This is a genomic window from Streptomyces botrytidirepellens, assembly GCF_003721215.1.
Lineage (GTDB): Bacteria > Actinomycetota > Actinomycetes > Streptomycetales > Streptomycetaceae > Streptomyces > Streptomyces himastatinicus.
Genome location: NZ_RIBZ01000066.1, coordinates 1 through 48,067 on the forward strand (window position 1 = coordinate 1; position 48,067 = coordinate 48,067).

At 70.3% G+C, this 48,067-nt stretch carries 46 protein-coding genes and 6 pseudogenes; 25 read left to right on the top strand and 27 right to left on the bottom strand.

Annotated features, from left to right (window positions below):
• Positions 1-816 precede the first annotated feature (816 nt).
• Positions 817-1,590 (top strand): annotated as a pseudogene (locus EEJ42_RS04765) (IS5 family transposase).
• A gap of 3 nt (positions 1,591-1,593) precedes the next feature.
• Here the strand turns inward: EEJ42_RS04765 and EEJ42_RS04770 are convergent.
• Positions 1,594-1,965, bottom strand: coding sequence for a MerR family transcriptional regulator (locus EEJ42_RS04770; protein ID WP_123098748.1), 372 nt, complete (start codon positions 1,963-1,965; stop codon positions 1,594-1,596).
• A 147-nt stretch (positions 1,966-2,112) separates the two neighbouring features.
• On the opposite strand from EEJ42_RS04770, the gene EEJ42_RS04775 reads away from it, so the two are divergent.
• Positions 2,113-3,018 carry an NADP-dependent oxidoreductase gene (locus EEJ42_RS04775; RefSeq protein WP_123098749.1) on the top strand — a complete coding sequence of 302 codons (906 nt, stop codon included), beginning with the start codon at positions 2,113-2,115 and terminating at the stop codon, positions 3,016-3,018.
• 93 nt (positions 3,019-3,111) lie between these two features.
• Here the strand turns inward: EEJ42_RS04775 and EEJ42_RS04780 are convergent, their stop codons facing one another.
• A complete protein-coding gene (locus tag EEJ42_RS04780) occupies positions 3,112-3,726 on the bottom strand; it encodes a dihydrofolate reductase family protein (RefSeq protein WP_123098750.1) in 615 nt (204 codons plus the stop codon).
• Entirely contained in the window at positions 3,723-3,908 is a 186-nt protein-coding gene (locus EEJ42_RS04785; RefSeq protein WP_148081851.1) for a hypothetical protein, read from the bottom strand. Before EEJ42_RS04785 ends, EEJ42_RS04780 begins: the two co-directional genes overlap by 4 nt.
• Positions 3,909-4,053: 145 nt before the next feature.
• Here EEJ42_RS04785 and EEJ42_RS04790 point away from each other — a divergent pair, with 145 nt between their 5' ends.
• From EEJ42_RS04790 to EEJ42_RS04805, 3 genes are all read left to right on the top strand, one after another.
• Complete coding sequence (locus EEJ42_RS04790; protein WP_123098752.1) at positions 4,054-5,061, top strand: helix-turn-helix domain-containing protein; 1,008 nt, start codon at positions 4,054-4,056, stop codon at positions 5,059-5,061.
• A gap of 193 nt (positions 5,062-5,254) precedes the next feature.
• Entirely contained in the window at positions 5,255-5,683 is a 429-nt protein-coding gene (locus EEJ42_RS04795; protein WP_184502939.1) for a peptidase inhibitor family I36 protein, read from the top strand.
• A gap of 664 nt (positions 5,684-6,347) precedes the next feature.
• Positions 6,348-6,692 carry a hypothetical protein gene (locus EEJ42_RS04805; protein WP_123098754.1) on the top strand — a complete coding sequence of 115 codons (345 nt, stop codon included), beginning with the start codon at positions 6,348-6,350 and terminating at the stop codon, positions 6,690-6,692.
• Between the two features lie 229 nt (positions 6,693-6,921).
• Here the strand turns inward: EEJ42_RS04805 and EEJ42_RS04810 are convergent, their stop codons facing one another.
• From EEJ42_RS04810 to EEJ42_RS04820, 3 genes are all read right to left on the bottom strand, one after another.
• Complete coding sequence (locus tag EEJ42_RS04810; RefSeq protein ID WP_123098755.1) at positions 6,922-8,169, bottom strand: MFS transporter; 1,248 nt, start codon at positions 8,167-8,169, stop codon at positions 6,922-6,924.
• 312 nt (positions 8,170-8,481) lie between these two features.
• Positions 8,482-10,914 (bottom strand): Orn/Lys/Arg family decarboxylase, encoded by a 2,433-nt coding sequence (locus tag EEJ42_RS04815; protein WP_123098756.1) that lies wholly within the window; start codon positions 10,912-10,914, stop codon positions 8,482-8,484.
• Between the two features lie 287 nt (positions 10,915-11,201).
• Complete coding sequence (locus EEJ42_RS04820) at positions 11,202-11,507, bottom strand: helix-turn-helix transcriptional regulator (protein ID WP_123098757.1); 306 nt, start codon at positions 11,505-11,507, stop codon at positions 11,202-11,204.
• 512 nt (positions 11,508-12,019) lie between these two features.
• Here EEJ42_RS04820 and EEJ42_RS53730 point away from each other — a divergent pair.
• The 3 genes from EEJ42_RS53730 (at position 12,020) to EEJ42_RS04845 (ending at position 14,519) form a co-directional block, all read left to right on the top strand.
• Complete coding sequence (locus tag EEJ42_RS53730; RefSeq protein WP_281291397.1) at positions 12,020-12,142, top strand: hypothetical protein; 123 nt, start codon at positions 12,020-12,022, stop codon at positions 12,140-12,142.
• 2 nt (positions 12,143-12,144) lie between these two features.
• Entirely contained in the window at positions 12,145-12,981 is an 837-nt protein-coding gene (locus EEJ42_RS04835) for an SGNH/GDSL hydrolase family protein (RefSeq protein ID WP_123098759.1), read from the top strand.
• Between the two features lie 1,016 nt (positions 12,982-13,997).
• Complete coding sequence (locus tag EEJ42_RS04845) at positions 13,998-14,519, top strand: GNAT family N-acetyltransferase (protein ID WP_123098761.1); 522 nt, start codon at positions 13,998-14,000, stop codon at positions 14,517-14,519.
• 158 nt (positions 14,520-14,677) lie between these two features.
• Here EEJ42_RS04845 and EEJ42_RS04850 read toward each other — a convergent pair whose 3' ends face one another.
• Both EEJ42_RS04850 and EEJ42_RS04855 read right to left on the bottom strand, forming a co-directional pair.
• A complete protein-coding gene (locus EEJ42_RS04850) occupies positions 14,678-15,286 on the bottom strand; it encodes a DJ-1/PfpI family protein (protein ID WP_123098762.1) in 609 nt (202 codons plus the stop codon).
• A gap of 162 nt (positions 15,287-15,448) precedes the next feature.
• Positions 15,449-15,901, bottom strand: a pseudogene (locus EEJ42_RS04855) (peptidase dimerization domain-containing protein); the annotation flags it as partial.
• Between EEJ42_RS04855 and EEJ42_RS04860 the strand changes: the two are divergent.
• The 3 genes and pseudogenes from EEJ42_RS04860 to EEJ42_RS04870 form a co-directional block, all read left to right on the top strand.
• A pseudogene (locus tag EEJ42_RS04860) lies at positions 15,846-16,241 on the top strand (Lrp/AsnC family transcriptional regulator); the annotation flags it as partial. The pseudogenes EEJ42_RS04855 and EEJ42_RS04860 sit on opposite strands and share 56 nt — an antisense overlap.
• A 184-nt stretch (positions 16,242-16,425) precedes the next feature.
• Positions 16,426-17,067, top strand: coding sequence for a nucleotidyltransferase domain-containing protein (locus tag EEJ42_RS04865; protein WP_123098787.1), 642 nt, complete (start codon positions 16,426-16,428; stop codon positions 17,065-17,067).
• Positions 17,068-17,211: 144 nt separating this feature from the next.
• Positions 17,212-18,026 (top strand): annotated as a pseudogene (locus tag EEJ42_RS04870) (IS5 family transposase).
• 15 nt (positions 18,027-18,041) lie between these two features.
• Here the strand turns inward: EEJ42_RS04870 and EEJ42_RS04875 are convergent.
• Positions 18,042-18,995, bottom strand: coding sequence for a zinc-binding dehydrogenase (locus tag EEJ42_RS04875; protein ID WP_184502940.1), 954 nt, complete (start codon positions 18,993-18,995; stop codon positions 18,042-18,044).
• Between the two features lie 76 nt (positions 18,996-19,071).
• Here EEJ42_RS04875 and EEJ42_RS04880 point away from each other — a divergent pair.
• Positions 19,072-19,470: pseudogene (locus EEJ42_RS04880) on the top strand (winged helix-turn-helix transcriptional regulator).
• Between the two features lie 95 nt (positions 19,471-19,565).
• Positions 19,566-19,784, top strand: a complete 219-nt coding sequence (locus EEJ42_RS04885; protein WP_039940291.1) for an EF-hand domain-containing protein — start codon at positions 19,566-19,568, stop codon at positions 19,782-19,784.
• 128 nt (positions 19,785-19,912) lie between these two features.
• Here the strand turns inward: EEJ42_RS04885 and EEJ42_RS04890 are convergent, their stop codons facing one another.
• Together EEJ42_RS04890 and EEJ42_RS04895 are read right to left on the bottom strand one after the other, a co-directional pair.
• Positions 19,913-20,575 (bottom strand): ribonuclease FAU-1 family protein, encoded by a 663-nt coding sequence (locus EEJ42_RS04890; RefSeq protein WP_123098763.1) that lies wholly within the window; start codon positions 20,573-20,575, stop codon positions 19,913-19,915.
• A gap of 51 nt (positions 20,576-20,626) precedes the next feature.
• Entirely contained in the window at positions 20,627-21,340 is a 714-nt protein-coding gene (locus EEJ42_RS04895; RefSeq protein ID WP_123098764.1) for a ribonuclease H family protein, read from the bottom strand.
• A 58-nt stretch (positions 21,341-21,398) separates the two neighbouring features.
• Here EEJ42_RS04895 and EEJ42_RS04900 point away from each other — a divergent pair, with 58 nt between their 5' ends.
• From EEJ42_RS04900 to EEJ42_RS04910, 3 genes are all read left to right on the top strand, one after another.
• Entirely contained in the window at positions 21,399-22,019 is a 621-nt protein-coding gene (locus EEJ42_RS04900; protein ID WP_123098765.1) for a hypothetical protein, read from the top strand.
• A 399-nt stretch (positions 22,020-22,418) separates the two neighbouring features.
• A complete protein-coding gene (locus tag EEJ42_RS04905) occupies positions 22,419-22,718 on the top strand; it encodes a hypothetical protein (RefSeq protein ID WP_246096056.1) in 300 nt (99 codons plus the stop codon).
• Between the two features lie 242 nt (positions 22,719-22,960).
• Positions 22,961-23,788: an MOSC domain-containing protein gene (locus EEJ42_RS04910; protein ID WP_123098767.1), complete on the top strand. Its 828-nt coding sequence runs from the start codon at positions 22,961-22,963 to the stop codon at positions 23,786-23,788.
• A 27-nt stretch (positions 23,789-23,815) separates the two neighbouring features.
• Here EEJ42_RS04910 and EEJ42_RS52495 read toward each other — a convergent pair whose 3' ends face one another.
• The 4 genes and pseudogenes from EEJ42_RS52495 to EEJ42_RS04920 form a co-directional block, all read right to left on the bottom strand.
• A complete protein-coding gene (locus EEJ42_RS52495; protein ID WP_246096058.1) occupies positions 23,816-24,094 on the bottom strand; it encodes a methyltransferase domain-containing protein in 279 nt (92 codons plus the stop codon).
• On the bottom strand, positions 24,067-24,552 hold the full coding sequence (locus tag EEJ42_RS52500) for a methyltransferase domain-containing protein (protein ID WP_246096060.1): 486 nt from the start codon (positions 24,550-24,552) through the stop codon (positions 24,067-24,069). Before EEJ42_RS52500 ends, EEJ42_RS52495 begins: the two co-directional genes overlap by 28 nt.
• A gap of 131 nt (positions 24,553-24,683) precedes the next feature.
• Positions 24,684-24,860, bottom strand: a pseudogene (locus EEJ42_RS52505) (methyltransferase type 11); the annotation flags it as partial.
• A 102-nt stretch (positions 24,861-24,962) separates the two neighbouring features.
• Positions 24,963-25,445, bottom strand: a complete 483-nt coding sequence (locus EEJ42_RS04920) for a molybdopterin-dependent oxidoreductase (RefSeq protein ID WP_123098768.1) — start codon at positions 25,443-25,445, stop codon at positions 24,963-24,965.
• A gap of 364 nt (positions 25,446-25,809) precedes the next feature.
• Between EEJ42_RS04920 and EEJ42_RS04925 the strand changes: the two genes are divergently transcribed.
• Together EEJ42_RS04925 and EEJ42_RS04930 are read left to right on the top strand one after the other, a co-directional pair.
• The gene (locus EEJ42_RS04925; protein ID WP_123098769.1) at positions 25,810-26,793 is read left to right on the top strand and encodes a trypsin-like serine peptidase; all 984 of its coding nucleotides are present in this window, start codon (positions 25,810-25,812) and stop codon (positions 26,791-26,793) included.
• 261 nt (positions 26,794-27,054) lie between these two features.
• Complete coding sequence (locus tag EEJ42_RS04930) at positions 27,055-28,326, top strand: MDR family MFS transporter (RefSeq protein ID WP_123098770.1); 1,272 nt, start codon at positions 27,055-27,057, stop codon at positions 28,324-28,326.
• A 53-nt stretch (positions 28,327-28,379) separates the two neighbouring features.
• Here the strand turns inward: EEJ42_RS04930 and EEJ42_RS54500 are convergent, their stop codons facing one another.
• Positions 28,380-28,652 carry a cupin domain-containing protein gene (locus tag EEJ42_RS54500; protein WP_123098771.1) on the bottom strand — a complete coding sequence of 91 codons (273 nt, stop codon included), beginning with the start codon at positions 28,650-28,652 and terminating at the stop codon, positions 28,380-28,382.
• Between the two features lie 20 nt (positions 28,653-28,672).
• Between EEJ42_RS54500 and EEJ42_RS04940 the strand changes: the two genes are divergently transcribed.
• Positions 28,673-29,134: a GNAT family N-acetyltransferase gene (locus EEJ42_RS04940; protein ID WP_148081852.1), complete on the top strand. Its 462-nt coding sequence runs from the start codon at positions 28,673-28,675 to the stop codon at positions 29,132-29,134.
• Between the two features lie 153 nt (positions 29,135-29,287).
• Here EEJ42_RS04940 and EEJ42_RS04945 read toward each other — a convergent pair whose 3' ends face one another.
• Genes EEJ42_RS04945 through EEJ42_RS04955 form a run of 3 tightly spaced genes read right to left on the bottom strand, consistent with a single transcriptional unit; the run spans position 29,288 to position 32,361 of the window.
• Positions 29,288-29,800 carry a copper chaperone PCu(A)C gene (locus tag EEJ42_RS04945; protein ID WP_123098773.1) on the bottom strand — a complete coding sequence of 171 codons (513 nt, stop codon included), beginning with the start codon at positions 29,798-29,800 and terminating at the stop codon, positions 29,288-29,290.
• A gap of 57 nt (positions 29,801-29,857) precedes the next feature.
• The gene (locus EEJ42_RS04950) at positions 29,858-32,128 is read right to left on the bottom strand and encodes a heavy metal translocating P-type ATPase (protein ID WP_123098774.1); all 2,271 of its coding nucleotides are present in this window, start codon (positions 32,126-32,128) and stop codon (positions 29,858-29,860) included.
• Entirely contained in the window at positions 32,128-32,361 is a 234-nt protein-coding gene (locus tag EEJ42_RS04955; protein WP_123098775.1) for a hypothetical protein, read from the bottom strand. Before EEJ42_RS04955 ends, EEJ42_RS04950 begins: the two co-directional genes overlap by 1 nt.
• A 149-nt stretch (positions 32,362-32,510) precedes the next feature.
• Here EEJ42_RS04955 and EEJ42_RS04960 point away from each other — a divergent pair, with 149 nt between their 5' ends.
• Positions 32,511-33,293, top strand: coding sequence for a PE-PGRS family protein (locus tag EEJ42_RS04960; protein ID WP_123098776.1), 783 nt, complete (start codon positions 32,511-32,513; stop codon positions 33,291-33,293).
• Between the two features lie 288 nt (positions 33,294-33,581).
• Here the strand turns inward: EEJ42_RS04960 and EEJ42_RS04965 are convergent, their stop codons facing one another.
• Positions 33,582-33,824: a zf-HC2 domain-containing protein gene (locus EEJ42_RS04965; RefSeq protein WP_123098777.1), complete on the bottom strand. Its 243-nt coding sequence runs from the start codon at positions 33,822-33,824 to the stop codon at positions 33,582-33,584.
• A gap of 49 nt (positions 33,825-33,873) precedes the next feature.
• On the opposite strand from EEJ42_RS04965, the gene EEJ42_RS04970 reads away from it, so the two are divergent.
• Positions 33,874-34,443 (top strand): sigma-70 family RNA polymerase sigma factor, encoded by a 570-nt coding sequence (locus EEJ42_RS04970; RefSeq protein ID WP_123098778.1) that lies wholly within the window; start codon positions 33,874-33,876, stop codon positions 34,441-34,443.
• 72 nt (positions 34,444-34,515) lie between these two features.
• On the opposite strand, the gene EEJ42_RS04975 is transcribed toward EEJ42_RS04970, so the two are convergent.
• From EEJ42_RS04975 to EEJ42_RS54505, 6 genes are all read right to left on the bottom strand, one after another.
• The gene (locus tag EEJ42_RS04975; RefSeq protein WP_123098779.1) at positions 34,516-35,553 is read right to left on the bottom strand and encodes an LLM class flavin-dependent oxidoreductase; all 1,038 of its coding nucleotides are present in this window, start codon (positions 35,551-35,553) and stop codon (positions 34,516-34,518) included.
• Positions 35,550-37,433, bottom strand: coding sequence for an ABC transporter ATP-binding protein (locus EEJ42_RS04980; protein ID WP_123098780.1), 1,884 nt, complete (start codon positions 37,431-37,433; stop codon positions 35,550-35,552). The genes EEJ42_RS04975 and EEJ42_RS04980 overlap by 4 nt, the downstream gene beginning before the upstream one ends.
• Positions 37,430-38,293, bottom strand: coding sequence for an ABC transporter permease (locus tag EEJ42_RS04985; protein ID WP_123098789.1), 864 nt, complete (start codon positions 38,291-38,293; stop codon positions 37,430-37,432). The genes EEJ42_RS04980 and EEJ42_RS04985 overlap by 4 nt, the downstream gene beginning before the upstream one ends.
• Positions 38,294-38,312: 19 nt before the next feature.
• Positions 38,313-39,257: an ABC transporter permease gene (locus EEJ42_RS04990; RefSeq protein ID WP_123098781.1), complete on the bottom strand. Its 945-nt coding sequence runs from the start codon at positions 39,255-39,257 to the stop codon at positions 38,313-38,315.
• 2 nt (positions 39,258-39,259) lie between these two features.
• The gene (locus tag EEJ42_RS04995) at positions 39,260-40,849 is read right to left on the bottom strand and encodes an ABC transporter substrate-binding protein (protein WP_123098782.1); all 1,590 of its coding nucleotides are present in this window, start codon (positions 40,847-40,849) and stop codon (positions 39,260-39,262) included.
• A gap of 286 nt (positions 40,850-41,135) precedes the next feature.
• The gene (locus EEJ42_RS54505) at positions 41,136-41,267 is read right to left on the bottom strand and encodes a putative leader peptide (protein ID WP_425472848.1); all 132 of its coding nucleotides are present in this window, start codon (positions 41,265-41,267) and stop codon (positions 41,136-41,138) included.
• Positions 41,268-41,741: 474 nt separating this feature from the next.
• Here EEJ42_RS54505 and EEJ42_RS05000 point away from each other — a divergent pair, with 474 nt between their 5' ends.
• Positions 41,742-42,701: a TauD/TfdA dioxygenase family protein gene (locus EEJ42_RS05000; protein ID WP_123098783.1), complete on the top strand. Its 960-nt coding sequence runs from the start codon at positions 41,742-41,744 to the stop codon at positions 42,699-42,701.
• A 63-nt stretch (positions 42,702-42,764) separates the two neighbouring features.
• On the opposite strand, the gene EEJ42_RS05005 is transcribed toward EEJ42_RS05000, so the two are convergent.
• Complete coding sequence (locus EEJ42_RS05005; RefSeq protein ID WP_123098784.1) at positions 42,765-43,724, bottom strand: alpha/beta hydrolase family protein; 960 nt, start codon at positions 43,722-43,724, stop codon at positions 42,765-42,767.
• A 554-nt stretch (positions 43,725-44,278) separates the two neighbouring features.
• On the opposite strand from EEJ42_RS05005, the gene EEJ42_RS05010 reads away from it, so the two are divergent.
• From EEJ42_RS05010 to EEJ42_RS05025, 3 genes are all read left to right on the top strand, one after another.
• Positions 44,279-45,691: a family 2B encapsulin nanocompartment shell protein gene (locus tag EEJ42_RS05010; RefSeq protein WP_123098785.1), complete on the top strand. Its 1,413-nt coding sequence runs from the start codon at positions 44,279-44,281 to the stop codon at positions 45,689-45,691.
• Between the two features lie 262 nt (positions 45,692-45,953).
• Positions 45,954-47,135: a family 2 encapsulin nanocompartment cargo protein terpene cyclase gene (locus EEJ42_RS05020; RefSeq protein WP_425472849.1), complete on the top strand. Its 1,182-nt coding sequence runs from the start codon at positions 45,954-45,956 to the stop codon at positions 47,133-47,135.
• Positions 47,136-47,152: 17 nt separating this feature from the next.
• A complete protein-coding gene (locus tag EEJ42_RS05025; protein ID WP_123098786.1) occupies positions 47,153-48,031 on the top strand; it encodes a geranyl diphosphate 2-C-methyltransferase in 879 nt (292 codons plus the stop codon).
• Positions 48,032-48,067 lie beyond the last annotated feature (36 nt).

A 48,067-nucleotide genomic window follows, 5' to 3' on the forward strand; every position in this document is an offset into this window, starting at 1 on the left:
GGTGGCCGAGCCGCCGGGGTCCACGGTGGTCGAGGCGGGTTCCAGAGAGGTCCAAAGGCTCACCGCAACGACGCTATGGCGGAACGCACCGGATCGAGGAGAGACGAAGACCGATGCACGCGCGACGAACACGGGACAACAACGGGTCCCCGACCCCGCCCGGCCCCCGGTCCGCCCCAGGGCGGCCGCGCCGAGAACCAAATCAGTGAAACCGTGTATCACAGCACCGTCGACGCCGTCGTCGCCGCAACGTGCATGAACAAACCCGTGATGATCATCCAGCGAGGCAGCGACGCCTACGCCATCAGGGACTCCGACCGCTTCCCGGGAAAGCAACAGGCAGCAAAAGGACACGGCTCCTGCGTCGGATAAGGCGCAGGTGACCCCCGAGCGGGGCACGTCTACTCGTATCCGCATCCAGCGGATAGGAGAAATGGACGGGACTCGCGTTCCGTTTCCTGTGCTCTTGCCTGCGATCGCGGTGAAGGCCCCGCTTCAATAATTCGTCTGAGGTGGGCGCAGCATTATTGCGCGCCAGCATTCTGACGATGCATCCGCATGGTTGACCTTCCTGTTCGACCGGCGCAGCCCCCATGGCTACAGGGGCCCGCCAGAGCAACGTTCGATGAATGCCTGGAAGATCACTTGATAGAGCGAGCTGCGGCGGAACTCGCACCGCGCGGGCGTACCTCGTGGGTCGTTGAGAACTCCTAACGAAATGATCTTCGAGGTGGTTGGATCGGTCCCGGACTGCTGATCCGGAGGTATGGAATGGGGCGGCCGAAGCCGTGGGAAGTCGATGACGAGTTGTGAGCGTTGATCGAGCCTCTGCTGCCGAAGGTCGAGCGTCGGACCCGGCATCCGGGACGCAAGCGGCATCCGGACCAACTGGTGTTCCAGGGCATCTTGTTCGTGCTGCACACCGGGATCGCCTGGGAACACCTGCCACAGGAACTCGGCTTCGGCTCGGGCATGACCTGCTGGCGCCGCCTGGCCGAGTGGACCGAAGCCGGGGTGTGGCCACGATTGCACGAGGTCCCGCTCGTCGAACTTCGTGGTGCGAACGCCCTGGACTTCTCCCGGGCCGCGGTCGACGGCTCCCACATCCGGGCGTTAAAGGGGGAGCCAAGACTGGACGAAGCCCTGTCGACCGGGGCAGGACGGGCCGCAAGCATCACCTGATCACCGACGCCAGTGGCATCCCGCTCGCTGCCACTGTGACCGGCGGCAACCGCAACGATGTCACCCAGCTGATCCCACTGCTCCAAGCGGTGCCGCCCGTGCGGGGGCAAGCGCGGCCGGCCCCGGCGCCGACCGGACGTTGTGCTGGGTGACCGCGGCTACGACCACGACAAGTACCGCCGCCTGGTCCGGGATCTCGGTGTGAAGCCGCTGATCGCCCGCCGCGGCACCGAGCACGGCTCCGGCCTGGGCAGCCAGCGCTGGGGCGTGGAGCGCGCCTTCGCCCACCTGCACTGGTTCCGCCGCCTGCGCGTCCGCTGGGAGATACGCGACGACATCCACGAAGCCTTCCTCACCCTCGGATGCGCACTCATCTGCTGGCGACGTCTGAAGTCGTTGCGGGAGTAGTTCTCACTGCATGTGAGAGCAGTCGGGATCAGGGTCCCGCGTGATGGCGATCACGTCGTCGAGTCGGTCGCGCACAGCGAACAGGTCGGTGATCCGCTGGTCGATGCGGACACGCTCGGTCTCCAGCTGGTCCAGGAGTGCTCGGGGCGCTTTTCCTTCACCCGAGTCCACGCACGGCAGCACTTGGCGGACCACTTTGCTCGGGAGGCCCGCGGCATACAGCTGTTGGATCAGCCGGACTCGGCCGACGGCGGTGTCGGGATAATGCCGCTGGCCGCCGGGGCTGCGGCAAGCATGGAGCAGATCCTGTTCCTCGTAGTAGCTCAGCGCCCGGACACTCACTCCCGCCTTGTCGGCGACCTCACCGATGCGCACCGGTCCTCCTCCGTTCGGGCGGCCCGCCCGACTTGCACCTGACGTGAACGTCAGGTTCTAGCGTAGAGGGCGTCGGCGCTCGCCGGACATTCACCCCATTGATCCCATGAAACGGCCGGTCCCGGCCGCGTGGAAAGGCAGAACCTCATGCGCGCAGTCCGCTATCACGAGTACGGCGGTGTGGAGACCCTTGTGGTCGAGCTGGTGTCGGACCCACATCCCGGGCCCGGCGAGATCCGCATCCGCGTCGCGGCGGCCGGCGTCAATCCCGTCGACTGGAAGGTGCGTTCCGGTGCGGTACACGAGGTGCTCCCCGTGGACCTGCCCGCGATTCCTGGGCGTGAGGCCGTCGGCGTGGTCGACGAGACCGGTAAGGGGGTGCAGGGGGTGAGCATCGGCGACCGTGTCTTCGGGCTGGGCGGCGTCACCGGCGCGACAGCGGAGCTGGCCGTGCTCTCGGCCTGGGCCCACGCGCCCACCACATGGACCGACGAGGAGGCCGCCGGCGCCGGTCTGGCATCCGTGACCGCGATGGGCGGGCTGAAGGCGCTCGGTTCCCTGCGGGGGCGCACCCTTCTCGTCGAGGGCGCCGCCGGAGGCGTGGGCAGTGCCGCGGTCGAGATCGCGGTGGCTCAGGGCGCCACCGTGATCGGGACGGCCAGCGAGCGCAACCACGAGTTCCTCACCTCTCTCGGAGCCGTTCCCACCACCTACGGCACCGGCCTCGCCGAGCGCCTCGCCACCCTGGCTCCCGACGGTGTCGACATCGCGCTCGACACCGCGGCCTCCGGGTCCCTGGCCGATCTCGTCGCGATCGTGGGCGACCCCGCTCGCGTGTCGACGATCGCCGACCACACCAACGCGCATCGCCTGGGCGTACATCTGGCCAACGCGGAGAACGACTCCACGCTCCTCGCCGCAGCGGGCGAACTCGGCCGGCAAGGCCGCTACACACCACGCATCGAACGGACCTACCCGCTCGAACGGATCGCGGAAGCGCACGCATACGCCGAGCGCGGACACACGCGGGGGAAGATCGTGATCTGCATCTGAGTCTGCCCACCGTTCAGGGCTTCCCGCAGCTTCGACCGCGGGAAGCCGCACCTCCGGAACACCGGTCCTGGAGCGATCCAACCACCTCGGAGATTAGAGGACGTCGTAGGTCAGGTGCGTCACGGTCGATGTCGGGGTCACGCTCCGCTGCACCAGCATGCGCGGCGCTCCGCCGGTGAACAGGGGCGTCCCGGTGCCCAGCACGACGGGCGCGAGGTGCAGCGTCAGCTCCTCGACCAGCCCGGCGTCGAGCGCCGCGCCGATCGTGGCGCCGCCGCCCATGAGGACGACGTCGAGGTCCTTGCCGCTGTCCGACGACGCCACCTCGGCGCACTCTCGCGCGGCAGCGACGGCGTCGGGAAGGCCGGTGGTGACGAACGTCCAGTCGAGGTCGGTGAGCCGCACCGACTCCGGAGGCGAGCTCGTCACGACAACGAACGCGGGCTTGCCGACCTCGCCCGCGCCGTAGCCGGTCTTGTCGTCCCAGCCGTTCGGCCCGTCGACGACGTCGAAGAGCCGGCGGCCGAGGACGACGGCGCCCGAGCGGGCGGTCGCCTCACGCAGGACCCGGCGGTCGTCGGGGTCATCGGAAAACGCCCAGGTGTGCAGGGCCTCGCCGCCGGTGCCCAGACCGTTGTCCGGGCCGGGGTCGGGCCCGGTGACGAAGCCGTCGAGGGAGACCGAGATGTCAGCGATGATTCGAGTCATGCCAGGGCAGACCCGAACCGCCGCCCAAACTCATCGCTCAGCATGAAGCGTGTGCCGGAGAAGAATCGGTACCGGGAACGGGTCCGCGCGGCGCACTCGATGGCCGAGTCGTACATCGGGCGGCCGGTGCAACGCTCGGTGTGCAGCTGGGCGGCGAGGATGATGGCGGCGATCTGTGCCACCCACGCACCGAGCGACATCAACAAGCGCCAACGCACCAAGGGACGCGCACCACCGCAGAGAAACCGCCCCCGATGCTTCAAAGGCCGACGATCGTTGGATGGGGGGACGGCAGGGTCGTCGCTGCGGTGATTTCGGGGGTGTGCCATGTGGCTGAACGTGTCGAACGAGGAACTGCCCGCGGAGGAGCAATTGCCGTTCTGGGGCGAGCTGGTCTCCCGGGAGCTGGCGCCGCTCACCCTCAGCAGCGCGAACGGCGTAGCGGGCTTCCCCGCGTGGGCTTCGGTGCTGGGCCTGGGCTCGGTGCGGGTGGCCGCGTTCAACAGCCCGCCCGCGTACTTGAGACGCACCTGGGCGGATATCCGGCGGGCCGACCCGGGCACGTACCAGCTGGCCTTCGTCTCCGGCACCCCCCTGTGGATCAGCCAGCGGCGTCAGGACTCCGGACTCGTACTCGGGGACATGGTGCTCTTCGATCTCTCGCACCCGTTCGAAGGCGAGGTGCCCGACGCCGGCCGCCATACCCAGGTGGTCATCGTGCAGTTGCCGCGCGAGGAGCTTCCGCTTGCGCCGAACAAGGTCCACCGGCTGGTCGCCCAGCCCTTGTCGACCCGCACCGGCATGGGAGCGATTCTTGCCCGGTTCATGACCACACTGGACGCCTACGGCCCCGACTGCGACCCGCGTGATCTGAACCGATTAGGGGCGATGACGCTCGACCTGGCGGGCGCCTGCCTGGCCCAGCACCTCGGAGCCTACGACGACCTTCCGGCCGAGACCCGTCAGCAGGCCCTGCTGGCCCGCGTCAACGCCTTCATCGACCACAACCTCGGTGATCCGGACCTGAGGCCGGCGGACGTCGCGGCACACCATCACATCTCCGTGCGCTCCCTGCACACGCTCTTCCGGCACCAGGGAGAGACCGTGGCGGCCTCGATCCGCCGGCGCCGTCTGGAGCGCTGTCACGCCGACCTCACCGACCTCGGGCTGCGGTGGCGCTCGATCAGCGCCATCGCCGCCCGGTGGGGGTTTCTGCGTCCGGCGGACTTCAGCCGCGCGTTCCGCGCCGCGTATGGCGTGGCGCCCAGAGAGCTCCGGCAGGCGGCACTGCACAGTCTGACCGCATCACAGCAGGCCGCGCCAAGAGACAAGTAACACCGCACGCATCGCCAACTCGCCGCCGACGGCGCACGCCACGATGTGAGAACGGCCAGGGGGGGACATGAAGGGACGGGCACCGTACTGCGGCGCCCGTCCCTTCCACTCCCCTGGCCAACTGATCACAACAAGTTGCTGTGCCACATCAGCACCTCCAGCACAACACTCCTCACCAAAGGGGGAAAGATCCGTGCGGAAACTGCTCACTGGGCTCGCCGGTGTCGCCGCGCTCGCGGCGACATTTGCCGGGCCGAACGCCGCAAGCGCGTCCGAGACCCGCTTCACCGAAGTCGCCGGGGTCGAGGGACTGTACAGGGTGACTGGAACCAGCGGCGACGTCATCGCGCAGGACGCCTACGACCGCTGTGGAGCGGGCACGTGCTTCTTCCAGCACTACGGGGGTGAAGGGCTGCTCTGGGTCGTTCCCAGCTGCGGTCGACACCATGTCCCCGGCTACCTCGACGGCAAGGCGACCTCGGCCTGGAACAGGACACCGACCCCCATCGTCCTCTACGACGGCACCTACACCGGGCGGCTGGGAACCATGCCGGGGTGGTTCAAGGGCGACCTCCACCCTGCCCACGACAACAAGCTGAGCTCCGTCGACGCGGCCTGCTGAGCCTGTTCCGCTCGTACCGCCGGACGGGCGCACGACCGGTCGTGCGCCCGCCACCAGCGGCTTCAACCTGGCCATCTTCGCGGGTGGCGCCCTGGGGGCTGTCGTCGTCGAAGGCGTGGGCGCGTCGTATCTTCCGGGTGGAATGATCGCTCTCGCCTTCTGGCGCTCGCCACGGTCGGCTGCGGCCGACGCGCGGCGTTCCCGGGAGGGCGATGAACGACACGTGAGGAGCGCGGCCCGGCGGTTCATCCAAGTCGATCCGATGCCGCGTCCGCGCGCGCCTGCGCATCATCGTCCCAGGAGCACCGGTGGCCTTCGACCGACGACGTTTCCTCCGCGCCGACGCGCAGTCCCTCGGCAGCATCGCCTTGTGCGCCAAACGCCACCGCCCGCCCCGGACCTCGTACCGGGAGCCCGGCGCACGGCGGACTGTTGGGCCCTCGCACCGAAATGGCGACGTCACTGCCCAGCCCGATAGGTGACCGCGGCCTTGTCGACGCACCGGTGTGCGTCGGCTGAGGTGTACACCACGAGCCGGGAGGCGGCTGTCTGGAGACCCTCGTCACGAAAGCGGGGGGCATGGGCACATGGCAGACTCTTCCTGCACGATGCAGCCGGGCGAAAGCACTCTCGGTCAGTCCAGTCGCCGGGGCAGGGAGGATCCATGGGCGGGAACGATCCGCACATCCACGTTCAGTCGATGGTGGTCCACGGCGATGCCGCTACCCGCAACGTTTTGGCATCCACGTTTGGTCTGGCCGGTGACCTGCCCAGCCTCGTCGCTACTGGATGCGGGCTGCGGGTGCCATACGCGATGACCTCTCCTCGCCCGGATCGCGTCACCTGCCTTGCCTGCCGTGAGCACGCGCGGCGCGAGCACCTGCGCTTCTCGGAGGAGGTCGAACGCTTGAGCCGCATGGCTGGATCGACCATCAGCCCTGCCCAGGGGAAGCTGGCCGCAGACAAGCACCGCGATCTCGCGCAGAGGTTTTCCGACGCGGAGGGCTGAGTCCGTAGCTGGTGCCGCGGCTGGCACAACGCCATGCGCGGCATCGCCTACTGCACGACCTGACGCTGACCTGGCAACCAACCCACCGGGCCCGGCAACCTCACGACGGCACCTTTCCGGTGAGCGAGCGTTCAACGTGGGACCATCGGCTGTCAGTGGTGGCTGGCGGGACCGCCCGGGGTACTGGTGCACCTGGTCATGCGGACCTGGCCCTGGGCGGAGGCGTTCATCACCTGCCGGCACCTCGGGTCGTTGTGTGCCGTGGTTCCTGGGGCGGCCAGGTGGGAGCAGTCGCCTGGTCAGGGTCGGTTGGTGGGGATGAGGCGGCAGGTCCGGTGCGCGCGGTGACCACCATCACGGCGAGGCCGAGGGCCACGACCGCGGCGCCGACGTACAGCGGTGCGGTGTAGCCCAGGCCGGCGCTGATCGCGAGGCCGCCGAGCCAGGCGCCCAGGGCGTTGCCGACGTTGGAGGCCGAGACGTTGGCGCTGGCGGCGAGCGGCGCGCCGCCGGCGGCGTCCGTGACGCGGGTGATCATGCCGGGGACGCTGGCGAATCCGAAAAGGCCCATCAGGAAGACCAGGACCACGGACGCGACCTGCCCCTCGGCCAGCAGCCCGAACACGACAAGGGTGGCGGCGAGTCCCGTCAGGGATACGATCAGCGTGCGGTCGCGGTTGCGGTCGGCCGCCCGGCCTCCGGCGACGTTGCCGATGACCAGGCCGCCGCCGTAGACGACGAGCAGCCAGGCGACATCGGCGCTGGAGAATCCCGTGACCTCGGTGAAGGTGTACGCGATGTAGCTGAACGCCCCGAACATGCCGCCATAGCTGAGCGCGGTGGCGGCGAGGGTCAGCCAGACCTGCCAGGAGCGGAAGGCGCGTAGCTGGGGGCGCAGGCCGGCTGTCCGGTGGGCCTCGTCGACAGCGCCCGCTCGCGCCGGGACCCACACGGCTATGGCCGCCACGGCCAGCACGCCGATCCCGGTGATCGCCCAGAACGTGGCGCGCCAGCCCCAGCGTTCGCCGACCAGGGCGCCGAACGGCACGCCCAGCACGTTGGCGACCGTCAGCCCGGCGAACATCACGGCAACCGCGCGGGAGGCCCGCTCCGGCGGGACCATCCGGCGGGCGACGAGCGAGCCGATACCGAAGAAGGAGCCGTGGCACAGAGCGGCGACGATACGGCCCAGCAGCGCCACGGCGTAGGTGGGTGCCACGGCGGACAGCAGGTTGCCGAGGACGAACAACGCCACCAACCCGACGAGGACGGCCTTTCGGTGGATGCGGGTAGTGGCGGCGGTCAGCAGGATCGCGCCGATCGCGACGCTCAGGGCGTATCCCGAGATGAGCCACCCGGCCGCGGCTTCGGAGACGTCCAGGTCGCGGCTCACCTGGGGCATCAGGCCCGCGATCACGAACTCGGTCAGGCCGATCCCGAAACTGCCTACCGCCAGAGCGACCAACCCGGCGGGCATCCTCCGCGTGTCCCCGCCCCGTCTGATGTTCACGCAAACATCGTAGGGGAATCGGGGATTCGCGGCCGTCTCGCATCCGGCACAAGGCCGGCGATCACCCCTGGCAGGGCTCCCCCGCTCCGCCTCGGAGCGATGCGCCGGTACGGCGGCCATCTTCTGCTCCGTCCACGGGCCGACATCGACGGCTGCGGTGACCTGTTACTGGTGCGGGTGCGTGGCGAGGTAGGGGTGCGCAGCGCCTCGGGCAACTCCGCGGCCCGCGCGGTGTTCCCGTGGCCGGGCGCGGGCCGACGACGCGTGCGAAGCACGCTCTCAGGGTCGAGGCCGGCCTTCCGTATCTGCGGGCACGGCGTGCTCGGCAGGAGCCGGGGCCGGGACGACGATCTTGCGTGGCTCGCCCAGAGCACTGTGGTGAGCTTCCTCCTCCCGGGACAGACACTCGATCAGATAGTCCCCTGTTTCGGAGTCGATGGTCACCCCGTGGGTCTCGCTGCGGAATCCGGGGAAGCGGCGGTCGAACGACTCGAGGGCGGTCAGATAGCGCAGCAGCGGACCGTTCCCGGTGCCGATGCTCTCGCCCGGCATCAGCACCGGGATTCCGGGCGGTGTGACGGTGACCATGGCCGCAGCCACCCGACCCGCCGCGTCGGCCAGCCGCACCCGCTCCGTGCCGCCGCGGATCAGTCGCTGGTAGCAGAGCTGCGGAGGGACGACCGGCTCCGGCAGCTCCTGGAAGGCGGTGTCGAGCAGCTGGACCAGACTCACCTCGCGCAGATAGTCGTGCATCTCCTGGCACAGACCGCGCAGTGTTCCGCCGGTATAGCGGTTCGGATATACGGTGACCAGTTCGGGCAGGACACGGTCGAGCGACGTGTCCTCGTCGTACAGGGACTTGAAGTCCATCAGGGCGTCCAGGAGGGTGCCCCACTTGCCCTTGGTGATGCCCATGGAGAACAGGACCAGGGTGGTGTAGCTGTCGGTCTTCTCCACCACGACGTTCCGGGTAGCCAGGTAGGACGTGAGGATCCGGGCGGGAATGCCCCAATCGGCCATGTGGCCCGTCGCGTTGGTCCCCGGGCAGGTCACGGTCACCTTGAGGGGATCGAGCATGCAGTAGCCCTGGCCGAGCCCGGGGAACCCATGCCAATCCGCCTCGGGCTCCAGCTCCCAGCACGAGGGCTCCGTACGCAGCAGCTCGGCCGGGGCCTCGTCGAAGGGCAGCCGCTCGCCGCTGGACGGGTCGGTCACCGTCTCCGGCTGCCAGACCCCGAAGAACCAGGCGGGACGGTCACCGGCGGCCTTGATGCGACGGCCGATCCGCACCACCGCCTGGCGGAAGCGGACCGCCTCGGTCACCGCTTCGTCGATCAGCCAGTGGCCTTGTGGCCCGTCCATCATCGCAGTGGCGACGTCCAGGGAGGCGATCATCGGATACAGCGGGGAGGTGGTGCCGTGCATCATCAGCACCTCATTGAACCGGTCGTGCTCCACCGGGGCTCGCGGGGCGGGCTTGATGTGCACCATGGCGCTCTGCGACAGCGCGGCCAGCAGCTTGTGGGTGGACTGGGTGGCGAAGACGGTGGGCCGATCCGGGCCGGGGAAGGTGTCGGGTCCTACCGACATCCCGTAGCGCCCGGCGTAGAGGGGGTGGAAGCGGGCGTAGGCGAACCACGCCTCGTCGAAGTGGACCCGGGGCGTGCTGACCGCGAACGCTCGGGCGACCTGGACCGCGTCGTAACACAGGCCGTCGTAGGTGGAGTTGGTGAAAACCGCGTACTGGGCGTCGGGCGACAGCGCGTCGCGCGCCAGGGGGTTTCCGCCGATCCGGGCGGTCACGGTATCCGGATGGATCTCGCCCGGGGGCAGCGGCCCGGCGAGACCGTAGCCATTGCGCGTAGGGATCAAATACACCGGCCGCGAGCCGGAGATGACCAGGCCGTGCAGTACCGACTTGTGGCAGTTCCGGTCCACGAGGGCGATCTCGTCACGCGTCACGCTGAAGTGGCCGACCAGGCGATCGCAGGTCGAATCGCCGTGGAGGACGAAGTACGTGAGGTCGGCGCCGAAGACCCGGGCCGCGTTCCGCTCCGCCTCGCCGATGGGCCCTGTGTGCTCGAACAGGGAGCCGAGCGCCTCGACCGAGATGGACAGATCGCTGCGGAACAGCCGCTCCCCGAAGTAGTCGTGGAAGATCCGGCCCACCGGTGACTTCAGAAAGGCGACGCCGCCGGCATGGGCCGGGGTGTGCCAGGAGTACTCGTGCGTATCGTCGAAGTGGCGCAGCGCCTTGAAGAACGGTGGCAGAACGGCCTCGCGGTAGGCGCGGGCAGCGCCGACAATCCGTCCGGCGATGAAGGCAGCGGTGTCCTCCTCCGGCCACACGTACCCGACCACCGTCTCCGACACCCACAGCGGCAGGTCCTCGAACCCTTCGTCCGCCGCGATGAGGAAAACCGGCAGGCCCTGGAACCGCCGGGCGATGTCGCGCAGCACCGCGGCGCCGCCCGGTTCGCCGTCCGGCCCGCCGCCCGACCCGTCGTTCGGATCAAGCTCCCAGTCCACCAACGCCGCCGCCATACCGGCCTCGGTTCGCAGCACCGTCCGGGCCTCGGCGCCCGTCCCGGCCCACCGCACCGCGAACCCGGCTGCCTCGACCGCCTCACGGATCCTGCGCAGCTGTTCGGCCCCGGCCGTGTCATCCCCGGGGTGCTCCCGGACCGCGAACAGAACGGTGTTGCCCGCCATATCCCCCTCCTCAACCTGCCGCCCTCTGTCCATAAGAGTGTCTGGGGACGGACCCACGCATGGGGGCACAGCCGGGGAAGACCACCCGAAAGAAGGAAAATCACCCCGCACTGTCTGGACGTATCCAGGCGGCGTCGGCGACCGAGAGCCCGCGGGTGGCGAGGACGGACCATCTCCACTCTTCGCCCGCCGCAAGGGTTCAGCCGAAGCGCACCGCCCGGGCCAGAAAGCGGTGTCTCGCGTCCGCTCGGCGTCCAGAATGCCGAGGGCAACAGCATGCGGCCTTGTCAGTTCGCGCAGGGTGGTTGACGATTCGCGCACGCCGCGGGCGGAAGATTTCTGTAGTCCCGCGGCGGTACCCCGTGGGCGGCACGGAACAGGCAGCTGAAGTGCGTCGGGTCGGTGAAGCCCCAACGGGCGGCGATGGCCTGGATCGGGCGGGTGTTCAGGCGGGGGTTGGCCAGGTCGAGGCGGCAGCGTTCCAGACGGCTGTGGCGTATCCAGGCCGCCGGTGACGTGTCGTCCTCGGCGAGCAACTGCTGGAGATGGCGCAGGGAGATGTGGTGGGCGTCCGCGATCGCCTGGGGAGTCATGCCCGGTTCGGCGAGATGTTGTTCGACGAACGCGTTGATGCGAGCCCTCAGGGCGGTCCTGCGGGTCTTTGGGGTCAGTTCCTCTCCAGCCTCCAGGCAGCGGGCGAGTACGGACGCCAGGAGGTCCAGCGTGACCGAGGTGAGCGTGGGGGGTCGGCTGAGGTGAACTCGCCAGCGCGTGCGCTGAGGTCGGTCAGCCAGCGGGCCAACACCGCGCCCATGCCGCTACGCCCCGCTGATCGGGACAGCGAACAGGCCTTGCACCGTCTTCTCCGGCAGTGGCAGCAGCCCACGAGGGAACTGCACGGTCACATGGGACCACGTATCCGGAACAGCGCGGACATCGCCAAGGTAGGGACGGCTGCCGGACGCCCGGACGCCTTCGGGGAGTTCATCGCGCTCCTCCGCGAATGGGACAACGTGATCACGGAGACCGCCGCGGCGGCTGGGGCCTGGTCGGCCTGCCGTCTGAGTCCGCATCTGGTCTCTCTCCTCTCTGCACCCTTGACTTGATGCCCGATGCCACCGCCGGGTGGGCCGGCCGGCGCTCGGGCCGAACCGACCTCGCCCACGCCATCCTCGCCACGCTGACCGACCCGGCCACCGCCGGCCACACCATCGCCCTGGGATACTGACCATGAACCAGCTGTTCACGAAGAAGCGGATCGTCATCACCCTGAGCACGTTGGTCCTCACCGGGCTGAGCGCCGCCGGCACCGTCGGCTACCTGACGTTCTTACGCTCACCCGCCAACCCACCCGCCGACGCATGCGCTGACGGTCGCCCGAAGGGCAGCGGTCCGGTAGTTGTTGCGGCCGGCGCGAGCATGACCCAAGGCACGCTCGGCCGGGACTGGGTCGGCGACCTGCGAGAGAAGCCCGAGTTCCGCGGATACGAGTTCATCAACGCCGGCGACAACGGCAACACCAGCGCGGACCTGCGCGGGCGCGTCGACAGCGACATCGTGGCGTGCGACCCGGATGCAGTCACCCTCCTCATCGGCACCAACGACGTCCGGGACGGGGTCCCCCTGGAGGAGTACCGGGACAACCTCGGCGCGATCATCGACCGCATCAAGGACAAGACCTCCGCCCGCATCGCGCTGATGTCCCTGCCCCCGCTGGGCGAAGACCTCGACTCCGAGATCAACCACAAGCTCCGCGACTACAACGCCGCGATAAAGGAGACCGCCACCCGCGCCACGGTCGGCTACGTGCCCGTGAACGAGCGATTCACCGAGCACCTTCAAGACCAGGACCACCGGCCCACCTACGACTTCAGCTTCACCACGGCCTACCTGGCGGCCACGAAGTACTACCTGCTCGGATACAGCTCGGACGAGGTCGCTCGCGACAACGGTCTCGAACTCTTCGTGGACCACATCCACCTGAGCGACCGCGGCGGCGCGATGGTCACCAACCTCGCCGCTCAGTGGCTGTCCTCCACCGAGGGCGCTACAAAGAACGAGCCGTAGGCCGAGGTCTGACCATTCCAGGGATGCCCTCCCACCGCACCGTGTCGAGACCTGAAAGTCGTTCGTCCTCCGCTTCCCCTGTAGGGCGCCTCCGCTTTGACGCAGTCACGCGGTTGGCGAAAGCGGCATCTGCCGGGAAGAGACAGAACGATCAGCTTGTGGCGGCAACCTGTGCCCGGGCCGCCCGGTGGGGGACGGTGAAGGTCGTCGTCCACCCGCCCGAAGGACTCGCCCGGGCGGCTGACACTCGACCGGTCCGAGGAAGTACCGGTGCGGCTCGTCCTGGTTGAACTCCGGTACCAGCCCGCGAAGAAATACCACGGAACGGAGACACCAGTGCGGGGGCTGTTCCTGAGACAGCTCGGAAGCCACTGGTCAGAGCGCTCAGCCGTGCCGACGCGAGCGTGGGATCGGCCCGGTGTGCCGCGCGGGCCACCGGCTCGTGCACGCGCCGCTCGGCCCCTGCGCGGGCCTCCGACACCTGCCGGGCCAGAACCGAGACACGCGGCAGCAGCACCCGGTTGGCCCCGCCGCCGGTCGGTGAAGTCCCGGTACGTGAACCGCTCCTCAGGACAGCGTCCCGCCCACACCTGGCTTGGGGCTGGAGCCGTGCTGGCGGCCGCCGGAGGGCAAACGGGGCTCGGAGCTGGAGCGGTTGCGTACGCCTCGATCGAGCGGGTGCCGGAGCCGCGGTGCACGGCCTTGTTGACAGCGGTGGTGCGCCAGCTGGAGGCCAGGCGGACGATGACGCGCTGGACCGCTCGCGGTGCTGATGGCGAACCGGCTGATCAGCCCAGCGCGCAGAGAGTCGGAGCGGGAGCGGTTGGTGATGCTGCCGAGTCAGGATTCTCCCGCGCCAGGCGCAACACCAGGGCCCGCACGGAGCGCACGGCCCGAGGCCGTCCAGGTGAGCCGTCCCCGAATTCATTCTTCACGGCCAGTTGCCGGTCCTCTCCGGGCCGGAGCACGTGGTCCAGGCAGGAGAAATGCGTTGCCCTGCCATTGCGCAAGTTGGCATGCTCACGGCCGTGACCACTGCGCACGAATACACCGGTTCCACCATCGTCATTCCCGTCAGCGTGCGCGACCTTGTGCCCCGCGACCTGCCGTCATGCACCTGGTCGGGCTCAGCCGCCCACCTGCGCCAAGTAGAGCGCGCGTTGGAGCGGGCCGCGGCCGGCGAGGTGGACTACCTGGCTGTATGCACCCCTGTGGATCTGCCGGTGGCGATCGGCGGCATCGACTACCAGGCTTCCGAGGAATCCGGAACCTTGTGGCAGCTCGCTGTCCTCCCGGCACTCCAGTCCCGCGGCCTGGGAACGCTGCTGATCCAAACCGCCGAGCAAAGGATCAGGAACCGCGGCAGGCGCAGGGCCGAACTCGCCGTGGAGGAGAACAACCCTCGAGCTCGCGCCCTGTACGAACGTCTGGGCTACGCCGCGTACGCCCGCAAGCCCGATGCCTGGGACGAGGAAGGACCTGACGGGACGATCCGTCGCCACGAGACAATGTGCGTTCTGATGCGAAAGGACCTTTGAGCCCTCGGACGGTGGCGGATGCCCCAGGGGCAGCCAGACGGTCAGATGCCCCCCGGTTCAGGTTTCTCGACTTCTCCGGGCAGCAACTCTGCGTCAAGAGAGAAGGAATCGTTTTCGGAGGAGCTGGGCCCCGGTCCCGAACGGCTGACCGCGGGGCGTCAGCGTAGTGCAATCTCACGCGTGTGAACGGCACGCATGGCGCGCTCGACAGTCTCCTGGTTTTCGCCGACCGGAGCCACGTAGTCGATGACCTCGCGCGCGGCGTCCTCCCCGAGCGTTCGGGTGATCACCCACGTGGCGAGATACTGGGACGCCAGGCAACCGCCCGCCGTAGCGATGTTCCCCTCGGCGTGGAACGGCGTGTCCAGCACGGTGACATCGCAGGCTTCGACAAAGGGCCGGCTCTTCATGTCCGTGCACGCCGGCATCCCCTCCAGCAACCCGAGCCGAGCGAGCACCAGCGCGCCGGAGCACTGCGCACCGATCAGCTGTCGCGAAGGGTCGAGTAGCAGCCCGGAGATCAGCCGGTCGTCGGCGACCACGTCTCGCGTCTTCACCCCGCTACCGATCAGCACGACGTCGGCTTCGGTCACGAACTCCATCGGACGCTGTCCCGTCACCTCGACACCATTCATCGACGTGACCACCGGCGTCGGCGTCGTGATGAAGGCTTCCAAGCCGTCCTTACAGCGCCGGTTGATCAGCGCAGAAGCGATGAAGCTGTCGAGCTCGTTGAACCCGTCGAAGGTGACCACGGCTACCTGCATCACGACTCCTTCAGATACGGCATCAGGTCTCCAGTCTCCCGGAGGTGCCATTCAGGTTCGAGAGCCAATGAGCGGCTGGTGGCATGCCTGTCGCCGCTCTGCGTTTCGAGCTCTCAGCCTGAGTACCGTACTTACGGTCCCGACGACGTGCTGACATTCTCGATCCCGCAGCGGTTGTGCCAGTCGTCCCAGCAGCCCCGCGACCAGGGCGGGCACGGTGTCGGGGTAGATGAACTCGCCCTGGGCGTGGGCTCCGTCGCCGGCGCCGCCGACGGCGGCGTCGGGCAGGTCGTCGCGGCCCTGCTCGCGGGCGACCTCTCGGGCGAGGCCGAGCAGGGGGGCGGAGGCGGCATTGAGGGTCATCGGCGGCCTGTTCCAGGTGTGTTCGATATCGATGCGTACGCGGGGGTCGCTGACCTGGATGGCGTCCAGTTCGTGGTCGACACGGACCTGTTCGGCCACGCTGCTGACGCGGATGTCGACGCTGGCGGTGGCCTGCCCGGCGACGTTTGTGGCGGAGCCGCCCTTGATGAGCCCGCTGTTGATCGTGGTGCCCTTGTCGGGGGCGGCGACCACGAACTCGCACAGCGCGGTGATCGCGCTCGCCCCGTCCCGAGCGCGCCTGGAGATCGTGTCGGAATGGGTCGGCTTCCAGACCCCCTTCATGCTCCACCTGCGAGTGGCCCCAGGTGACACCCCCGACGTCATGCGCCGCATCGACCAGCTCCCCCGGACCCGGCTCGCCGCCCACGTCGCCAGCGACATGTCCGTCCTCGCCATCGGCCTGGTCACCGACCGCTCCGCCCTGGCGCTCTTCATCGACAACCAGCTGGCCAAGATCCCCGGCATCCTCGCCGTCAGCGTCGACGTCATGCTCGCTGAACCGCGCCGCTACTGGCTGGACCGGGACTTGGACTCCGGCCTCGGCGAATTCCACGCGCCGACGCTGCTGTAAACAGCCCCAACGGACCACTTGGTTGTCGTCGCGGCAGGATGCGGCCCGCCGGGCAAGTGCCCGCCCCTGCAAGGGACCGGGCTTCGCCGGGAGTGCGGCACCGCAGGCCGGAAGCCTGGCCCAGGCTGTCGGTTTCGGCCTCGTACCTCCTCTGAACCACCAGTTGAGGCAGTACGTTGTGCCGATGACCGATGCTGTGCCGCCCGGCGGCGCTGTCCTTGATGCGGATGGACTGGACGCTCGGTGGGCGGATGCCTGGCGGCCGGAACAGGTCGCGGAGCGGTTGGGCGACGTCAGTGCGCCCTGGTGCATCGCGGCGGGTTGGGCGCTGGATTTGTTCCGCGGAGGGCAGTCGCGGCACCACGGCGATCTGGAGATCGCGGTGCCCGCGGCGGGGTTCGCGGAGGTTCGGGACCGCTTCCCGGAGTACGTGTTCGACGCGGTGGGCTCGGGACGGGTCTGGGCGAATGCAGGACCTGAGGCGCTCGCGGCCACGCATCAGACCTGGCTGCGGGATCCGGCGAGCGGACAGTTCCTGTTCGATGTCTTCCGCGAGCCGCACGAGGGCGGGACGTGGATCTGCCGTCGGGACGAGCGCCTGCGGCTGCCGCACGACGCGATCATCGAACGTACTACGGACGGCATCCCCTATTTGGTGCCGGAGCTGGTTCTGCTGTTCAAAGCGAAGGCGGCACGGCCCAAGGATCAGGCGGACTTCGACGGGGTCCTGCCGCTGCTGAGCCAGGCGCGGCGCGTTGTTCTCAGCGGGTGGCTGACGCGTGTGCATCCCGAGCATCCCTGGCTGGCGAAATTGAGGAGGCAGTGACGCAGGCCCTGCCCGTGGAACGCCACGGATGAACTGCACCCGCGCCTTAATCTCTGTGAAGGCAGCAGCGTTATCTGGTCCCGCACATGATCGCCATCGACGTCCTAGGCAGTGTCTCGCCGATCATCGGCTCGTTGGATGGTCATGAGGGATGTGCCTGAGATCTCCGATGCCGCGTGGGCGGTGATTGCGCCGTGGCTTCCGTCGGCTGGCCGGGCCCGTGGACGGTGGCGTGATCACCGCCAGGTGCTGGAAGGCATCGTGTTCAAGTTCCGTACCGGTGTGCCCTGGCGGGACCTGCCCGAGCGGTTCGGCCCCTGGCAGACCGTGCACGGCCGTTTTGCCCGCTGGGCTGTCGACGGGACCCTCGACCGCCTCCTGGCCAGGGCCCAGGGCACCACCGCAGTGGACTGGCTGGTCGCCCTCGACTCCACCATCGTGCGAGCCCATCAGCACACCGCTGCCAAAGGGGGCTCGACCAGCGTGGACTCGGACGCTCCCGCGGCGGGCTGACCACGAAGATCCACCTCGCCTGCGACGGACGCGGCCGGCCCCTGGCATTCCTCGTCACCGCGGGCACCCGCAACGACTGCACCCAGGCCGAAGCCGTGATCGACCGGATCCGCATCGCCGGAGGTGGACCGGGGCGGCCACGTCTGCGGCCGGAGCGGGTCGTGGCCGACAAGGGCTACTCGCCCCGCACCTTCCGCGCCTACCTACGACGGCGAGGCATCAAGGCCACCATCCCCGAACGCGTCGACCAACTCGCAGGCCGGGCCCGCCGCCGCGAGCCCCGGTGCGGCTTCGACAAGGCCCTCTACCGGCGCCGCAACGTGGTCGAACGGTGCTTCCAGCGACTCAAGCAGTGGCGCGGAATCGCCACCCGCTACGAGAAACAGCCCTCCCGCTTCCACGCAGTCCTCACCCTGGCCAGCACACTCATCTGGCTCACACCATGATCGACAAGACGTCCCCTAGCCCTGCGGAGGAAGCGTCGGCGCATGCCGCTCACTGCGTGACATCTTCAGGACCGCTTTTCCGGAGACACGGCGCCCGCGGAGCGCCTCGGCGGCCTCGGCGAAGTGGTCCCAGGAGCCCTGCCAGCCGATCTCGACAGTGAGGGCCCCCTCCGCGGCCAGCTCGGTGAGAACGGCAAGGTCCGGGCCGACATGGCCCTCGATGACGAAGGACATCAGCGACTTGGTCGGGCCGACGGTCGCGTACGGCGGGAAGACCGCCGGCTCCCCGGAAGTCCAGCCGACGCTCTGCACGCTGCCCCCGGGAGCGAGCAGGCTCCATGCCGCAACGAGTTGAGGGCCGCCGACGCTGTCGATGACCACGTCGACGGGTTGCTCGAGTCCGTCCAGGCCGATCAGCACCTCGTCGGCGCCGAAGTCGGCCAGCCCCTCCCCGCGGGCCGTCGAGCCCACGGACGCGATCACGTGGGCACCGGCCCGCGCCGCCAACTGGACGGCGAACTTGCCGACCCCGCCGGAGGCGCCGGTGACCAACACCCTCTTGTCCGCCTCGAGCCCGGCGGCCCGCAGCGAGCGCAGCGCGGCCACTCCGGCGACCGGCAGGGCGACCGCCTTCGCCAGGTCCAGGACCTTGGGCACCTCGGCAAGCGCACCCACGTCGACAGCGACGCGCTCAGCGAACGCCCCCGAGGTCAGGGCCACAACCCGGGCGCCCACCGCCGGGCCGGTTCCGTCGGCGGCAGCCTGAACCACCACCCCGGCGGCGTCCGAACCGAGCACCGCACCCACGGGCACCCGACCGGAACGAGCGTCGTTGAGATCGCCGTAGTTCAAGGAGGCATGGGAGACGTCCACCAGGACCTGGCCTGGTCCGGGCACGGGATCGGGAACCTCGGCGAGGCGGACAGCGGCGGGTGCGGACGGATCGACGACGAGAGCACGAACAGACACGTTTCCCCCTTGGTGCACGACTTGTAACAGCAGTCATCATCGGTAACCTTGCTGCCCAGCGGAAGGAGGCACATTTATGTCACGCAGTCACACCCGTGTTGCAGAAGCGGTCAAGGACGAAGCCTGCCCGGTGACCGAGGTGCTCGACCGCGTGGCGGGCAAGTGGAGCATCGGGATCCTGATCGCCGCCGCCCACGGCCCAGTCCGCTTCACCGAACTCGAACGCGCCATCAACGGCATCAGTCGGTGAATGCTCACCCTCAACCTGCGCCGACTGGAGCGGGACGGGCTGCTCATCCGCACCGTCTATCCGACCGTGCCGCCCAAGGTCGAGTACAGCCTCACGCCCATGGCCCGAGAACTACACGCCTCACTGGCCGGCCTGGTGGGCTGGGCCGAGCGCCACCGGTCCGCCATCGCCGAGGCCCGCGCCGCTTACGACACCGCGGCGGAGCAGAAACCTGACGCCGACTGAACCAGCCCGGACAGGTCCTGGGCGGGGTGGGCAGCGCCCGCGGGGCGACGGATAACCTGGGCCCGTCAGCGAAGATCGCAGAAGGGCGGAAGCACATGGCAGACATCATGGAGACGGCGGCGCGGAAGGTCTTCGAGCGCTACGACGTCGACGGGGACGGCCTGGTCACCGCGGACGAATACCGTAAGGTCGTGGCGGAGTTGGAGGGCTCGGAGATCACCGAGTCGCAGGCCCAGGAGCTGATCGACTCGCTCGACACCAACGGCGATCGCCAGATGTCGTTCGAGGAGTTCTGGGCGGCCATGAATGGCTGACACAGCCGGGTCCGGCACGTTCACGTGTCGGACGCGGTCTGGCCCCTTCCCGCCATCGCGTGGAATGCGGGCGCGGCCGTGCACCCTGACGGCGGTGGGCACCGCCGTCAGGGCCTCGTACAGGCCTCTCAGGGCGTTCCCGGGCTGTCACCGGGAAGGCTGGGCGGCAGCCAGGACGCGTCCCAGCGCCAGGCCGCCCACTGGCCGACGTCCGCGAACGGCCCCGTGCGGTCTTCCAGCATGGCCAGTACCTGGGCCCGGGCGCGTTCCACCGCCTGGTGCTCGGTGTCGGAAATGACCCCGAGGCGCCGGATGTGGGCGTACTCGTCCTCGTCCTTCCACCGCAGCTTACTGAGGTCCGGGTCGATGACGAGATCCACGGCCAGGTCGAAGGTGTCGAACCCGTTGGCCGTGCGGAGGGTGGGGTGCTCGAAATTCACGTACCAGTTCCGCAGCCGCTGCCCGTCGCCGTCAGGGGCGTAGAAGGCGTTGATGCTGAACCACGCCGCGGGCGGCTTCCACAGCATCTGCACCGTCTCCTGCCACACCGCAGACGCCAGCTCCCACTCCCCCGCCGCCATCGCCTCGAACGCCTCCGTGCGCACCGACGGCTCGCCGGTGCTCCGAGCCCGGGCGTACAGCGACGGCCACCGGGCCTCGGCTCCGGGGCAGCAGACCGTCACCAGCGCCGTGTCGGTGTCGGAGATGAGCCGCAGCGCCTGCTCGCTCCACACCCGCCCCCGGTAGACGTCGCGCCGTACGACTGTCTGCCCGACCTCGAAGCTTCCCATCGTCCCTCCGTCTCCTGGCGCCACCGCACCGCAGCGGTTGCGTGCTGTGCTCTAGCCAGTCGTCTTGGCCTCGGTAACGCAGGTGGGGTGGCCCCAGCCGTCAGGGTTCTTCGCGATGAGCTCCCCCTTGGCGTACGGCTGGCCGCAGCGGCAGCGGCCGGGGAATTTCGCCTTGATCGAGCCGCCGCTTGGGCGGGCGGCCTTCGTTCGCCGTTTGGTGGTCGTCTGCGACGCCGACGGGCGGCTGCGGCCGGCTGAGCGGGGAGCTGTCTGGGGCTCCGGCGGCGGCAGGGCGGAGCCGAGCGAGGTTCCTGCGGCCTGCTGTGTGCGGGCGGTGTGGCTGGCGGCCCGGTCCGCAGCCGCGTTGAACGGGTCACCGTCGACCTGGTGGGCCGGGACGTAGACGAAATCGACTGTGCGGTCCTTCAGCAGTTCGTCGATGCGCATCACGAGGCCCTGGTTGGCCACTGGTGAGCCCGAAGCTGTCTTCCATCCCTTCCGTCGCCATCCGGGCAGCCATGTGGTGACTGCCTTCATGGCGTACTGGGAGTCCATCCGCACCTGAAGAGGCAGGGCCGGGTCGGTTGCCTCCAACAGCTCCTGCAATGCGGTCAGTTCAGCCACATTGTTGGTTGCGGCGCCCAGTGGCCCGGCCTCCCAGCGGCCAACCTCGCCACTCGTGTCCGCGATGACCCAAGCCCAGGCCGCGGGGCCGGGGTTCCCTTTGGACGCCCCGTCACACGCGGCAATGATCTGTTCACTCATACCCCGATACTGCCAGGGTGGGCGATGACGCGTGCGGGCCGCCGGATAACGTCCGTCCATGGCCATGCAGCTACTGCCCTCCCACGGCACCCTGGTGGACCGCATGATCGAACTCGCGGATCTGCCCTGGAGCCGACAGGCATTCGAGGACGCCTTCGCACGCAACGGCTGGTGTCACGGTCAGGACCCCGATGCGCCGGGCGTGGGCTGGGAGGAGCCCTGGTGGATCAGCGGGGAGGAGTTGGTGGACGACTGGTGGCTGCTCCTCGGAGAGGCTCCCGGATGCCTCCGACAGCCGGACCCCACCGCCGTCTGCGATCACCCCGACTGCCGGACGGGCTGCTTCGTGGAACACCCCTTCGCCTATTTCACCGCTCCCGAGGACCCGCGGGAATGGGACAACGAGTTCGGCCCCTTCCACAGCCGACCGGATGTGGACCCCGAGGCCACCGCCGAGGACTTCGCCGCCCTGTACCAGCGCATGTCCGAACTGCTCCGCACCCGCCTCGGCGACCCGCTGCCCGAGGGCGCCTACCAGCTCCCCGACGATGAGGAGACGTTCCACGCATACCGGGTGTGGGAGCGGAGCAACTCCTGGGTGGTACTGCTCATCGCCGAAGACCAGATCACCTACGGCGCATACGACCGAGCCGGAATCCAAGTACGACCCAGAACCTGACCCCATAGCCAGCTGAACTACACCTCGCGCGTCGCGTGGAGACCCGAGGAGTAAGGACGCGCAGCCAGCACCATCACCGCCCCCGGCGCGCCGCGTACGGCACGGGTTCGCCAGGGGGATAGCCCGAGGTCGATCTCTCGGGCCAGCACGATGGGGTCCGCATGCGCGAGGTGGTTCGCTGACGGCATGGGTACCACTCAGCGCCACGGGGCGCGCCGAACCACTCCGGATTCAGTCTTGGGCCGCCTGGTGGGCGTGTCTGCATGGGTGGAGGCAGGGAGAGGGCTGTGCCTTCTTCCTGCTTCGGCCAGGAGGCTGGCGGGAGAGATCAGGCACTCCCGGAGGTCTCGTGTGGTGCGGGGTGGATGTGGGATCGCGTTAGGGGTGTTCGGATGGGTTGTGGCGCTGTTGGCGGGACAGGCGCTCTTCAACGCACTGCTGTATCCGCTGGTCGACGCGCACGATTACCAGCGGTCCTGGGGTGGACCCACGTTGGTGGGTGCCTGGCTGGTCCATGCCGCGGTCGCGGTGCCTGTTGTGGTGGCGGCGCTCGGAGTGCTGCGCGGCACGGTGGCCGCCGACCGGGCCCATGAGCGGTTGGTGTCCGTCGGACGGCGTCCTGCGTGGCCGATTCTCTTGTCGGCGGTGGTGGCGGTCGGTTCGGCGTTGCTCCTCAACGCTTGGCTTCATCAGCTGTAGGCGGCGGTGGCCTGTAAGCGGGTGGTGCCGGAAGGCCACCGCCTGGACCCTTGCCCGCATCCTGCAAAACGCGCTGTGGGACATCGAAGAGGGAAGCTGCGCGCTCGACGCACGGCAAACCGCGATCGCCCATGCGCTGCTGAGAGCCTGAGGAAGTGGGCGGGTCGCCCGTATTTCGATTGCCGCCCGGTCGCGCGGCCATATGATCACAGGGGCGTGGCGCGCGCGGACAGGGGGAGCATGTGGCCAGGGTCGTGGAGCTGGTGTCGTATCCCATCAAGGGGTGCGGTGGAATGCGGATGCACACCGCGGAGCTGACGCCCGCAGGTCTCGCCCATGACCGCAGTTTCATGGTGACCAGTGAGGAAGGTGTCTTCCGTAGCCAACGGCGCGACCCGCGGCTGGCCTTGATCCGCCCCGAGATCAGTCCCGACGGGCTACGGCTGATGCTGCACGCCCCGGCCCTGGATCCGGTCGGGATCGACGTCGATGTCTCTGGTCGGCCTCGAGAAGTCGATCTGTTCGGGGCGCCGTTCAGAGGCATCGACCAGGGCGACGAAGCCGCCGCGTGGCTGTCCGAGGTTCTCGGCGCCCCGAGCCGTCTGGTGCGGGTTCCGGCCGACCACGACCGGGTCACCGACGGCCGTACGCCCGGCACGTCCGGGTACGCCGACAGCTGTGCCATCCACCTCCTCTCCCGGTCCACTGTGGATCTGCTGAATGAGCGGCTGGGCGAGCGCGGCGCCTCGCCCCTCCCCATGGACCGCTTCCGCCCGAACGTCGTCGTGGACGGCTGGAACACCCCGCACACCGAGGATCGCGCCCTCCGGATCACCATCGGCAACGCGGAACTCGGTTACGCCAAGCTCGCCATCCGCTGCGCCGTCACCATGGTCGACCAGCAGTCCGGTGCCAAGGCGGGCCCCGAGCCGCTGCGCACCCTGGCCATCTACCGCCGCGCTGCCGAAGGCGGCATCGCCTTCGGGGCGAAGTACGCCGTGCTGCGCCCGGGCAAACTGTCGGAGGGCGACGAAGTGCAGGTCACCTCCTGGGGCGAGTCGGAGGTCTGACGGGTTCCTCCTCGGCCTGCCGCGCCGTCAGCCGACGCGCACCGCTCGGGCCAGGAAGTGGTGTGCCGCGTCCTCGTGGCGGAGCAGGTGCCAGCCCGTCGCGTGCAGCGCGGGGTGGAGGTTCTCCTCGGCCAGCAGGTCGTCACGGTGCAGGGGGCGGCCGTGGCGGGCGGCGCGTTCGGTGCGGCCGGAGCGGTGGAAGAGCAGCAGGACGCCGCCGGGGGCGGTGACGCGGGCCCATTCGCGCAGAACGGTCATGGGGTCGGGAACGTGGTCGATCAGGCCCGCGCTGAAGATGCCGTCCAACGATCCCCCCCCGGCAGGGGCAGTCGGCAGGCGTCGGCCAGGAGGAGATGGGCGAGGTCGGATCGTCCTTCGCGTGCGGCGGCCGTGAGCATTGCCGGGGTGAGGTCCACGCCGAGCGCGGCGCCCTTGGGGCCGGCTTCGGTGCGCAGTGCGGGCAGGGCGAGGCCGGTGCCGCAGCCCATGTCCATGATCCGCTGCCCCGGGCGCAGTTCCATGCGGGTGACGGCTGCCGCGTAGCGGGGGCCGTCGGCGGCGAAGTGTTCCTCCCAGGTCGCCGCCTGCGAGGTGCAGAAGGCGCGGGTCGTGGTCCGGGCCGCGCGGGACTGGAGTCCCCAGGCCGAGCCGCCGATCCGGAACGCCTGGACCGGGTAGCGGCCGCAGAAGGCCAGCAGGGTGGCATCGGGCGGGAGGCCCATGGTGTCGCCGTGCCAGTGCAGTACGCGAAGCCGCTCGGGCACTGCGGCGAAGAGGGGTCGGCGGGCGCGGCCGAGGTCGTCCGTACCGCTCCCCAGCCGATCTGCGGGCCGTCGCCGGGCCGGGCCGTGCCGCCCGCCGCCACTGCCAGCAGTTGCGCGCCGAGGCACACCCCGAGCACGGGGACCTCGGCCGCCAGCGCGGCCCGTAGCAGTGCCAGTTCGGCGGAGCGGGTCGGAAACGCCGGGGAGTCGTCGTACGCCGCCATGGGTCCGCCCATCACCACCAGCGCCGCCAGTCCGTCCGGCGATTCCGGGACCGGGTCCCCGGCCCAGGTCCGGCAGACCCGCACCGACAACCCGGCCGCCTCCAGTGCGGTGCCGATGGCGTACGGCCCTCGTGCGGCAGGTGCTGGACGATCAGGACGCCTGTCGGGTTCGCCCAGCTCACCGGGTCACGTCCATGAGGTGTAGCCGCCGTCCACGCGGATCGCGGTGATGCCGCTGATGTGCCGGGCCCCGCAGCGGTCCTGGGGCAGGACGAGCTGGGGACCGGCGCGGTCGAGGGAGGTGTCGTCGATGGTGACCGCGAGCAGGACCGGTGCGCGGCCGAAGTCGGGGTCGATCTCCGCCCAGGAGAGGAGGGCGTGGTGGCCGTCTGTTCCGGATACCGCGATCAGGAAGCGCAGGCGGTCCTTGCGGCGGGCGGGGTCGAAGCCGGGGCGGGCGGTGGCCAGCACATCGTGCAGCAGCGGCCCGGTGAAGCGGTGGTGCCGGGTTCCGCTGGTGGCGCACTCGAAGCTGACGTCGGCGTCGTGTTGGGGCCAGGCGAGCAGGTCGGGCGCCGTCAGCCGGGCCGGATGGTTCAGATCGCCGGTGAGCGCCAGTTCCGCCAGCGGGCGGGTGGCCGTACCGGCAGCTGCGAGGGACTGACTCACGGGCTACCACCTCCCGGGTGTACGTACCCGGGCCCTTGTCGGATACAAACGCACATGCCAACCCTGTGGTGCATTGATCTGGCTGTTGCGGCGCTGAAGGAGGCCTTTCCCTCGCATTTGCGACTTCAAGTCGGGTGGCTTCCTGCGGTCTGAGGTTCTTTCAGCCGGGGCGCATCGTGGGCCGGATGGGGGGCGGAGGTCTCGGCGTGGGCCCGGTCGGCGTCCGGACGAGAAATGCTTCAACGCGCCCCTGACAAGTCAAGATTCCCGTGGCACGCTGCCTCTCGCACGTCTATCCGCACCGCTCTTCGTTCCCCCACCCTGTCCGGGCCCACCAGTCCGGGCACGGCAGAAGGAGACATGCGTGAGACGCCATCGCACTGCCGCGGGCATTCTGCTGGCCGTCGGAGCCCTGTTCACCGGGGGTCTGCTCACTCCCGGCGCAGCCAACGCGGCGACCCCCGAACCGGCCTCCGGACCGTCGGCGGCGACCCGCGCCACCTCGACGGCCGAACAGCACAAGGCCCGCACCTTCTGGACCGCCGAGCGGATGCGCTCGGCCACCCCGCTCGATCTGCTGCTGACCCGGAAGGCCGCCAAGCGGCTGAAGACACCCGAGCCCGGTGGGCCGTCGACCGTCGTCGAACCCACGGCCGCTCCCGCCTCCTTCCCGCAGGCCGGTGGCCCATGGACCGGCAGCGGGAACGTGGTCACCACCTCCGGCCGGGTGTTCTTCACGTTCCAGGGGCGTACCGCTTCCTGCACCGGTAATGCTGTGACCAGCCAGAACGCCAGCACCGTCATCACCGCCGGGCACTGTGTGAAGTACCAGGGCAGCTGGCACACCAACTGGGTCTTCGTGCCCGCGTACAACAACGGCAACGCGCCGTACGGCCAGTGGGCCGCGTCCACGACGCTCACCACTCCGCAGTGGGAGGCGAGTGAGGACATGAACTACGACATCGGCGCCGCGGTCGTCGCCCCGCTGAACGGTCAGAAACTCACCTCGGTCGTGGGTGCGCAGGGGCTTCAGTTCAACGGCGGCTACAACAAGCAGATGTACTCGTTCGGCTTCCCCGCCGCCTCGCCGTACGACGGCACGAAGCTCATCTATTGCAGCGGCAACAGCTCGAAGGACTTCCTGCTCACGCAGGACCACGGCCTCGCCTGCAACATGACGGGCGGCTCCAGCGGCGGTCCGTGGTTCACCGGCTTCAGCGAGGCCACCGGCACGGGGTTGCAGGTCTCCGTGAACAGCTTCGGCTACGTCTTCCTGCCGAATCAGATGTTCGGCCCGTACTTCGGTGATGTGGCGAAGGCCCTGTACGACAAGGCCCAGGCGTCCTAGCGAGGTCCGGCGCCTTGCCCGGCTCGAGGGTGCCCTTCCAGTCGTCGGCGAAGCCCCGCCGGGCGGGCTCGGTCGCGTAGGCGCGCAGTGCCCCGGCCAGCGGGACACTGGTCGGGGCCGCTGGGCCTGCCGCCGGCCTTGAACGATCCGGCGCGCGGGACCCGCGCGGATGCGGCGCGGATCTGTGCACGAGGATGGGCACGGCACCCCGGAGCCACGCGTACGCCCCGTACTCGCCCGCACAGACCGACGGAACCCCCGATGACCGATCCCCTCTCCCGGGTCCTGGCCCGCACCGGCCGGACCACCCGCGTCCCCAAGCCGCCACGCGAGCGGGCCTGGAAGGACTTGTCGCCGCTGCTGCGGTTGCTGATCCTGACGCAGCTCGCCTTCAACGTCGGTTTCTACGCCGTGCTGCCGTTCCTCGCCGAACACCTCGGCGCCGCCATCGGCATGGCGGGCTGGTTGGTCGGGTTCGTCCTCGGGCTGCGGACCTTCAGCCAGCAGGGCCTGTTCGTGGTGGGCGGCTGGCTGGTGGACCGGTACGGTGTGCGGCCGGTCGTGCTGGCCGGGTGTGTGCTGCGGATCGCCGGGTTCGCCTGGCTGGGGTACGCGGGGGCGGTCTGGAGTGTGGTCGGCGCGGTGTTGCTGATCGGGTTCGCCGCCGCGCTGTTCTCGCCGGCGGTGGAGTCCGAGGTGGCCCGGCAGGCGGTGATCTGGGAGCAGGGGGGCCGTGGCCCCCGTACGCGGGTGCTGGCCCTGTTCAGCGCGGCGGGGCAGGCCGGGGCCTTCGTCGGACCGCTGCTGGGCGGCTTGTTGCTGGTCGTGGACTTCCGTACCGCGTGCCTCGCCGGGGCGGGGGTGTTCGTCCTCGTCCTGGCCGGGCACGTGCGGCTGATGCCGCAGCACATTCCCGGCCGGATCCGCACCCGGGAGCGGGGCGGGGTGCGCGCGCTGCTGGTGAACCGCCGCTTCCTCGCCCTGTGCTGTGCGTACGGCACCTATCTGCTCGCCTACAACCAGCTCTACCTGGCCCTGCCGGACGAGGTGGAGCGCGCGACGGGTTCGCAGACTCCCCTGTCCTGGCTGTTCGCGCTGTCCTCCCTGCTGGTGGTGTGCGCCCAGCTCCCGGTGACCCGGTGGGCGGGCGACCGGCTTGATCTGCGCCGCTCGATGGCGGGTGGGCTGCTGCTCATCGCGGCCGGTTTCGCGGTGGTGGCCGCCGCGCGCCCGGCAGGGTGGTCGGGTGTCGTGGGGCTGCTGCCCGCGGCGGGGTTCGTCGTCCTGCTCACCCTGGGCCAGATGCTGGTCGTCCCGGCAGCTCGCGCCTGGGTGCCCGACCTCGCCGAGGACGGACGGCTCGGCCTCTACACCGGCGCGTTGTCCTCCGTGTCCGGCCTGATCGTCCTCGTCGGCAGTTCGGCCACCGGCTCCCTGCTCGACCTGGGCCTCCCGGCCGCTGTGCCCTGGCTGGTCCTCGCCGCCGTTCCGGCCCTCGCGGTGGCGCTGCTGCCCCGCCGCGAAGCGTCCTGAACGACCGCCTCGTCAGCTCTGTTCGACGTGGCTGGGTCTGCCGTCCCGATGAGTCAGGCGGCCCCACTCCGGCGGGCGGAAGGTGCCTTGATGGCGTGGGGGATCATGGTGGAGAACTCGACAGCCTGACCGGCCTCGACCCGTAGGGCGCGCTCGCCGAGGATCAGCGCGACGGTTCCCGACACGACGGTGAACCATTCCTTGCCGGGATGGACGCCGAGCTGATCGGCCCCCGTGCAGTCACCATCCGGCTGGACCCCGCAGAGTCCTGGCGCGGGGTGCGACCGGGGTCTGCCAAGTGAAATCCCTTCGCTCCAGAAGAGCAAGGCGGGTGATACTCCACCCCATGAACGAGATCATCTTACGAGCTGCTGAGCCCGATGAGGCAGGAGTGCTCACGGCGCTGACTCGGCGGTCGAAGGGGCACTGGGGTTATCCACAGGCGATGCTGGATCGGATGGCGGAAATGCTGTCGGTCAGCTCCGCCACCATTCGTGACGGGCACGTCGTGGTCGCGGAGCGGGACGGTGTGGTGACGGGCTATTACCAGATCGCAGGCGAACCTCCGCACGGCGAGCTGGCAGACCTGTTCCTCGAACCTGGGGTGATCGGCATGGGGCTGGGGCGGACGCTCTGGGAACACGCCGTCGCCTCGGCCCGCAGCGCGGGCTTTCACACCCTGACCCTGGAATCCGACCCTTACGCCGAAGGGTTCTACCTGCGTATGGGAGCCGAGCGCATTGGCGAACGAGAGGTCGCCCCAGGCCGGGTGCTTCCGGTCTTGAGCGTCACCATCCACACGGCATGACAGCCCCAGGCGGGGGTGGGACGAGTGCTTCACGCTCTCGCCGAGCTGCTCAACGACTTCGCTCCATGGGGAACTGACGATAGGCGAGCTCACCAGTACACGGCCGCACTCGGAGCGGATGTGCCGTGAGTTCCTGCGTGTTTGTCCCACCCTTCACCGGATGTCGGCGCGGGCCACCTTGGCTCGCGTGTCGATGCGTCCGCCGTGCTCGAAGTGGAGGGTGAACGGTACGAGGTCGCCTGCGCGCCACTTCGTCTTCGCTCGTAGCCTCACGTCCAGCCCGTGCGGGGACATGGTGATGCCGTCGCCGACCGGGACGGCGGCGGACGCCACTTTCTGCCCGTACGCCGCTGCCCCGCCGGTCATGCGGTGACGGTTGAGGGTGGGAGCGCCGGCCGCCGCGGGGGAGGTCACCTTCAGCAGCCGGTCGTCCGTGCCGCCGGTGTTGGTGATGCGGAAGAACGCGGCGGTGTCCCAGCCGTCGGCGTACGCGGGGAGGACGCGTCCTTCGGTGATGGCGATCCGTGCCGGGCCGCCCGCCGTGCCGGAGGCGGTCCAGGCGATGAGGCCCCCGAGGGCGAGGCAGCACGCGGTGGCGGGTGCGAGCGCGGCGAAGAGGGTGTCGGCGAGGCGTCGGCAGGTGGGTCGCCAGGGGTGCGCGGTCATCGGTCGGTGGCTCCGGGTTGTCGTCGGGGCGTTGTACACAAGGCATGGCAGCCGTCGTCAGGGGAGCCTTCGGGAGGCCGTCGGCGCGCGCCCGCGGGCGGGCGACGGCTGCCAGGCCCGCAGCCGCAGGCTGTTGGCGACCACCAGCAGGGAGCTGGCCGACATGGCCACCGCGGCCACCATCGGGTTGAGCAGGCCGACCATGGCGAGCGGCACCGTCACCGCGTTGTAGCCGAAGGCCCACAGGAGGTTGGCCCGGATCGTGCCGAGGGTGCGCCGGGCGAGCCGTACCGCGTCCACCAGCGCCTCGATGTCACCGCGTACGAGGGTCACGTCGGCGGCCCCGATGGCGGCGTCCGAGCCTGTGCCCATGGCGATCCCGAGGTCGGCGCCCGCCAGTGCCGCCGCGTCGTTGACGCCGTCGCCGATGACCGCCACGTGGCGGCCCTGTTCCCGCAACTCCCGGACGAGGCGGGCCTTCTCCTCGGGCGTGTGACGCGTGTGGACCTCTTCGATGCCCAGGGCGGCGGCGACGGAGCGGGCCGGGGCTTCCCGGTCGCCGGTGGCGAGGACCGGGCGTACGCCGAGCCGCCGCAGTCGGTGCACGGCCCGGTAGCTGCCGGGGCGCAGGACGTCGCCGACGGCGATGAGGGCCTGCGTCACCCCGTCGACGCGCACCACGACGGGTGTGTGCGCTGCCGTCTCCGCGGCCGCGAGGGCTTCCGTGAGTTCGGTGGGCAGCGCGTCGTCCGGGGCGAGGACTTCGACTCGTCGGTCGTCGACCAGGCCGCGCGCTCCCCGGCCCGCCGTCGCGGCGAAGTCGGTCACCTGGGGCAACGGCGGCTTCGCGGGCAGGGCGTGTTCGGCGTACGCGGCGATCGCCCGGCCCAGCGGATGCTCCGAGCCCCGCTCCACCGCCCCGGCCAGCCGCAGCACCGTCTCCTCCCCCAGCCCGCCCGGCACGGCCGTGACCCGGGCGACGCTCATGTGTCCGGAGGTGAGGGTGCCCGTCTTGTCGAGGACGACGGTGTCGACGTGGCGGAGCGCCTCCAGCGCCCGTGGCCCGCGGACCAGGACGCCGAGCTGGGCCCCGCGGCCGGTGGCGGCCATCAGCGCGGTGGGCGTGGCCAGACCCAGCGCGCACGGACACGCCACGACCAGCACGGCCACGCACGCGGTGATCGCGGCCTGTGGGTCGGCTCCGGCGCCCAGCCAGAACCCGAGCACGGTCACGGCGAGTGTCAGGACGACCGGTACGAACACCCCGGCCACGGTGTCGGCGAGCCGCTGTGCCCGGGCCTTCCCCGCTTGGGCCTCGGTGACCAGGCGTGTGATGCGGGCGAGTTGGGTGTCGGCTGCGACCGCCGTGGCGCGGACCAGCAGGAGTCCGCCCGCGTTGACGGCCCCGCCGACCACGGAGGAGCCGGGCGCGACCTCGACGGGCTCGCTCTCCCCCGTGACCAGCGACAGGTCGACGGCGGAACGGCCCTCCACCACCACGCCGTCGGTGGCCACCCGCTCCCCCGGGCGCACGACGAAGACCTGTCCGGCCGCCAACTCCTCGATGGCGATGCGGCGTTCCGTGCCGTCTTCGCGTACGGACACCTCCTTGGCCGCGAGGTGGGCCAGCGACCGCAGCGCGGCTCCCGTGCCGTGCCGGGCCCGTGCCTCCAGGAAGCGCCCGGTCATCACGAACAGCGGCACGCCGACGGCCGCTTCGAGATAGAGGTGTGCGACGCCGTCCGGGGCTGAGGGCAGGAGGCTGAACGGCATCCGCATCCCGGGCCCGCCCGTGCCGCCGAGGAACAGGGCGTAGGCCGACCAGGAGAAGGAGGCCGCCACGCCGAGCGACACCAGGGTGTCCATGGTCGCCGTCGAGTGCCGCAGCCCGCGCAGTGCTCGTACGTGGAACGGCCACGCGCCCCAGACGGCGACGGGTGCGGTGAGGACGAAGCACAGCCACTGCCAGTTGCGGAACTGCCAGGCGGGCACCATCGACAGCACAAGTACGGGGAGGGCGAGCAGCGCCGTGATCAGGAGCCTTTCGCGCTGCCGGTGTGCGGTGTCGGGGGCGTCGTCAGGGACCTCCTGGCGCGGCTTCGGCAGTGCGGCGGTGTACCCGGCCTGTTGGACCGTGGCGAGGAGTTCCCCGTGCCGGATGTGCGGCGGGTGGCTGACGCGGGCGCTCCCGGTGGCCAGGTTGACGGACGCGGACACGCCGTCCAGCTTGGCGAGCTTCTTCTCGACGCGCCGTACGCAGGCCGCGCAGGTCATTCCGCCGATGGTCAGGTCGGTGGTGACGATGGGCGGCGACGGTTCCGTGGTCATCAGCGGCCGTTCCCGTGGCCCATGTTCCGCATGTCGCCCATGTCCGCGCCGCCGCCACCGTCGCCGCCGCTGCTTGTCGACGTGGCGTGCATGCCGGGTGCGACGGGTCCGGCCTGCACTCCGACGGCGTGCGACACGCCGAAGGCGAGCGCGAGCAGCAGCAGAAAGCCGCACAGGGCGGGCGGTGGCGCCAACCCTCGCGTCCCGTAGGACGACTGCCGAGGTTCTTCCATACCGGTCTCCTGACGTCTTCGAGCCGTACCGGTACAGGGAGTCGGGCCGGAACGGGGTCCAGTTCCCTTGGCTTGTCCGTGGTGTGTGCCACACGGCCTGCCCACCCCGCCGTCCGGTGCGTCCGCGCTGCTGAGACGATGGCGGCGACATGGATGCGGGGCAGGTGCTCAGGACGGTGCGCGCCGCGGTGTTCGCGGTCGTCTGCGTGCTGGCCGCGGCACTGGGGCACATCGTCATGTCGGGGATGCGGGTGCCGACGTCCACCCTGCTGGCCGCGTTGGCGGTCACGGCGGTCGGCGCGTGGTGCTTCACGGGCCGGGAGCGCCGACCGGTGGCGGTCGGCGGGCTCACCGTGGGCACACAGGCGGCGCTGCACACCGTCTTCTCGTTCGGCCAGGCCCTGTCCGGCGGCGGCAGCAGCAGCGAGTCCCGGATGTCACTGTCGCAACAATGGGCCAGGGCCCTGCTGTGCGGACCGGGGCGCGCTCGGCTCTCCGGGAGTGACGCGGCGCGGGTGGCGCGGGACGCCGGGCTGAGCCGCCATCTCCGCGAGGGCGCGGCCCCCGCGATGGCGGGGCACGGCCACCATGGCGGCGGCGGGATGGCCATCGATCGGATGGCCCGGATGCCGCATCCCATGGTGCCGGACGTCATGCACGGCACCATGGCCGGAATGGTCGCCGCGCATCTTCTGGTCGCGCTCCTGAGCGCGTGGTGGCTGTGCGGTGGCGAGCGGGCCGCTTTCCGGCTGGCGCGGGCGGCGGCCATCCGGCTGTTCGCACCGTTGGTCGTCGTCTTCGGTGCCGTGATTCCCGACGCGCCGCCGTCGGCAGGCCCGATGCGGGAGACGTCGCGGCGCACCGCGCGGGAGTTGCTGCTCGCCCATTGCATTTCGCTGCGGGGTCCACCGCCGGGGCCTGCTGTCGGCTGACAGCTGGTGTGTTCCCTGCCAGGGCGTTCCCGGGTGTGTTCATCGCGTCGCGGGGTTGCCGCGCCCTGGCCACCTCTTGTGCCGGTGCCGTGCGACACGGTGGCCGGATCATGTGAAGGACTCCCGATGATGACTCCTGTCCGGATGCCGATGGCATCCGTGCCCGCGTCCGCGCTCCTCGCCCCACGGCGTGCGCGGTCGCGGCAATGTTCCGGGGCGGACGGCCGGCGCGGTGCGGCGGTCGGTTCTGTCCCTCCGCGCGGCGCCGGGGCTGCGCGCTGCGCGACGTCAGAACGCCCGCGGTGGCTGGTCCGGGGCTTCGGCGCCCGGGTCGTCCGGGCCACCCGGGTCGGTGTCCGCGTCCCGCAGGCGCGCGATGTATTCGGTGAGCGCTCGGGCGCGGGCCTCCCACTGCCGACAGGTGGCACACGTGTCGAGGTGGGCGGCCAACTGCTGCGCGGTGATGCCCGGGGGCGGTTCCTCGCCGTCGAGGCGGGCGGAGACGGCCGTTCGGATGAGCGAGCAGTGCATGCGGTCATCCTCCCCGATGTGAGCGGCGCGCGGTGTGGGGAGGGTCGGCATGCGTGATGACGCCACCGTGACGGCATGGGCGCTCGCGGCCCGTGACGGCGACCCGGCCGCCGTCGAGCAGTTCGTCCGCGCAACCCGTGCGGACATCCGCCGCTATGTGGCGCATCTGAGCGGGGATCCGCAGGCGGCGGACGACCTGGTGCAGGACACCTATGTGCGTGCGCTGCGGAGCCTTCCCCGCTTCGAGGGGCGGTCGTCGGCGCGTACGTGGCTGCTGGTGATCGCGCGCCGTGTGGTGGCCGACCGCATCCGGTGGGTGTCGTCCCGTCCCCGGGTCGCCGGAACCGACGACTGGCAGGCGGCCGCGGAACGGAGGCAGCCGTGCGGTGTGCCGGGGTTCGACGAGGGCGTCGCCCTGGGCGAGCTGCTGGCGGGGCTGCCCGCGCCGCAGCGGGACGCGTTCGTGCTCACCCAGTTGCTGGAGCTGTCCTACCTTGAGGCCGCGGCCGTGGCGGACTGCCCGGTGGGCACGATCCGCTCCCGTGTGGCCAGGGCCCGGGAATCCCTGATCGCACAGCTCACCGCTGCGGAGGAAGAACCGGCGGGCGCCATGGCCTGACGCCCCGGGGGTGTGGTGGAGGACGCGGTCGCGCGCCTCCACCACATCCCGACTCCTTCACGGGAGGACAGATCAGGCGGCCGGTTGCCAGCCCAATGCCGGGCCGAGCCTGGTGGCGATGTCGGTGAGGATCTGGACGTAGTCGTCGTGGTCGAAGGTGAACGGCAGCGCGAACGCCACCTCGTCGACCTCCCGGAAGGCGGCGTGGGAGGCGAGCCGTTCGGCGATCTCCTCCGACGTGCCGACGAGGTCGGGAGCGAACATCATGCGCGCCGGTCCCTGGGGCGTGGCGGTCCGCGGCAGCCGCTTGCGGGCGTAAGTCTCGTACTTCGCGCGCTGCTCCGGCGAGGCGGTGTCGGTGGGGATGACGACGAGCCCTTGGGAGACCCGGGCGCGGTCGCCGTCGGGGTGGTGGGCGCGGAAGGTCCGGATGTGCGAGAGCTGGATTTCCGCGAAGTTCTCGGACTCCTCCGCCTTCACGACGCTGCTGGTGAGCAGGTTCATGCCCTGCTCTCCGGCCCACCGGGCCGACCGCAGGCTGCCGCCGCCGTACCACATGCGGCGGCCGAGGCCCGGGGCGTGCGGCTGGACGCGGTCGGAGAACACCTCGAAGCCCTCGACGCCGCTGAAGTCGGTGGCCGGTTCGCCGCGTACGAAGTCCAGGAGTCGTCGTACGCGCTCATGGCTGAAGTCCTCGACATCGGCCGTGTCGGGGTAGAGCGCGTCCTTGACCTGGTCGTAGTGGTTCGGCGGGCCGACGCTGACCCCCGGGTTGAGGCGGCCCCCGGACAGGATGTCGACCGTCGCCAGGTCTTCGGCCAGCCGCAGCGGATTCTCCCATCCCACGGGGATGACGGCCGTGCCCAGCTCGATGCGGCGGGTGCGTTGCGACGCGGCCGCCAGGACGGCGACGGGTGAGGAGATGCCGTATTGCAGGTGCCGGTGGCGCACCCAGGCGCTGTCGAATCCCAGGCGTTCGCCCAGTTCGATGATCTCCAGGGTCGACTCGTGGCCCCGGCGGGGGTCGGCCGCGTCGAACAGCCCGATGGTCAGGAAGCCGAGCTTCGCCAGGGGTTTCGAGGTCTGCGGCGTCTGCTTGTGTGTCCTCATACCGGGTGAGTCTCCAGCACCTCCGCGGTGGCCGGGGTGGGTTCGGGCGCGGCGGCCAGGAGGGCGCTGGTGTAGGGGTGCCGCGGGTTCACGCACACCTCGTCGGCGGGTCCCGTCTCGACGATCCTCCCCCGGTGCATGACCGCGATGCGATGGCTGACCTGCCGTACGACCGCCAGGTCGTGGGCGATGAACAGCAGGGCCAGGCCGAGGTCGCGCTGAAGGTCGGCCAGCAGGTTGACGATCTGGGCCTGTACGGAGACGTCGAGCGCCGAGACGGGTTCGTCGCACAGCAGCACGGAGGGTTCCGGGGCCAGGGCGCGGGCGATGCCGATGCGCTGGCGCTGGCCGCCGGAGAACGCGCGGGGCAGGCGGTCGGCGACGGCCGGGTCAAGGCCGACGAGTTCCAGCAGCTCGGCGACGCGTTGCGCGCGTGCGGCGCGGTCGGGGTGGAGCCCATGGACGCGGAGGGGCTCGCCGATGATGTCGCCCACCGTCATCCGGGGGTTGAGTGAGGCGTACGGGTCCTGGAACACCATCTGCACCTGGCGGCGCAGGGCCCGTAGCGCCGTGCGGGAGGGCCGGGTGACGTCCTCGCCGCGGAGCCGGATCGTGCCGCCGTCGGCCGGGTGGGCGTGGGAGAGGAGCCGGGCCAGGGTGGATTTGCCGGACCCGGATTCTCCGACGATGCCGAGGGTCTCCCCCGCGTGCAGGGTGAGGGAGGCGTCGTCGACGGCGACGAGCGGGGTGTGGCGGCGTCCCCGGAATTCCTTGCGCAGGGCGACGGCCTCCAGCAGCGGTGTGTTCCCTTCGGCGGTGGCGCGGGCACCGCGGTCGGCGGTGGCGCGTGCGTCACGGTCGGCGGTGGCGCGGGCACCGCGGTCGGCGGGCGGGGCCGCCGTGACCGGCTGCGTGTGCTGGTGCCAGCAGGCCACGCCGTCGACCAGGGGTGGCGCCTCGGTCCGGCACTGCTCGTCCGCCGCCGCGCACCGCTGTGCGAACGCGCAGCCGATCAGTGGCAGCGACAGGTCGGGCGGTGCGCCGGGGATGCCGGTGAGCCGGGTGCCGGAGGGGGACGACAGCCGCGGCACGGCGGCCAGCAGCCCCGCGGTGTAGGGGTGCCGGGGGCGGGTGAGGATGCCGGCCGTCGGGCCGTTCTCGACGACCGTTCCGCCGTACATCACCAGCGCGCGGGCGCAGGAGCGGGACACGACGCCCATGTTGTGCGTGATGAGGAGCAGGGCGGTGCCGGTCTTCTGGTTGAGTTCGGCCAGGAGCCGCAGGATCTGCTCCTGCACGGTGGCGTCGAGTGCAGTGGTCGGCTCGTCGGCCACCAGGACATCGGGCTCGCCCGCGAGGGCCGTCGCGATGAGGATGCGCTGGCGCTGGCCTCCGGAGAACTGGTGCGGGTGGTCGTTCAGTCTGCGCCGCGGGTCGGGGATGCCCACCAGGTCGAGCAGTTCCTCGGCGCGGGCCCGGCGGGTGGCGCGGTCGCCGTGGCGGTGGGCGCGCAGTACTTCGTCGAGCTGGGTGCGGATCGAGAGGACGGGGTTGAGGGAGGTCATCGGGTCCTGGAAGATCGTTCCGATCCGGGCGCCGCGCACCGCGCGCAGCTCCTCCTCGGTGGCGGCGGCGAGGTCGGTGCCGTCCAGCAGCACCGATCCGGCCGTGATCCGTCCCGAGCCGGGCAGCATCCGGGTCAGTGCCAGCGCGGTGGTGGACTTTCCGGAGCCGGACTCGCCGACGACGGCGAGGGTTTCGCCGCGCTCCAGGGTGACGTTCACGTCGCGTACGGCGTGGACGGTTCGGCCGTCCGGGGCGCTGAAGTCGACGCTGAGGCCGCGTACGTCCAGCAGGGGCGATGCCAGGGGGGATGTCATCGGCGGACCTCCCGGTTCAGGGCCTCGGACAGCAGCGAGAAACCGAGGACGAGCAGGGTGACGGAGAGCATGGGGCCGGCGGCGAAGAAGGGCGCCTGGGCCAGGTAGGGCAGCGCCTGGCTGAGCAGGCTGCCGAGGGTGGGTTCGGGTGGGCGCACACCGACGCCGAGGAAGCTCATCGCGCCTTCGAGGAAGACGGCGATCGTGAGGGAGAGGGCGAGCTGGACGACCAGCGGGTCGGCGCAGTTGGGCAGGATGTGGCGCAGCAGCAGCCGGGCCCGGCCGGTGCCGCCGACGCGCGCGGCGACGGCGTACTCGCGCTCCCGCTGGACGAGGATGGCGCCGCGCAGTTGCCTGCCGAAGACGGGGATTTCGGCGAGCGCGATGACGACGATCACCGGGAGGCGACCCGGGCCGAGGACCGCGGTGATGGCGAGCGCCAGGATCAGCCCGGGGAAGGCCAGCACCAGGTCGAACAGCCGCTGCGCGACGGTGTCCAGGACCGGGTGTACGGCGGCGAGCAGCGCGAAGGCGCAGCCCAGCAGTGCCCCGAGGGGCACTCCGGTGGCTATCACCTCCAGGTCGGCGCGGATGCCGTACAGCACCCGGCTGAGCAGGTCGCGGCCCAGGTCGTCGGTGCCGAGCAGGTGTCCGGCGCTGCCGGGGGCCAGCAGGGTGTCACCGCTCTGGTCGGTGGGATCGTACGAGGTGAGCAGCGGGGCGAGCAGGCCGCCGAGCACCACCAGGCCGACCAGCAGCAGGCCGATGCGGCCGCGGGTGGTGGTGAGGGCGGTGAGGTAGGGGTGGCGGGCAGCCCGCTTGCGCACGCTTGGTTCGGGTGCGGTGGAGAGCGTGGTCATGGTGGTGTTCACTCCCGGGTCACTCCCACCGGATGCGCGGGTCGAGCAGCGCGTAGACGATGTCGGTCAGCAGTTGGATCAGTACGAACACGGCGACCAGGAGCAGCAGGACGTCCTGGACGACCGGGTAGTCGCGCCGGGTGAGGGCCTGGTCGGCGAGTTGGCCGAGGCCCGGCCAGGCGAAGATGGCCTCCACCAGGACGGCGCCGCCGAGGAGCTGGCCGGTCTGGATGCCGAGCAGGGTGACGACGGGTGGCAGGGCGTTGGGGAGCGCGTGCCGCCACAGCAGTCTGCGGCGCGGGACTCCGGCCGCGGTGGCGGTGCGGATGTAGTCCTCGCCGAGGGCGCGTTCCAGGCTGTCCTTCACATAGCGGCCCAGTACGGCCGCGCTGGGCAGGGCCAGGCACAGCGAGGGCAGCAGCAGGTATTGCAGCTCCAGGTCGGGCGCCTCGAGGAGCCCGACGCGGCCGCCGGACGGCAGCACGACGAACTGCACCGCGAGGACCAGCACCAGCACCACGCCCGTCACGAACGGTGGCACCGCAAGGGCGGCGGTGGTGAGCGCCCGTACGGCCGCCCGCACCGCGGGGCGCCGGGAGGTGGCGCCGAGCACGCCGAGCAGCAGGCCCAGGGCCACGGTGAAGAACAGGGCGCCCGCGGTGAGTTCGGCGGTGGCCGCGAATCCGTCGCCGATCAGGTCCGCCACTTCGCCGCCGATGGCGTACGACGGGCCCAGCTCGCCCGCGACCAGATCGCCGATCCAGGCCACGTACTGCGTCAGCATCGGCTGGTCGAGGCCGAGTTGGTGGCGGATGGCCGCGACGGACTCGGGCGAGGCGTCGGGCCCGGCGAGCGCGTCGGCGGCGTCGCCGGGGACGAGCCGGAGGATCGCGAAGATCAGGAAGGAGGCGAGGAGGAGGACCAGCAGCGCCGAGGGGATCTTCTTCAGGAGGTAGCCACGCATGGTCAGTCCAGGTAGGCGTTGTCGAGGTTGAGGTACACGTATTTGCTGAGCGTCGGCCCGTGCAGCCGCTTCGACGCCACCTGCACCGCGTCCTCGATGGCGAGGTCGATGATGAATGCCTGGTCGAGCAGCAGGTCGGAGACGCGTCGGTAGAGGGCGTTGGCGGCGGCGCCGTCGGCGTGCTTGTGCCGCCAGGCCGCTTGGACGGCCTCGGTGTACTCCGCGGAGCGGAAGTGCGAGGTGTTCCTGGCCTCGTTGAAGGGGTAGGCGCTGATGGCGAGCGTGGAGGGGTGGACCTGCGAGAAGGCGTGGGTGTTGATCCACAGCGTCGGCATCGTGCCGGAGATCAGCTGTTTCTGGAACACGGCCGGGTCGGTGGGTTCCAGCCGGGTCCTGATGCCGACCTCCTTCAGGTCGTTCTGCACGATCTCGGCGATGGTGGTGTGCGCCGATGTGGTGGGGTGGCCCAGCGGAAGGGTCTGCTTCGTGGACACCCCGGAGGATTTCAGCAGCTCACGGGCCTTGGACGGGTTGTGGGTGTAGTGGGTGCGGTACGCCTCGCTGTGCGCGGGCGAGGACCTGGGCCAGGGCGCCGCCGAGGCGAGGCCGTAGCCGCCGAGCGCCTGCGAGACGATCCGGTCCCGGTCCACGGCCCAGGCGATGGCCTGCCGGAAGGTCTTGTTGTCGGCCGGTGCCTTGGTGACGGTCGCGCCGACGTACATGGCGCCGGTGCCGGTGTCGTACTGCTTGACGCTGAAGCTCGCGCCGATCTTGAGCGTGGCCAGGTACTTGCCCGGTACGTGGTACGACAGCTGCGCCTGGCCCGAGCGCAGTGCGGACAGCAGGGCGTCCGGCTGGGTGTAGACGCGGAGTTCGACGGCGTCGAGATAAGGGCGGTCCGGGATCCAGTACCTGTCGTTGCGTACGAGGCTCAGGCCCACCCCCGGCCTTCGGCTGACGAAGGTGAAGGGGCCGGTGCCGTTGAGCTTCTTGCCCGCCAGCGCGTCGTCGATCGTGTGCCGATCCGCGATGATCATGAACTCGAAGAGGTCGAAGAGGTTGCTCACCGGGTGGGCGAGTCTCAGGACCAGCTCATGGTCGCCACGTTTCTCGAACCCGGTCACCGCCTCGGCGGTGGCGGTGAGTTGGGACGACCGCTCCGGCTTCCACAGGTTCTTGACGGCGAAGATGACGTCGTCCGCGGTGAACGGGCGGCCGTCGTGGTACGTCACGTCGTCGCGCAGCGTGAGCGTGATGCTCCGGCCGTCGGCGGCGTACTGCCACGACGTGGCCAGCTCCGGCTGGGGCCGCAGCCGGTCGTCGTAGCGGATCAGGGTGTTGTAGATCAGCCGGTTCTGGAGCGACTGGTCGGCCTGGGTGAACAGCAGGGAGGGCTCGAAGTCCTCGTTGACCGCGACCGTGAGCGTCCCGCCGCGCTGGGGTCCGTCCGCCGATCCGCCGACCGCGGAGACGGCGGAACGGCAACCGGTCACCGCACCGCCCGCCCCGAGCAGCAGGGCACCGGAACCGGCGGCACGCAGGGCGGTGCGCCGGGACAGCGGGTCCGCAGGCGGGAGAGGGGGTGTGTGCATGAGGGAAGACCCATTCTTTTCGCTTCGGAGGAAGGTAATCGGGGACGGGCGGGGGCGCGCGGCAGTGCACGGGCCGCGGGGCAGCCGCGTGACGAGGAAGGACAGTCGGGTGATGCGCCGTGAGGTGGTCCGTAGCGCCGGACACGGAGCGGCGGTGGCTCAGCGGTGGCGGATCAGCGGTGCGTCAGCGGCGCGTGGCGACGGGCCGTCAGCGGCGCACGTGGCGACGGGCCGTCAGCGGCGCACGTGGCGACGGGCCGTCAGCGGCGCACGTGGCGACGGGCCGTCAGCGGCGCACGTGGCGACGGGCAGCACAGATCGCGCTGGCCTGCCGACAGAGATCGANAGCACAGATCGCGCTGGCCTGCCGACAGAGATCGACATGCCAGCGGGACACGAGGCGCAGGTCCGGGGGCACGCGCAGCAGAATGGCAGCGGTTCCGCACGAAGGTCAACAACGCTGTGACCAGGGCGTCTTGCCGGTCCTACGGGAGCATTGCGGCCGTATTGCCGAAACCTTGCGGCGGGCGTGTGAGCAGCGGATTCCGTACGACCGTGGCAGCTGCGTGACGAAATACAAGAAGGGCCGTCGGTCCAGCATGTGGGACCACGGCCCTGTGTTGCAGGGGCGTGAAGCCGACCGGGGAAGCCTTGACCGGCCCTCAGGACACTGCCCAAGCTCTTGGACGTGACCGCGATGAATCTCCGCGTTCCGCGGCCTTGTGCGGGCCGGGGGCGCCCCGCCCGCACCGGGTGTGCGTGTCGCTGACCGCCCCCTCTCTCTTCTCCCCAGCGAGCCCGCTTGCGCGTTTCCCCCGCGCCGCACGGATTTCCTCCGCTCCGACAGCAACGAAAACAAGCCGCCACTCACCCGGCGAAGGGACCCTCCACCATGACGTTCACCGCACCCGCCGCGACCACCACCCTCACCGTCGAGAAGATCGGCGGGCGCATCGGGGCCGTGATCTCCGGAGTGCGGCTCGGCGGCGACCTGGACGAGGCCACCGTGGCCGCGGTCCGCGCCGCCGCGCTCGAGCACAAGGTCGTGTTCTTCCGCGACCAGCACCACCTGGACGCCGAGAGCCACGAGGCGTTCGGCAGGCTCCTCGGCGAGCCCGTCGCGCACCCCACCGTGCCCTCCGCCGACGGCCGCTACGCGTTCCCCATCGACAACGAACACGGCGGGCGCGCCAACCAGTGGCACACCGACGTCACGTTCGTCCCCGCGTATCCGGCGTTCTCGATCCTGCGCGCCGAGGTCATCCCGCCCTACGGCGGCAACACCCTCTGGTCCAACACCGCCGCCGCCTACGCCCATCTCCCCGAGCCGCTGCGGGTGCTGGCGGACAGCCTGCGCGGTGTGCACACCAACGACTACGACTACGCCGCCACCCGCCCCGACGCGTCGGCCGCGGCGCTGGAGCGGCACCTCACGGTGTTCACCGCCATCAAGTTCCAGACCGAGCACCCGGTGGTGCGCGTCCACCCCGAGACGGGGGAACGCACCCTGATCCTGGGGAACTTCGTGCAGAAGCTCAGCGGTTTCAACGGCCGCGACTCGCGCGCCCTCATCGATGTCCTCCAGTCGCACATCGAGCGTCCGGAGAACACGATCCGCTGGCAGTGGCGCGCCGGTGACGTCGCCATCTGGGACAACCGCGCTACCCAGCACTACGGCGTCGACGACTCCGACGCCCACGAGCGCACCCTGCGCCGCGTCACCATCGACGGCGACGTCCCGGTCGGGGTGGACGGCCGCCGCTCGGTGCTGCTCGCGCCGGAGTCCGTCCCCGAGCCCGCCTATGGCATCGCCTCGGGTGCCTCCACCGATGGGGTGGACGCACAGGCCTGATCCGGCGATGACCCGCGGCGGACCGGCCACACCTCTTCATCTGGTCCGCCGCGCCTCATCCGCTTACTTGGTGTCGACTCGTCCGAGCGGGTCGGGGCCGGCCGTCAGGGCGTCACTCGCCACCTTCCAGGCCGGGCCCCCGGGGTACAGCTCGGTACGGAGGTAGGCCCAGGTGAGCCGCTGGACCGCGGACACGCGCTCGAGGTTCTCGTCCGTGGTTTCGGCGACGTCATATCCGGCGACCCCGCCGAGCCCGTGCTCCGCGTCGAACAGCGTGAGCAGGGACTTGGGGCCCGGGGAGAGGACGTACGGATCGGTGTGCCAGTCCGGGCCCATGACCGTCAGGTGGCCGGAGGCGTCCTTGTCTCCGGCCACCACGAGCGCGGGTGTCGTCATCGTGGAGAAGTCCGTGGTCAGGAAGAACGGCATGGTCTCGGCCACGGACTGGGTGAGGGCGTCGCCGCCTCGGCCGGGCGCGGCAAGCAGGACACCCGCCTTGATACGGGGCTCGGCCAGGTTCACTTCCCGGCCGTCGTGCGGATCGGTGAGCCGGGCGCCGAGGAGCAGGCTCGCGGTGTGGCCGCCCATCGAGTGTCCGGCCACGGCGACCCTGCTGTGGTCCAGTCGCCCGAGGAGGTGCGGGACGGCCGACTCGATCGCGTCTAGCTGGTCGAGGATGCGCTTCATGTCCTCGGCCCGTGACCGCCAGAACAGGGGTGCCCCGGGGGTCTCGGGATCGAGGCGCAGTGTCCTGGAGCTCAGATGGGTGGGCTGGATGACGACGAAGCCGTGCGCCGCCCAGAAGTTGGCGAGGGGCGCGTAGCCGTTCAGCGAGGAGAGGTGGTTCGAGTAGCCGTGGCCGTGTGAGAGGAGGATGACCGGCAGATCGCTCCCGGTCAGGGGCGCCGAAACGCGCATCTCCAGGTCCACGGCCCGGTCGGGCGCGGGCAGCACGACCGGGCTGACCGAGAGCACGGGAGCGGGCGTGCCGAAGGTGTCGGCGGTGTACGTCGGTTCACTCATGATGCGGGTTTCCCTTCCCTGCAGAAGCGTCCTGCTGCGGCCGAACCGAAAGCGGAACGTTGTTCCGATTAATATACGGAGCGATGTTCCGTTTCGTCAAAGGGTGTCGGAGCGCACGCAGTTCCAGGCGGGGAAGGCGTTGGGCGGCGCCGAGGACACTGAAGAAGAAGGCTTTGGAAGCCGCCCGGGACATGGGCATGACCGCCTCCGGCGACTCCGCACCGCCCGCGGCGGAGGGGAAGGCCGCGCACGGCACGAAGCTTGCCGCGGGTCCGTCTCCGAGCGCGTGAAGCAGGGGACTCCTGGCCCATCGTCGCCGTCGGCCGGATGGTCGGAGCGCTCGGTGGGAACCCCCGATCCGGCCCAAACCCCCCGCGGGCCACGATCATCTTATCGAGTTAATACTGACGGCTCCCCCGGCCGATCGGGCGCACCGGCAACTACCGTTTCCCGGGTCTGCGCGGATACCCGGATGTCTGCCCCCCTCCTTTCCTCTTTTCCGGTGACGCGCGTGCGCGCGAGGCCACCGCCGTTTACGAAGGAGAGCTCGCCCGATGACTGTTGGTACCAGCCCGGAAGCACCCATGGAACCGCCTCGGCAGTCCAGCCTGGGCACGGCGGCTGCCCGCAACCTTGCCACCACGACCAAGTCCGCGCCGCAGATGCAGGGGATCACCTCCCGCTGGCTGCTGCGGACGCTCCCCTGGGTCGAGGTCAAGGGCGGCACCTACCGGGTGAACCGTCGGCTGACCTACACCGTCGGGGACGGGCGCGTGGAGTTCGTCCAGGACGGTGCCACCGTCCGGGTGATCCCCCGCGAACTCGGCGAACTGGCCCTGCTGCGTGGCTTCGAGGACGTGGAGGTGCTCACCGCGATCGCCGACCGCTGCGTCCAGCGCGACTTCCGTGCCGGTGAGACGCTGGTCGAACGCAGCACGCCCGCCGAGCAGTTCCACATGATCGCTCACGGCCGCGTCAGCCAGACCACGGTCGGCAAGTACGGCAACGAGACCGCCGTCGCCGTACTCGCCGACGGCGACCGGTTCGGCGAGAACGCCCTGCTGGACGCGGACGCCCGGTGGGACTGCACCGCCACCGCCGAGACGTCCGGCACCCTGCTCACCCTGTCCCGCGCCGACTTCGACGCCGTGCTCTCCACGGCGCCGGGCCTCCAGGCCCACGTCCGGGAGTTCCGCTCGCTCGCCGGCCGGCAGCAGAACCGCCGAGGGGAGGCCGAGATCGCCTTGGCGGCCGGGCACACCGGGGAACTCGCGCTGCCCGGTACGTTCGTCGACTACGAGCTGAAGCCCCGCGAGTACGAACTCTCCGTCGCCCAGACCGTTCTGCGGATCCACACCAGGGTCGCCGACCTCTACAACGATCCGATGGACCAGACCGAGGAGCAGCTCAGGCTCGTCATCGAGGCGCTGCGTGAGCGCCAGGAGCACGAGCTGATCAACAACCGGGAGTTCGGCCTGCTCCACAACGCAGACTTCAAGCAGCGCATCCAGACCCACTCCGGCCCGCCCACCCCGGACGACCTCGACGAGCTGCTCTGCCGCCGCCGTGGCTCCAAGTTCTTCCTCGCCCACCCCCGGACGATCGCGGCGATCGGGCGGGAGTTCAACTCCCGCGGGCTCTATCCGACCCACGTCGATCTCGGCGGGCAGCAGGTCCCGGCCTGGCGCGGCGTCCCGATCCTGCCCTGCAACAAGATTCCCATCACCAAGGAGAACACCAGCTCGGTCCTGGTCATGCGCACCGGCGAGGACAACCAGGGCGTCGTCGGCCTGCGTCAGACGGGTCTGCCGGAGGAGTACGAACCGGGCCTGTCGGTGCGCTTCATGGGGATCGACGAGAAGGCGATCATCTCCTACCTCGTCAGCGCCTACTACTCCGCCGCCATTCTGGTGCCGGACGCCCTCGGCGTGCTGGAGAACGTGCAGATCGCCCGTAGCCGCGATTAGGGGGTGTCTCACCGATCATGCCGGGCTCCCGACGCCTGGCACGGCACCTCGCGGCCCCGCGCTCGTCGCACGCAGCGCCTCCCCCAGGTACCGCTGGGAGGTGTCCCCTGCGCTCTCCTCACACGGGTTGCGAGCTTCCCCCAGCTACCGCTGGGAGGTGTCCCCCGCGCCAGACGCCGCTCGCTGATCCGGCCTGACCGACACGCACACCCCCTAGCACCTCCCCTGCCGGACGGCCACCCACCCCACCGAGGAGCCATGGATGTCTGCGCCTGAGTTTTCCCCTCCGCCTTCCCTGCCCGCCCCGCCGCCCGCCGACGTCGCTCCCGTCGAGGTGCGCAGCGCGCGCGTCGGCCTGGAGCGGATCCTGCGTGGCCCCAGCGGGCTGGGCACGGCGAGCCTGCACCCGGCCGCCCGGCGCGAGGAGCCCCGTACGCCGCCGACGCCACCGGAGGCGCCCGCGGAGGGCAGCCCGGTCCCGGGCCTCTACCACCACCCGGTGCCGGAGCCCGATCCCGGGCGGGTGGAGGAGGTCAGCCGCAGGATCAAGGCCTGGGCGCTGGACGAGGTCGATCTGTATCCCGAGGACTGGGAGGACCAGTTCGACGGCTTCTCCGTGGGGCGCTACATGGTCGCCTGCCATCCGGACGCCCCCACCGTCGACCACTTGATGCTCGCCACCCGCATGATGGTCGCCGAGAACGCGGTGGACGACTGCTACTGCGAGGACCACGGCGGCTCGCCCATCGGCCTCGGCGGGCGCCTGCTGCTGGCGCACACCGCCCTCGACCCGCTGCACACGGCGAAGGAGTACCAGCCGCAGTGGGCGGAGTCGCTCCACTCGGACGCGCCCCGGCGCGCCTACCGCTCCGCCATGGAGTACTTCGTCCGCGAGGCCAGCGCCTCCCAGGCCGACCGGCTCCGGCACGACATGGCGCGGCTGCACATGGGGTACCTCGCCGAGGCCGCGTGGGCGCAGACGGACCACGTGCCCGAGGTGTGGGAATACCTGGTGATGCGCCAGTTCAACAACTTCCGGCCGTGCCCGACCATCACCGACACCGTCGGCGGCTACGAACTCCCGGCGGACCTGCACGCCCAGCCCGCAATGCAGCGGGTCATCGCGCTCGCCGGGAACGCCACCACCATCGTGAACGACCTGTACTCGTACACCAAGGAACTCGCCAGCCCCGGCCGGCACCTCAACCTGCCCGTGGTGATCGCGGAACGCGAGGGCGTCTCCGAGCGGGAGGCCTATCTGAAGGCGGTCGAGGTGCACAACGACCTCATGCACGACTTCGAGGCCGAAGCCGCGGCCCTGGCCGCCGCCTGCCCCGTCCCGACCGTGCAGCGCTTTCTGCGCGGCGTGGCGGTGTGGGTCGACGGCAACCACTACTGGCACCAGACCAATACCTACCGCTACAGCCTGCCCGACTTCTGGTAAGAGGAATGGACTTATCGATGACCAGCACCGATTTCACCGCCGCCCCCTCCATGTTCATCCCCGCCCCGGTGACGCCCTACCAGGGGGACATCGCCCGCTACTGGGATCGCGAGGCCAGGCCCGTGAACCTGCGCCTCGGCGATGTGGACGGCCTGTACCACCACCACTACGGCATCGGCGACGTCGACCACGCCGCCCTCGGCGATGTCGAGGCCGGTGATTACGAGAAGAGGCTGATCGCCGAGTTGCACCGGCTGGAGTCGGCGCAGGCCGAACTCCTCCTGGACCACCTCGGCCCCATTGAGCGCGACGACACGCTCGTGGACGCCGGATGCGGCCGCGGCGGCTCGATGGTCATGGCCCACCAGCGCTTCGGGTGCACGGTGGAGGGCGTCACGCTGTCGGCCAAGCAGGCCGACTTCGCCAACGGGCGTGCCCGTGAACTCGGCATCGAGGACCATGTCCGCGCCCGTGTCTGCAACATGCTCCGGACGCCGTTCGAGACCGGGCAGGCCGCGGCCTCGTGGAACAACGAGTCGAGCATGTACGTGGACCTGCACGACCTGTTCGCGGAGCACTCCCGCGTCCTCGCGGTCGGCGGCCGCTACGTGACCATCACCGGCTGTTGGAACCCGCGGTACGGCCAGCCGTCGAAGTGGGTGTCCCAGATCAACGCGCACTTCGAGTGCAACATCCACTCCCGCCGGGAGTACCTGCGCGCCATGGCCGACAATCGCCTCGTACCGCAGGCCGTCATCGACCTCACGCCCGCGACCCTGCCCTACTGGGAGCTGCGGGCCACGTCCTCGCTGGTCACCGGCATTGAGGAAGCGTTCATCAACTCGTACAAGGATGGCTCCTTCCAGTACCTCCTGATCGCAGCCGACCGCGTCTGACCGCCTCCCCGCGGAAGGGGGCCGGGCCCGTCCCCG

Bases quoted from the DNA above. Each gene is read 5' to 3' on its own strand.
- EEJ42_RS04775 (WP_123098749.1), top strand. From the start codon at position 2,113: ATGCGCGCAGTCCGCTATCACGAGTACGGCGGTGTGGAGACCCTTGTG.
- EEJ42_RS04780 (WP_123098750.1), bottom strand. From the start codon at position 3,726: ATGACTCGAATCATCGCTGACATCTCGGTCTCCCTCGACGGCTTCGTC.
- EEJ42_RS04790 (WP_123098752.1), top strand. From the start codon at position 4,054: ATGTGGCTGAACGTGTCGAACGAGGAACTGCCCGCGGAGGAGCAATTG.
- EEJ42_RS04805 (WP_123098754.1), top strand. From the start codon at position 6,348: ATGGGCGGGAACGATCCGCACATCCACGTTCAGTCGATGGTGGTCCAC.
- EEJ42_RS04810 (WP_123098755.1), bottom strand. From the start codon at position 8,169: ATGCCCGCCGGGTTGGTCGCTCTGGCGGTAGGCAGTTTCGGGATCGGC.
- EEJ42_RS04815 (WP_123098756.1), bottom strand. From the start codon at position 10,914: ATGGCGGGCAACACCGTTCTGTTCGCGGTCCGGGAGCACCCCGGGGAT.
- EEJ42_RS04820 (WP_123098757.1), bottom strand. From the start codon at position 11,507: ATGACTCCCCAGGCGATCGCGGACGCCCACCACATCTCCCTGCGCCAT.
- EEJ42_RS53730 (WP_281291397.1), top strand. From the start codon at position 12,020: ATGCCCGATGCCACCGCCGGGTGGGCCGGCCGGCGCTCGGGCCGAACC.
- EEJ42_RS04835 (WP_123098759.1), top strand. From the start codon at position 12,145: ATGAACCAGCTGTTCACGAAGAAGCGGATCGTCATCACCCTGAGCACG.
- EEJ42_RS04845 (WP_123098761.1), top strand. From the start codon at position 13,998: ATGCTCACGGCCGTGACCACTGCGCACGAATACACCGGTTCCACCATC.
- EEJ42_RS04850 (WP_123098762.1), bottom strand. From the start codon at position 15,286: ATGCAGGTAGCCGTGGTCACCTTCGACGGGTTCAACGAGCTCGACAGC.
- EEJ42_RS04865 (WP_123098787.1), top strand. From the start codon at position 16,426: ATGACCGATGCTGTGCCGCCCGGCGGCGCTGTCCTTGATGCGGATGGA.
- EEJ42_RS04885 (WP_039940291.1), top strand. From the start codon at position 19,566: ATGGCAGACATCATGGAGACGGCGGCGCGGAAGGTCTTCGAGCGCTAC.
- EEJ42_RS04890 (WP_123098763.1), bottom strand. From the start codon at position 20,575: ATGGGAAGCTTCGAGGTCGGGCAGACAGTCGTACGGCGCGACGTCTAC.
- EEJ42_RS04895 (WP_123098764.1), bottom strand. From the start codon at position 21,340: ATGAGTGAACAGATCATTGCCGCGTGTGACGGGGCGTCCAAAGGGAAC.
- EEJ42_RS04900 (WP_123098765.1), top strand. From the start codon at position 21,399: ATGGCCATGCAGCTACTGCCCTCCCACGGCACCCTGGTGGACCGCATG.
- EEJ42_RS04930 (WP_123098770.1), top strand. From the start codon at position 27,055: ATGACCGATCCCCTCTCCCGGGTCCTGGCCCGCACCGGCCGGACCACC.
- EEJ42_RS04940 (WP_148081852.1), top strand. From the start codon at position 28,673: ATGAACGAGATCATCTTACGAGCTGCTGAGCCCGATGAGGCAGGAGTG.
- EEJ42_RS04945 (WP_123098773.1), bottom strand. From the start codon at position 29,800: ATGACCGCGCACCCCTGGCGACCCACCTGCCGACGCCTCGCCGACACC.
- EEJ42_RS04950 (WP_123098774.1), bottom strand. From the start codon at position 32,128: ATGACCACGGAACCGTCGCCGCCCATCGTCACCACCGACCTGACCATC.
- EEJ42_RS04955 (WP_123098775.1), bottom strand. From the start codon at position 32,361: ATGGAAGAACCTCGGCAGTCGTCCTACGGGACGCGAGGGTTGGCGCCA.
- EEJ42_RS04960 (WP_123098776.1), top strand. From the start codon at position 32,511: ATGGATGCGGGGCAGGTGCTCAGGACGGTGCGCGCCGCGGTGTTCGCG.
- EEJ42_RS04965 (WP_123098777.1), bottom strand. From the start codon at position 33,824: ATGCACTGCTCGCTCATCCGAACGGCCGTCTCCGCCCGCCTCGACGGC.
- EEJ42_RS04970 (WP_123098778.1), top strand. From the start codon at position 33,874: ATGCGTGATGACGCCACCGTGACGGCATGGGCGCTCGCGGCCCGTGAC.
- EEJ42_RS04975 (WP_123098779.1), bottom strand. From the start codon at position 35,553: ATGAGGACACACAAGCAGACGCCGCAGACCTCGAAACCCCTGGCGAAG.
- EEJ42_RS04980 (WP_123098780.1), bottom strand. From the start codon at position 37,433: ATGACATCCCCCCTGGCATCGCCCCTGCTGGACGTACGCGGCCTCAGC.
- EEJ42_RS04985 (WP_123098789.1), bottom strand. From the start codon at position 38,293: ATGACCACGCTCTCCACCGCACCCGAACCAAGCGTGCGCAAGCGGGCT.
- EEJ42_RS04990 (WP_123098781.1), bottom strand. From the start codon at position 39,257: ATGCGTGGCTACCTCCTGAAGAAGATCCCCTCGGCGCTGCTGGTCCTC.
- EEJ42_RS04995 (WP_123098782.1), bottom strand. From the start codon at position 40,849: ATGCACACACCCCCTCTCCCGCCTGCGGACCCGCTGTCCCGGCGCACC.
- EEJ42_RS05000 (WP_123098783.1), top strand. From the start codon at position 41,742: ATGACGTTCACCGCACCCGCCGCGACCACCACCCTCACCGTCGAGAAG.
- EEJ42_RS05005 (WP_123098784.1), bottom strand. From the start codon at position 43,724: ATGAGTGAACCGACGTACACCGCCGACACCTTCGGCACGCCCGCTCCC.
- EEJ42_RS05010 (WP_123098785.1), top strand. From the start codon at position 44,279: ATGACTGTTGGTACCAGCCCGGAAGCACCCATGGAACCGCCTCGGCAG.
- EEJ42_RS05020 (WP_425472849.1), top strand. From the start codon at position 45,954: ATGTCTGCGCCTGAGTTTTCCCCTCCGCCTTCCCTGCCCGCCCCGCCG.
- EEJ42_RS05025 (WP_123098786.1), top strand. From the start codon at position 47,153: ATGACCAGCACCGATTTCACCGCCGCCCCCTCCATGTTCATCCCCGCC.